We start from the raw sequence: 56,860 nt of genomic DNA on the forward strand, positions 1-56,860 counted from the left end.
GGGTTGCGCGGCATGCTAGGACCCCCACCGGGGCCTGTCAAGGCGCGATGGACGGCCACTTGCGTGACTCTCGATGCTTGCGTACAATCGCGCACCCTGAACTTCCTGGGCAGCACCTGCCTTACGCAATTGCACTTGGGCCGTTCCAGCCCCATGCAGCCATGCCAGCCAATACCTCTTCTTATAAAGAGCTGGGTGAGCAGGATTATCGGAGAAATACCATGTACGCAGTAATCGTTACCGGCGGTAAGCAATACAAGGTCGCTGAAGGTGAATACCTGAAGATCGAAAAACTGGAAGTCGCTACTGGCGAATCCGTGACTTTTGACCGCGTTCTGCTGGTCGCCAATGGCGACGACGTGAACATCGGCGCACCTGTTGTTGCTGGCGCAACCGTCAAGGCTGAAGTGATCTCCCAAGGTCGTCACGATAAAGTCCGCATCATCAAGTTCCGTCGCCGTAAGCACCACATGAAGCGTATGGGCCACCGCCAGTGGTTCACCGAGATCAAAATCACCGGTATTCAGGCTTAATTACAGCCTAATTCCTCACTAGGAGAATTGAACTCATGGCACACAAAAAAGCTGGTGGTAGTACCCGTAACGGTCGCGACTCAGAAGCCAAACGCCTTGGCGTGAAGATGTATGGCGGCCAGGTCATCAAGGCCGGCAACATCATCGTGCGTCAGCGCGGCACCCAATTCCACGCTGGCTACGGCGTTGGCATGGGTAAAGATCACACCCTCTTCGCGAAAATCGAAGGCGTGATCAAGTTTGAAGTAAAAGGCGCCTTCGGTCGTCGTTACGTGAGCGTTGTCGCGGCTTAATCGCGAGATCGCTGGAAGAGCCCTGTCTTGCGACGGGGCTTTTTCGTTTGTGGGGTGAGTCTCTTGCAAAACTGTTTGTATGGGCTGTCGGCGTGCGATGCAGGTCGTGTTTTGGGGTCGCTGCGCTCATTTTTGCAAGAGTCTTATGTCTTGATTGTTTTTCGGCTCGTCCGTATGGCGAGAGGCGTTGAGTTATGAAGTTTGTAGACGAAGTATCGATCCGCGTAAAAGCTGGCGACGGCGGCAATGGCTGCATGAGTTTCCGTCGGGAAAAATTCATTGAAAACGGCGGCCCGAACGGCGGTGATGGCGGTGACGGCGGTTCCATCTACATGATGGCCGACGAGAACCTCAACACCCTGGTCGACTACCGTTACACCCGGCACTTCGATGCCGAGCGTGGCTCCAACGGCGGCAGCACCGATTGCACCGGCAAGAAGGGTGAAGACCTGATCCTGCGCGTGCCAGTCGGTACCACCGTAATCGACTCGGCTACCCAGGAAGTGATTGGCGACCTGACCAAGGCCGGCCAGAAACTGATGGTGGTGCAGGGTGGTTGGCACGGTCTGGGCAACACTCGTTTCAAATCCAGTACCAACCGTGCGCCACGCCAGACCACGCCGGGCAAGCCGGGTGAGCAGCGTGACCTGAAACTGGAAATGAAAGTGCTGGCTGACGTCGGTCTGCTGGGCTTGCCGAACGCCGGTAAAAGTACCTTTATCCGTTCGGTATCGGCGGCCAAGCCGAAAGTTGCCGACTACCCGTTCACCACGCTGGTGCCGAACCTGGGTGTGGTCAGCGTTGACCGCTGGAAAAGCTTCGTCATCGCCGACATTCCCGGTCTGATCGAAGGCGCTTCCGACGGTGCCGGCCTGGGCATTCGCTTCCTCAAGCACTTGGCGCGTACGCGTCTGTTGCTGCACCTCGTCGACATGGCGCCGCTGGATGGCACCAGTGCACCGGACGCAGCTGAAGTGATCGTCAACGAGCTGGTCAAATTCAGCCCGTCGCTGGCCGAGCGTGATCGCTGGCTGGTACTGAACAAGTGCGACCAGATCCTTGAAGAAGAGCACGAAGAGCGCGTCAAGGAAATCGTCGATCGCCTGCAGTGGGAAGGCCCGGTCTACGTGATCTCGGCCATCGCCAAAGAAGGTACCGAGCGTCTGACGCGCGACATCATGCGTTATCTGGAAGATCGTGCCGATCGCCTGGCTAATGACCCGGCGTACAAGGAAGAACTGGCCGATCTCGATCAGCGCATCGAAGACGAAGCCCGTGCCCAGTTGCAGGCGCTGGATGACAAGCGAGCCCTGCGTCGCAGCGGCGTGAAGTCGGTCCACGACATCGGCGACGATGACTGGGACGAAGAAGATGTGGATGATGAAGACGGTCCGGAAATCATTTACGTGCGTGACTGATCTGTTGCGATAAACTTGAACGCCGCTCAATCGAGCGGCGTTTTGGTATCTGGAAATCGATAGTCACGATTAACGGGCAGCGCTGGGTCGCGCTGTCCTCAAGCTAAGGTTGAAGATGATGCGGAGCAAGGTGACAGGTGCGCAGCGTTGGGTCGTGAAGATCGGCAGCGCTTTGCTGACGGCTGATGGCAAAGGGCTGGATCGTGCGGCAATGAGTGTCTGGGTCGAGCAGATGGTCGCCCTGCATGAGGCGGGTGTCGAGTTGGTGCTGGTGTCCTCCGGGGCAGTGGCTGCCGGCATGAGCCGCCTGGGCTGGACCGCACGACCCAGTGCGATGCACGAGCTCCAGGCCGCAGCTGCAATCGGCCAGATGGGGCTGGTGCAGGCTTGGGAATCGAGCTTTGCCGAGCATGGTCGGCACACCGCGCAGATTCTCCTGACTCACGATGACCTGTCCGATCGCAAGCGCTACCTCAATGCCCGCAGCACTCTGCGCGCGTTGGTCGAGCTGAAAGTCATCCCGGTGATCAACGAAAACGACACCGTGGTCACCGACGAGATTCGTTTCGGCGACAACGACACGCTGGCGGCGCTGGTGGCCAACCTGGTCGAGGCCGATCTGCTGGTGATCCTCACCGATCGCGACGGTATGTTCGACGCCGATCCGCGAAACAACCCTGATGCACAGCTGATTTACGAAGCGCGCGCCGATGATCCGACGCTTGATGCGGTGGCGGGCGGTACTGGTGGCGCGCTGGGGCGTGGCGGCATGCAGACCAAGTTGCGAGCGGCGCGTCTGGCGGCGCGTTCCGGGGCGCATACGATCATCGTCGGTGGGCGTCTGGAGCGAGTGCTCGATCGCCTGAAGGCTGGCGAGCGCATCGGTACGCTGCTGTCGCCTGAGCGCGGCATGCTCGCGGCGCGCAAGCAGTGGCTGGCCGGGCATCTGCAAACTCGCGGCACGCTGGTGCTGGACGAAGGTGCGGTGTCGGCATTGTCGCAAGGTAACAAGAGTCTGTTGCCGGTCGGCGTGAAACTGGTCCAGGGCAGCTTTCGGCGTGGCGAGATGGTGGTTTGTGTGGCGCCGGACGGTCGCGAGATTGCCCGTGGTCTGGCCAACTACAGTGCGCTTGAAGCGCAAAAAATCATTGGTCAGTCGTCGGATGCAATTGTCGGCGTGCTGGGCTACATGGCTGAGCCGGAACTGGTTCACCGTGACAACCTGATTCTGGTCTAAGGAAAAACGCGATGCGCATGGCAAAAGGATTGTTGGGTCTGCTGATGGCGTTGCCGTTGCTGGCCTCGGCCGAGGAAATCGGTCAAGTGTCGACGGTGTTCAAGTTCGTCGGCCCGAATGACCGGATCGTGGTCGAAGCTTTCGATGATCCGAAGGTCGACGGCGTGACCTGCTACCTGTCTCGCGCCAAGACGGGTGGGGTGAAAGGTGGTCTGGGTCTGGCCGAGGATCGCGCCGAGGCGTCGATAGCTTGTCGTCAGGTCGGTCCGATCAAGTTCAAGGGCGAACTGAAGGATGGTGACGAGGTGTTCAAGGAGCGCACCTCGCTGGTGTTCAAGACCATGCAGGTGGTGCGCTTCCTCGACAAGAAGCGCAATACGCTGGTGTATCTGGTCTACAGCGATCGCGTGATCGAGGGTAGCCCGCAGAATGCGGTGACGGCGATCCCGATTGTGCCGTGGGTGCCGGTCCAGCAATAACACCGCAGAAACAACTGTAGGAGTGAGCCCGGAGCAGGCTCACTCCTACATTTTTTGTGCTGCATTCGCTAAATCGCAGGCAATAAAAAACCGACCCTAAGGTCGGTTTTTTAATGACTACGTCGATTAAGCAGCTTCTTTCAGTGCCTTGACGTGGCCATTCAGACGGCTCTTATGACGAGCAGCCTTGTTCTTGTGGATGATGCCTTTATCGGCCATACGGTCGATAACTGGCACAGCCAGAACGTATGCAGCTTGAGCTTTTTCAGCGTCTTTTGCGTCGATGGCCTTAACTACATTCTTGATGTAGGTACGAACCATGGAACGCAGGCTGGCGTTGTGGCTGCGACGCTTCTCAGCCTGTTTTGCACGTTTTTTGGCGGAAGGTGAGTTGGCCACCGTCGAGCTCCTCGAAAGACTTTTTAGGAAATAGCAAACAAAATAGGCCGCGAATCATGCCGATGAAGAGAAGTCTTGTCAAGGGCGCTTGAAACGTTCCGCTAAGTGGTAGGTATGAAGAGGCGGGATATTTATTTCCGGCGCTTGACCTGTAAACTCGCGAGCTTTGGCTCTGTGCTGTTGCGGCGCGGAGTATCGCACAAGTAGGCGCATTGTTCGCCTGCTGTTTATCGACAGGCACTAATTTCCTTAATGAATCTGCTCAAATCGTTGGCCGCCGTCAGCTCTATCACGATGCTTTCCCGGATTCTGGGGTTCGTCCGTGACACGCTCATCGCTCGCACATTCGGTGCCGGAATGGCGACGGATGCCTTCTTCATTGCCTTCAAATTGCCCAACCTGCTGCGGCGAATCTTCGCCGAGGGCGCGTTTTCGCAGGCTTTCGTGCCGATTCTGGCGGAATACAAGAGTCAGCAGGGTGAAGAAGCGACCCGCACGTTCATTGCTTATGTATCGGGCTTGCTGACGTTGGTGCTGGCTCTGGTCACAGCATTGGGGATGATCGCTGCACCGTGGGTGATCTGGGCCACGGCGCCGGGGTTTGCCGATACCCCGGAAAAATTCCAGCTCACTTCCGACCTGTTGCGGGTGACGTTCCCCTATATATTGCTGATCTCCCTGTCCTCGCTGGCCGGGGCGATCCTCAATACCTGGAACCGTTTTTCGGTGCCGGCCTTCGTGCCGACCCTGCTCAACGTCAGCATGATCGTGTTTTCGCTGTTCCTGACGCCGTATTTCGATCCACCGGTGATGGCTTTGGGCTGGGCGGTTCTGGTCGGTGGTCTGGCGCAGTTGCTCTATCAACTGCCGCACCTGAAAAAAATCGGCATGCTGGTGCTGCCGCGCCTGAATCTGCGCGATACCGGCGTCTGGCGAGTGATGAAGCAAATGCTGCCGGCGATCATCGGTGTCTCGGTCAGCCAGATTTCGCTGATCATCAACACCATTTTCGCCTCGTTCCTGGTGGCCGGTTCGGTGTCGTGGATGTACTACGCCGACCGTTTGATGGAATTGCCGTCCGGAGTGCTCGGCGTAGCGTTGGGCACCATTTTGCTGCCGACGCTGGCCAAGACCTATGCGAGCAAGGATCGTCACGAATACTCACGGATCCTCGATTGGGGCCTGCGCCTGTGCTTCGTGCTGGTGTTGCCGTGTGCGCTGGCGCTGGGGATTCTCGCCGAGCCGCTGACCGTGTCACTGTTCCAGTATGGCCAGTTCAGTGCGTTTGATGCGTCCATGACCCAGCGTGCGCTGATTGCCTATTCTGTCGGTCTGCTCGGAATTATCGTGATCAAAGTGCTGGCGCCGGGCTTTTACGCGCAACAGAACATTCGCACGCCGGTAAAAATCGCAATCTTCACCTTGGTGTGCACGCAGCTGTTCAACCTGATGCTGATCGGGCCGCTGGCTCACGCCGGTCTGGCGCTGGCAATCAGTGCCGGTGCCTGCCTCAATGCCGGGCTGCTGTTCTATCAACTGCGCAAGCAAAAGATGTATCAGCCGCAACCGGGCTGGTACATGTTCGGCTTCAAGCTGGTGGTGGCAGTGGCAGTGATGTCGGTGGTGCTGCTGCTGGGCATGCATTTCATGCCGGCCTGGGATCAGGGGCATATGCTGGAACGCTTCCTGCGTCTGGGGGCGCTGGTGGTTGCCGGTGTGGTGGCGTATTTCGGTATGTTGCTGCTGCTCGGTTTCCGCCTGCGCGATTTCAATCGCAAGGCTTTGAGCTGAGGTTTCAGCCTTTATAACCGGGCACGTGCCGGCAGTTTTGTCGGCTCGATCACTTTGCGTTACGGTGTTGCCTGTCGTCGACCGTCGGGTGTGGTTATAATCGACCACTTTATGAGCAAGAAGCGCGTTATGCAGCTGGTTCGAGGCCTCCACAACTTGCGCCCCCAGCATCGGGGCTGCGTCGCCACTATTGGCAACTTTGACGGTGTTCACCGTGGTCACCAGGCTATCCTGGCCCGACTGCGTGAGCGTGCGCTCGAGTTGGGCGTACCCAGCTGCGTGGTGATTTTCGAGCCGCAGCCACGGGAATTTTTCGCCCCCGAGACCGCGCCGGCGCGTCTGGCCCGTTTGCGTGACAAGCTGCAGTTGCTGGCCGCCGAGGGTGTCGACCGGGTGCTGTGCCTGGCGTTCAACCAGCGCCTGAGCAAGCTCAGCGCCAGTGAATTCGTCGATACCATCCTGGTGGACGGTCTCGGCGTGCAGCATTTGGAAGTCGGTGACGATTTCCGCTTTGGCTGCGACCGCCTCGGCGATTTCGATTTCCTCCTGCAGGCCGGACAGGTTCACGGTTTTACCGTCGAAGCCGCGCAAACCGTCGAGCTGGACGGCATTCGCGTCAGCAGCACCCAGGTGCGCAACGCGTTGGCCGCCGCCGATTTTGCCTTGGCCGAACGTCTGCTCGGCCGCCCGTACCGGATCGCCGGTCGCGTGCTGCACGGCCAGAAACTGGCCCGGCAACTGGGTACGCCCACTGCCAACATTCAACTCAAGCGTCGTCGCGTGCCATTCACCGGGGTTTATCTGGTGGATGTGGACATCGACGGCAAGACCTGGCCTGGCGTCGCCAACATCGGCGTGCGGCCTACGGTCCAAGGTGATGGCAAAGCCCACCTTGAAGTACACCTACTGGATTTTGCCGGCGATCTGTATGACCGGCGTCTGACGGTGGTTTTCCACCAAAAGCTGCGTGAAGAGCAGCGTTTCGCCTCCCTGGAGGCACTGAAAACGGCGATCAACGCGGATGTCGCCGCCGCCCGTGCACTAGCCGCACCTAGCGCCCATCGCTAATGAAGAGCCTTAAATGACCGACTATAAAGCCACGCTAAACCTTCCGGACACCGCCTTCCCAATGAAGGCCGGCCTGCCACAGCGCGAACCGCAGATCCTGCAGCGCTGGGACAGTATTGGCCTGTACGGAAAGTTGCGCGAGATTGGCAAGGATCGTCCGAAGTTCGTCCTGCACGACGGCCCTCCTTACGCCAACGGCACGATCCACATCGGTCACGCACTGAACAAGATTCTCAAGGACATGATCATCCGCTCGAAGACCCTGTCGGGTTTCGACGCGCCGTATGTTCCGGGTTGGGACTGCCACGGCCTGCCGATCGAGCACAAGGTTGAAGTGACCCACGGCAAGAACCTGGGCGCGGACAAGACCCGCGAGCTGTGCCGTGCCTATGCCACCGAGCAGATCGAAGGGCAGAAGAGCGAATTCATCCGTCTCGGCGTGCTGGGCGACTTCGCCAACCCGTACAAAACCATGGACTTCAAGAACGAGGCCGGTGAAATCCGCGCCCTCGCCGAAATCGTCAAGGGCGGTTTCGTGTTCAAAGGCCTGAAGCCGGTGAACTGGTGCTTCGACTGTGGTTCGGCGCTGGCCGAAGCCGAAGTCGAGTACGAGAACAAGAAGTCCTCGACCATCGACGTGGCTTTCCCGATCGCCGACGAGGCCAAACTGGCCGCCGCGTTCGGTCTGCCGTCGCTGGGCAAGCCTGCCTCGATCGTGATCTGGACCACCACCCCGTGGACCATCCCGGCCAACCAGGCGCTGAACGTGCACCCGGAATTCAACTACGCGCTGGTCGACATCGGCGACAAGCTGCTGGTCCTGGCTGAAGAGCTGGTTGAATCCTGCCTGGCGCGTTACGGCGTTGAAGGCACCGTACTGGCCACCGCGCCGGGTTCGGCGCTGGAACTGATCAACTTCCGTCACCCGTTCTACGACCGCCTGTCGCCGGTGTACCTGGCTGACTACGTCGAACTGGGCGCTGGCACCGGCGTGGTTCACTCCGCTCCGGCCTACGGTGTGGACGACTTCGTGACCTGCAAGAAGTACGGCATGGTCAACGATGACATCCTCAACCCGGTACAAAGCAACGGCGTGTACGTGCCGTCGCTGGAGTTCTTCGGCGGCCAGTTCATCTGGAAGGCCAATCCGGCCATCGTCGAAAAACTGACCGAAGTTGGTGCGCTGATGCACACCACCGTCATCGAACACAGCTACATGCACTGCTGGCGCCACAAGACCCCGCTGATCTACCGCGCCACCGCGCAGTGGTTCATCGGCATGGACAAGGAGCCGGTCAGCGGCGACACCCTGCGCGTGCGCTCGCTCAAAGCCATCGAAGACACCAGGTTCGTTCCGGCCTGGGGCCAGGCGCGCCTGCACTCGATGATCGCCAACCGTCCGGACTGGTGCATCTCCCGTCAGCGCAACTGGGGCGTGCCGATCCCGTTCTTCCTGAACAAGGAAAGCGGCGAGCTGCACCCACGCACCGTCGAACTGATGGAGGAAGTGGCCAAGCGCGTCGAGGTTGAAGGCATCGAAGCCTGGTTCAAGCTCGACGCCGCCGAACTGCTGGGCGACGAAGCGCCGCTGTACGACAAGATCAGCGACACCCTCGACGTCTGGTTCGACTCGGGCACCACCCACTGGCACGTCCTGCGCGGTTCGCACCCGATGGGCCACGAGACCGGTCCACGCGCCGACCTGTACCTGGAAGGTTCCGACCAGCACCGCGGCTGGTTCCACTCGTCGCTGTTGACCGGTTGCGCCATCGACAACCACGCGCCGTACCGCGAGCTGCTGACCCACGGCTTCACCGTCGATGAGTCCGGCCGCAAGATGTCCAAATCCCTGGGCAACGTGATCGCGCCGCAGAAAGTCAACGACACGCTGGGCGCCGACATCATGCGTCTGTGGGTCGCCTCGACCGACTACTCGGGCGAGATGGCCGTGTCCGAGCAGATCCTGCAACGCAGCGCGGACGCCTATCGTCGCATCCGTAACACGGCGCGCTTCCTGCTTTCCAACCTGACCGGTTTCAACCCGGCCACCGACCTGCTGCCGGCTGAAGACATGCTCGCACTGGATCGCTGGGCCGTTGACCGTACCCTGCTGCTGCAACGCGAGTTGCAAGAGCACTACGGCGAATACCGTTTCTGGAACGTTTACTCGAAGATCCACAACTTCTGCGTGCAGGAGCTGGGTGGTTTCTACCTCGACATCATCAAGGATCGCCAGTACACCACCGGCGCCGACAGCAAGGCCCGTCGCTCGTGCCAGACCGCGCTGTTCCACATCTCCGAAGCGCTGGTGCGCTGGATCGCGCCGATCCTCGCGTTCACCGCTGACGAGCTGTGGCAGTACCTGCCGGGCGAGCGCAACGAGTCGGTGATGCTCAACACCTGGTACGAAGGTCTGACCGAGCTGCCGGAAGGCTTCGAGCTGGGTCGCGCCTACTGGGATCGCATCATGGAAGTGAAGGTGGCGGTCAACAAAGAGATGGAAATCCAGCGTGCGGCGAAAGCCGTCGGTGGCAACCTGCAAGCCGAAGTGACGCTGTTCGCCGAAGACGCGCTGAGTGCCGACCTGGCCAAGCTGAGCAACGAACTGCGCTTTGTCCTGATCACCTCGACTGCCAGCGTGGCGCCTTTCGTTCAGGCACCTGCAGACGCGGTAGCCACCGAAGTCAGCGGCCTGAAACTGAAGATCGTCAAATCGGCCTTCCCGAAATGCGCGCGTTGCTGGCACTGCCGCGAAGACGTCGGCGTAAACCCGGAGCATCCGGAAATCTGCGGTCGTTGCGTCGACAACATCAGCGGCGCCGGCGAGGTTCGTCACTATGCCTAACGCCGTTGGCCGTTTCGGACGGTTGAGCTGGCTCTGGTTGAGTTTGCTGGTTCTGGTCATTGACCAGGCCAGCAAGTTCTACTTCGAAAACAAGCTCGAAATGTTCCAGCAGATCGTGATCATTCCCGATTACTTCAGCTGGACCCTGGCCTACAACACCGGCGCGGCGTTCAGCTTCCTGGCCGACAGCTCCGGCTGGCAGCGCTGGCTGTTCGCCCTGATCGCGATCGTGGTCAGTGCGGTGCTGGTGGTCTGGCTCAAGCGTCTGGGCCGCAACGATACCTGGCTGGCTGTCGCTTTGGCGCTGGTGCTGGGCGGCGCGCTGGGCAATCTGTATGACCGCATTGCCCTGGGCCATGTGATCGACTTCATTCTGGTGCACTGGCAGAACCGCTGGTACTTCCCGGCGTTCAACTTTGCCGACAGCGCCATCACCGTGGGTGCGGTGATGCTGGCACTGGACATGTTCAAATCGAAGAAAACCGGAGAAGCCGTTCATGACTGAACAGGTATTGGCTGAGCAACGCATCGGCCAGAACACGGAAGTCACTTTGCACTTTGCATTGCGCCTGGAGAACGGCGACACCGTCGACAGCACGTTCGACAAGGCCCCGGCGACCTTCAAGGTCGGCGACGGCAACCTGCTGCCGGGTTTCGAAGCGGCATTGTTCGGCTTCAAGGCCGGCGACAAGCGTACGCTGACCGTCGAACCGGAAAACGCCTTCGGCCAGCCGAACCCGCAAAACGTACAGATCATCCCGCGCTCGCAGTTCGTCGACATGGAGTTGTCGCCGGGTTTGCTGGTGATCTTCAATGATGCGGCCAATACTGAGCTGCCGGGTGTGGTGAAAGAGTTCGATGACGCGCAAGTGACCATCGACTTCAACCACCCGCTGGCCGGCAAGACGCTGACCTTTGATGTCGAGATCATCAACGTCAAAGCGATCTGAGTCACACTGCAAAACCACTGTGGGAGCGGGCTTTTGTGGTGAGGGGGTTTATCCCCGATGGGGTGTGAAGCGCCCCCAAATCTGATTACCGCGATTCAGAACCGGAAAGCGTTGACTGTTTTGACGATTGCTTCGCAATCGATCGGGGATAAATCCCCTCGCCACAACAGGCTCGCTCCCACAATGTTTTCCACCGTTTTCGCTATTTCTTGCGCGCAAGACACGAGGCACAGCATGCAAATCAAACTCGCCAACCCCCGTGGCTTCTGCGCCGGCGTGGACCGGGCGATCGAAATCGTCAACCGCGCCCTGGAAGTCTTCGGGCCGCCGATCTACGTGCGTCATGAAGTGGTGCACAACAAGTTCGTGGTCGAAGACCTGCGCAGCCGTGGCGCGATCTTCGTCGAGGAGCTGGATCAGGTGCCGGACGACGTCATCGTGATCTTCAGTGCTCACGGCGTTTCTCAGGCCGTACGCAGCGAAGCCGCCGGCCGTGGCCTGAAAGTTTTCGACGCCACCTGTCCGCTGGTCACCAAGGTGCACATCGAAGTCGCCAAATACAGCCGCGACGGCCGTGAGTGCATCCTGATCGGCCACGCCGGTCACCCGGAAGTCGAAGGCACCATGGGCCAGTACGATGCCAGCAATGGCGGCGCGATCTACCTCGTCGAAGACGAAAAAGACGTGGCCGAACTGCAAGTGCGGAACCCGGAAAAACTGGCGTTCGTGACCCAGACCACCCTGTCGATGGACGACACCAGTCGTGTGATCGATGCCCTGCGCACACGTTTCCCGGCCATCGGTGGCCCGCGCAAGGACGACATCTGCTACGCCACGCAGAACCGTCAGGACGCGGTCAAGCAACTGGCCGACGAATGCGACGTGGTATTGGTGGTGGGCAGCCCGAACAGCTCCAACTCCAACCGTCTGCGTGAACTGGCTGAACGCATGGCCACGCCGGCCTACCTGATCGACGGCGCCGAAGACCTGCAGAAGAGCTGGTTCGACGGTGTCGAGCGCATCGGTATCACCGCCGGTGCTTCCGCGCCGGAAGTGCTGGTGCGGGGCGTGATCCAGCAGTTGCAAGCCTGGGGCGCGACCGGTGCCGATGAGCTGGCTGGCCGCGAAGAGAACATCACGTTCTCGATGCCGAAAGAGCTGCGCGTGCGCTCGATCTGACGCTCTTCTTCAGGCACAGCGCCTGCTCAGCCTTCGCGCTGGTCAGGCGCACCCGGCCAGTTGCCGCCAGTACTACCTGGCGCTGGCTGACCGGCTCGCGTGCCGAACAGATATGTAATGTCCCTGCCTGAAACGCCCGCCCGGGCATCAGTGGTTGTCCCAGACTGCTGAAGCGCACGTAACGACTGACCGCCCAATTGCCGACGATCGGTGTCCGCCCATCACTCGCCTGTTCCACCAGCAGTGGATTGCTGCTGTCCTGCGGCCCCTTGCCGCTGATATCCAGAATGATTCGCCAGCCCTGACTCCAGTCGCCGTTGATGGCATGGATCACCACACTCTGATTGCGCGTGATGGCCAGGGTACGGGCGTTGCGAATGCCCTCAAGCAATGACCGCGCCGCCTGGTCGCGCTGAGTCGACTCGGTGAAGGCGGCGAATTCCGGGCTGATCAGCGACAGAACAATTGCGCCAATCGCCAGTCCCATAAGCAATTCGATCAGGCTGAAACCCTGTTGCGGCATGACGATTCCCTCCGTGGAGCATGAAGCCCGGCGCGATCCTTTTCGCCGGGCAGGGCAAATCAACCGACGCAGGCCGGTTGAATGTTCTAGTTTGTAGAAGCAGGTATAGCCGACGGCAACGGAGGGCATCGATGGATCATCGTACAAAAGGTTTCACGCTGCCCGAATTGTTGGCTGCGGTCGCGGTGATGGTGATCCTCATCACCCTGGCGGTGCCGGGGTTCACCCGCTCGATCCAGAGCAGCAAGGCCGACACCGAAATGGGCGACCTGCAGCGCGCCATCAACTATGCGCGGCTGGAGGCGATTGATCGTGGCGTGACCACACGCTTGCGCCCGAGCGCCGGCGGCAGCGTGTGGACCGGCGAACTGTCGGTTTACGACAGTACTGGCACTCCGGCCAATGTATTGCGGGTTGTTCCAGCGATGAGCAGCGGCGCGACTCTGACGCTACCCTCAGGAGTGACCGCACTGGATTTCAACAATCTGGGTGGTCTGGCGGCGCCGTCGACGGCGGTGGTCATCAGTTACGTGCTGGGAACGCAAAGCAGGACGCTGAACGTGTGTCTGAACGGACGAATTCAATCGGGTGGAAGTTGCGGATGAGGGCAGGGAGCAAACAGGCACAGAAGGGCATGTCGCTGATCGAAGTGCTGGTCGCGTTGTTGATTCTGACCGTTGGCATATTGGGCGCGGCAGCCGTTCAAGTGAATGCGCTGAAATATACCGACAGCTCGCGAATGACCAGTCAGGCCAGCTTCATCGCCTACGACATGATGGACCGCATCCGCGCCAATGCCGCTGCCGATTACACCGTCACGCCGCCGACTTCGGGCAATCTCAGTGTCGCCCGCGATCAGGATCTCTACGATTTCACCACCAACATCGTCAATTTTGGCGGACCGACCGCCACCGGCACGATCACCCTCAATCAGCGGGTGTACACCATCACCATCAACTGGAATGACTCACGGGCGGCGAATGCCACCGGCACCACGCGCAGTTTTGTTCTGAGCAGTCGTGCCACGGTCGATCCGGTGGCCACACCATGAAGCACGCCAACCGTGGTTTCGGCCTGATCGAAATGCTCATCGCTCTGGCACTGGGCCTGATCATCGTGCTGGGCGTAGTGCAGACGTTCCTCGCCGCTAAAAACACTTACGTCAGCCAGAACACCGCCGCAGCGATGCAGGAAGATGCGCGCTTCGTCCTGAGCAAGATGATTCAGGAGCTGCGCATGGTCGGCATGTTCGGCTGTCTGGGCACGATTACCGACGCGAGCTCGGCAGGGGATTTCAACGCGGCGCAGATCACCCCGATCAGTTGGGACAACAGCAACCTCAAGCTGACTCTGGTTACCGCCGATGTCGGCGGCAGTGGTGGCACGCCGACCTGGACCGTAGTCTCCGATTGTCGCAACAGCGCCACGGCTTACACCGGGTTGCGTGCTGCGGCGAGTGGGCAGATCGCCTTTCCGATCCGTCGCTTGATCTACAGCTTCAGCAACAACCAGATCCTCATGGGCACCGGCAGCGGCACGCCGACCCAACAGGTGCTGGTGAACAACGTCAGCGCGTTCACCGTGATGTTTGGCCTGGCGACGTCCGCTACCGATGTCGCGGCGTCCTCCTACAGCGCCAACCCCAGCGACCCGGCGCGCATCCGCAGTGTGCGCCTGAGCCTGACCCTCACCGACCCGAACAACCGGGTGGCCAATCAAACCTTCAACGTGGTTGCCGCTTTGCGCAACCGCTTGCAATGAGGGCCGGGCCGATGAGGATGACTTTCGACCAGCGGAAAAACCAGCGTGGCATGGTGTTGCTGGTCAGTCTGGTGTTTCTGTTGTTGCTGACCTTGATCGGGCTGTCCTCGATGCAGAGCGCCAACCTGCAGGAAAAAATGGCCGGCAGTGTAAGCCTGCGCAATCAGTCGTTCCAGACCGCCGAGGCGGCGTTGCGTATCGGCGAAAGTGCGGTGCAGCTCGACAGTTATTCACTGGCGGTGTGTGCCAGCACGACACAATGTGCGCCGCCGGCAGAGTCTTCAGTGGTCAGTGCGGCGGGGCTCAATTCGACTTCCGGAGTCACGTGGATCGCCGCCGGCAACGGCTTTTATGGGGTGCAGAACATCGGCACCACCCTGACCGCAGTCAACGTGCCGAGCAACACCTCGGCGACCCTGTATCGAGTGACCGCTGTCGGCATTGCTGGTACTTCGCGCAGTGTGGTGGAGAGTGTCTATGCGAAGTATTGAGCGCTACTGGACGCTGTTGACGGGGATGCTGCTGGGTTTGTATCTGGCAGCGCCGGCGTATGCGTTCACGCCGTCCGATTCGCCACTGCTGAGCGCGGCGGCGGTGCCGCCCAACGTGATGCTGCTGATCGACGATTCCGGCAGCATGAACAGCATCATTTACGCGGCGGGCTTCGATCCGACGGTCACGCGCACCCCGGCCCGGCAATGTAATGCGCTGCTCGGACTGTGCCTGAGTTCGACGGCGATCACCGGCGATCCGGTGTTTCTGTCAAACCTGCCGACTGCCGGTTGCTCTGGCGGAGCCTTTGCCTTCTACAACAACAGTCTGGTGCCGCAGTGCCTGAAGTTGCCGGACCCGGTCGGCGGAGGCAACACGCGCTACACCGGGGACTACATCGCCTATCTGGTGGGGCTGGCGAACGGCAGCAACCGCGACTTCACCACCGGATCCATCCCCAACGACTACCGGATCAACGTGGCGCGCAACGTATCCACCGCGCTGGTTACCAGCAACCGTACCTTGCGCATGGGCCTGTCGACCTTCAATCCGGTCACCAGCAACAACCCCGGCAACGGCGGTTACATCGCCCGCGCCATCAGCGACCTGTCACCGGTCTCCGGCAGCGTGACCCAGGCGCAAGCCGACACTAACTACAACGCGCTGATTTCTTCGATCAACGCCCTGGGCGCCGTGGCCAACACGCCGTTGGCGGAAACCTATTACGAAATCACCCGCTACATGCGCGGCATGACGCCGTACTACAACAGCACGCCGGCGACCTACACCAGCCCGATCCAGTACCGTTGCCAGAAGAACTACGGCGTGGTGATCACTGACGGTTTGCCGACCTACGATCGCACCTTCCCGACCAACGATCCGTTGGGTGGCAGTCGTCTGCCGAACTGGGACGGCATCAATAATGATGGCAACAACCTCAATGGCGACAACGAGGGTGACACGCTGTATCTGGATGACATCGCCAAGTTCGCCTTCGACATCGACATGCGTTCGACAGGCACCGATCTCGCGGGCAAGAGTTGGGGCTTGGCGGATTTTCCCAAACAGAACATGAACACCTACACCGTCGGTTTTACTGCCGACAACGACATGCTCTCGGACGCCGCCGCTTACGGGCAAGGCAAGTATTACCAGGCGACCGATAGCACGGGCCTAAATGCCGCGCTGTCCTCGGCGTTGAGCGACATCACCTCCAAGGCCGGCTCCGGCGGCAGCGGGGTCACCAGCGGCACCACGCTGGCCAGTGGCACCAGTTATTTCCAGACCAGCTACGACCCCAAGGACTGGCGCGGCACGATCAAGTCCTTTGGTTTCACTTCGGCCGGCGCGGTAAATACCTCCGCAGCGTTGTGGACCACCGATACCACGATCGTGCCGGGCGCGACCGCACCGACTTATCAATCGTGGAACACCAGCAGTAACGCCGCCGTCACCCTGGCTTACGGCAACTTTTCCGCGGCCCAGCAGACGACCCTCAGCCAGAGCCTGCCCACCGGCATCAGCGGCAACGATCTGGTGGAGTGGAGCAAGGGCACCAACAAGACCGGGCTGAAAGTGCGCAGCGTGTTGCTCGGCGACATCATCAACTCGCCGCTGGTGCTGGCCTCGCCCAGCGACAAAACCGCCTCAGACCTCTCGGGCGACACCACCTACACCACGTACCTGACCACCAAAGCGGCGAACATGAATGCCAATCTGGTGGTGAATGCCAACGACGGTTTCGTCAACGTGATCAACTCGGCGAACGGCACTCGACGCTACGCTTACATGCCTTCCAGCGTGTTGCCGTCGCTGCGGCTGATTGCTGATCCGGCGTACATCAATGGCGTCAGCCACAAGTTTCTGGTGGACGGTCAGGTCGGGGTTTACGACCTTCAGTTCAACAGTGCCTGGAAAACCGTGGCCATCGGCGGCACCGGTGCTGGCGGCAAGACGTTCTACGCGCTGCAACTGTTCGATGCGTCCGCGGGCAATGTGCTCAATGCCCTGTGGGAAGTCAGTGCACCCGCCACGGCGAACACTGCGAACACCTTTAATGATCTGGGTTATGCCTATGCGCGGCCGGAAGTGGCACGCTTGGCCGATGGTCGCTGGGCGGCATTCATTGCCAATGGTTATGGCAGCAACTCCGGGGTGGCGGCGTTGTATGTGCTGGATGTGCGTGACGGTTCGTTGATCAAGAAGATCGTGATCGACAGCACCGAAACCACCAATGGCCTGTCGTCGGTGAAGCTCAAGGTCAATTCGTCGAACGTGGTGCAGGCCGCTTACGGCGGTGACTTGAAAGGGCGTTTGTGGAAATTCGATCTGAGCGCGACGTCAACCGACAGCTGGGGTGTGGCGTTTTCCGGCAAACCACTGTTTACCACGGCGGGCGGGGCGACCCAGCCGATCACCGCGCAGCCGTTGCTGGCGGACAATTCGCTGGGAGGCAAACAGATCTTTGTCGGCACCGGCAAATTCAACGAAACCGCCGACAAGACCAACAAGGATTTGCAGGCGTTCTACTCGGTGTGGGACGCCGACGGCGGTTCCGGCCAGTTGACCGTCAGCAACCTGCAGGCGCAAGCGGTGACCGGAGTGTTCTCCGGCAGCACCGGGCAGTTCATCACCACCAGCCAGAACGACACGACCTATCCGGGGGAGAAGGGCTGGTATCTGCCGTTGGTGTACAACAACGTGCTGACCGGCGAGCGGGTGATCAATCAGGCCAGTCTGGTGCTCGGGCGCATCGTGTTTACCACTGCCAGTGTCGACACCACCGACCCGTGTGCCAGTTTTGGCACCGGCAAACTGGTCGAACTCGATGCGTTCAGCGGTAAGATGCTCAACTACGCAGTGCTCGACACCAACGCCGATGGCGTGGTCGACAGTAACGATACGATTTCCAGCGGCGTGGTGTTCACCGGCGGGATTCCGACCCTTAACGCCATCGTCAATGGCGCGACGCGCAAGATCGTCAACGATTCCAGTGGCACCGTGACCACACTGGTGGAAAAATCCGGCGGCGGCAGCCGTCGTATCATGTGGCGACAAATACAGTAATTGAGAGTTTGAGGCATGCGCAGAGTCAACCAAGGCTTCACCCTGATCGAAATCATGATCGTGATTGCGATCATCGGGATCATCATCACCATCGCCGCACCGAGCTACACCGAGTACCTGAAAAAGGGCCGGCGTGCCGAAGTGGTGTCGCTGCTCTCGGAGCAGGCGCAGAGCCTCGAGCGTTTCTATACCAAAAACAACGTCTACACCGGCATCACCGGGCTGAGCACGGGCAATGATTTCTACACCATCACCCCGACGATCGCTGACCAGACCTTCCTGCTGACCGCCACCCGCAAGGCTGGCACTGCCATGGCCACCGACAAGTGCGGGGACTTCACCCTGACCAACACCGGTGTCAGAAGCATGAACAACGCAACCACCGGGCTGACCACCAAGGATTGCTGGGGCCGCTGAGGTACCTTCTCAAGGGCGCCTTTTGCGCCCACTGTCTTTTTTACGGTTGGATCAAACATGACCAGGCAACAGCAAGTGGTGATTGTCGGTGGCGGGGTGATTGGCCTGCTGACCGCCTACAACCTCGCCTCCGAAGTGCGCAGCGTGGTGCTGCTGGATCGTTCGAACGTCGGCCAGGAATCGTCCTGGGCCGGCGGCGGTATCGTTTCGCCGCTTTACCCGTGGCGCTACAGCCCGGCAGTCACCGCGTTGGCGCATTGGTCGCAGGATTTTTATCCACAGCTGGGCGAGCGGCTGTTTGCCGATACCGGGGTTGATCCCGAGGTGCACACCACCGGCCTGTACTGGCTGGATCTGGAGGATGAAGCCGAAGCGCTGGCCTGGGCCGAGCGGGAAAACCGTCCGCTGCGGGCTGTGGATATCTCGGCGGCGCACGATGCGGTGCCGGTGCTGGGCGGCGGGTTCTCCCGGGCGATCTACATGGCTGACGTGGCCAACGTGCGTAACCCGCGTCTGGTCAAATCGCTGAAAGCCGCTTTGCTGGCGCTGCCGAACGTGACCCTTCACGAGCAATGCGAAGTTCGCGGGTTTGTGCGCGAAGGCGAGCGGGTGGTTGGCGTCGAAACGTCGAAAGGCCTGATCAGCGGCGATCAAGTGGTGCTGACGGCCGGGGCATGGAGCGGTGATCTGCTCAAGACGCTGGACCTGACGCTGCCGGTCGAGCCGGTCAAGGGCCAGATGATTCTCTACAAGTGTGCGGCGGATTTTCTGCCGAGCATGGTGCTGGCCAAAGGGCGCTATGCAATTCCGCGTCGCGACGGGCACATCCTGATCGGCAGTACGCTGGAGCATGAAGGCTTCGACAAGACCCCGACCGATGTTGCGCTGGAGAGTCTCAAGGCTTCGGCGGTCGAGCTGCTGCCGGCGCTGGCGGAGGCTGAAGTGGTGGGGCATTGGGCCGGTTTGCGTCCAGGCTCGCCGGAGGGGATTCCGTATATCGGCCGGGTGCCGGGGTTTGAGGGGTTGTGGCTGAACTGCGGGCATTACCGCAACGGCCTGGTGCTGGCGCCGGCGTCGTGTCAGTTGTTTGCCGATGTGATGCTGGGGCGGGCGCCGATTATTGATCCTGCACCTTATGCGCCAGAGGGGCGCATTTAAGCAAAAGCAAAAGATCGCAGCCTGCGGCAGCTCCTACATTGGATGCGTTTCCTATAGGAGCTGCCGCAGGCTGCGATCTTTAGGACTTAATCCAGCCCGAGTTTTTTCAGCCGATAGCGCATCGACCTGAACGACAGACTCAAACGCTGCGCCGCCGCCGTACGATTCCAGCGCGTTTCCTCCAGCGCCTGCAGAATCAGTTTGCGTTCGACGTTTTCCAGGTAATCCTCAAGGTTATCGATCTGCGTCAGGTCGGCAATGCCGCCCTCGACCGCGCAATTGCCTTCGCTGAGACGTAAGTCCGCGGCCTCGATCAACTGGTTTTCACACAGCGTGTGCGCCCGTTCGAGGACGTTTTCCAGCTCCCGTACATTCCCCGGAAAGCGGTAGCTCTTCAGCGCCTCAAGCGCCTGTGGGTGCAAACGAGCCGCCGCGCGGCCGCTGCCTGCCGCCAGACGCTGGAGCATCCGCGCAGCCAGCACTTCGATGTCATCGCGCCGTTCGCGCAGGGATGGCACGCGCAGTTCGATCACGTTCAAGCGGTAATAAAGATCCTGGCGAAAGCGCCCGGCGGCGACCTCGGCGTCGAGATCCTTGTGGGTAGCGCAAAGAATGCGCACATCGACCACCGCTTCCTGCTGGCCGCCGACGCTGCGCACGGCCTTTTCCTGAATCGCCCGCAGCAATTTCACCTGCATCGACAGCGGCAGGTCCGCCACCTCGTCGAGAAACAGGGTGCCGCCGTGCGCGGCCTGGAACAGTCCGGGTTTATCCTCGACCGCGCCGGTGAAGCTGCCCTTGCGATGGCCGAAAAACTCGCTTTCCATCAGTTCGGACGGAATGGCCCCGCAGTTGACCGGCACAAACGGCTTGCTGGTGCGCGGTCCCTGTTCGTGGATCAGCCGCGCGACCAGTTCTTTGCCGCTGCCCGATTCACCGCTGATGTAGACCGGGGCCTGACTGCGCGCCAGTTTGTCGATCTGTTTGCGCAGCTCGCGCATGGGCTGCGAGTCGCCGAGCAGGCGTCGATCGATCGGCGAACTGTCGCCACCCGCCGCCGGCATGCGCAACGCGGTGCTGACCAATTCACGCAGGCGCGTGAGATCAACCGGTTTGGTGAGAAAGTCGAAGGCTCCGGCCTTCAAGGCGTTGATCGCGGTTTCCAGACTGCCATAAGCGGTAATCATCGCCACCGGCAGTTGTGGATAACGTTGCTGGATGTGCTGCACCAGGTCCAGCCCCGTGCCGTCAGGCAGGCGCATGTCGGTCAGGCACAGATCAAACGCATTGCGCTGCAACAACGACTGGGCTTCGCCGAGATTGCGCGCGCTGAAGGTGTCGAGTTTCATCCGTCCCAGGGTGATTTCCAGGAGTTCGCGGATATCCGGCTCGTCGTCGACGATGAGGATTTTTTGCCGTGGGCTCGTGTTCAACTTTGTTTCCGTCCGTGAGCAAAGGTGATGCGAAAGCAGCCGCCGCCTTGGCGTGGTTTGAAGTCTAGGCGCGCCTGGTTGCTTTCGCACAGCTCACGGGACAGATAAAGCCCAAGGCCGGTGCCCTGGCTGCTGGTGGTGAAGAACGGTTCGAACAGATGCGACTGCTGATCGGGCGGCACACCGGGGCCGTTGTCCTGCACTTCGAGCACCGCCAGCTGGCTGTCAGGATCGATGAACAACGCCAGCCAGACCTCGGCCTGCTCATGCAGCAGGGCGCTGTGTCGCCAGCCATTGCGTAACAGATTGTCGAGAATCTGCGTGAGCTGGTCGGGGTCCATCAGCGTGATGAAGTCCCCGGAATTGATCCGCAAATGAATCGACTGGCGCTCGTTCGCCTGTTCGCGGCTCTCGGCAACAAAGTGTTCCAGCCAAGGCTTGAGATCCAGGCGTTGCGGAGCGCTCTGCTGGCGGCGCGACAGTTGCAGGACGTTTTCGATGACTCGGTTCATGCGCTGGGAGTGGTCTTGAATAATCTGCGTCAGACGCCGATCGGCGCCATCGAGTTCCTCGGACTCGCCCAATAGCTGCGCGGCGTGACTGATGGCCCCCAGCGGATTACGGATTTCATGGGCGATGCCGGCGGTCAGGCGCCCGAGCGCGGCGAGCTTGAGTTGCTGGGCTTGCTGGGCGACTTGCGCAAGGTCTTCGAGAAACACCAGGGTCTGCTGGTTCGGGCTCTGTGCGAGGGCGATGAAGTTCGGTTGCAGTTCCAGACCGTTGCCGGGAATCTTCAGGCTCTGTGGGCGCAGGGTCGGATTGCTCAGCCACAGTTGCAGGCGCTCGACCAGTGCCGGCGAGTAGTCATCGATCAAATGCCCCTCAAGGTGCGACTGCGCCAGCAGGTTTTTCGCGCTGTGATTGGCCAGTTGCACCCGGCGCTGTTCGTCGAGCACGAGGATGCCGGTGCGCATGCGCTGCAGAATCAGGGCGTTGAGGGCCTCGAGGCCGACCACCTCGCTGGCGCGCTGTTCGGCGAGGGTCTCGCTGACTTCCAGGCGCCGCACCAGGCCCTGTACCAGTAGTGAAGCGGCAAAACACAGGGCGCCGAGGGTCCCGGCTTGCAGATAATTATTGGCACTCAAGGGCTGGCTGAGCCCCAGCAAGAAACTGGAAGCGACAATGCCGAGGGCGCCGACGGCGGCAATCAGCAGGCCGATGCGGCGGCGCAGCAGGGTGTTGGCGATCGCCACCGAGACAATCAGCAGGTTGCCGATGGCACTGGCGACGCCGCCCGCCGCGTAGAACAGGCCGCACAGCAGCAGCACATCGACCAGCGCCAGGCTGAACAGCTGCGCCGGGCGGCGAGTGTTCTCGAGGAACACCACCAGCAGAATATTCAGCACCAGATACAACCAACTGCCGCTGCGCAGCAGGTCGTCGTCGGCCGAGGTCAGCAGGCGGTTGTCCATATTGCTGGAGATCAACAGCACCAGGGTGATGCCGACGCTCAAACGGTAGAGATGATAGAGACGCAGCAGGCGCTGCGCCTGTTTACTGTCGGCGTGGGCGGCCTCAGCGATCACTGGTGCCCGGGCCTTGCTCAAGGTGAGCCTGGCTGCAATACCACTGTTGCTGAAGGTTCAGCGCGCGATCGCGCGGCAGGTGCACGCCGCAATGGGCGCAGCGCACCATCGGCGCGGCGTCTTGCTCGCGGGGCGACTGGGCGGAAGCGGCGGGCGCCTTGAATTTTCGCCACAGCCATACCGCAGCAAAAATCAGGACAATCCAGAACAGTAAACGGAGCATGATGGGCGGCTTTTCGGCTAATGATTCGGCAGTTTAGCCAAGGAGCCGGCAAGCGCACAGACTATTAATGCGCGGCGATGAAAAAGGGAGATCCGCAGATCTCCCTTTTTTGTGACGCACGGTGTGATCAGTCGAACACGCCGAAGGTCATGTAGCTGAACCACGAACGGTCATCGTTGTTGCCTGCGGCTTCGTGATGTTCTTCTTCAATCACGTCACCGTTTTCGTCTTTAGGCTTGAGCTCGTTCGGGATCGCGTCTTTCGCGTCCTGGAATTGCTTCTGCACGTCCTGGTTGGCGCGGGTTTCTCCCGGCGGCAGCGGTGGACGCGATTCGATCAGACCCAGCGTCGCCTTGCTCAGGAACGAACGGTTGTCAGCTTCGGCGACCGATGGCACGAACTGACCGTCCTTCAGGCTTGGGTGGTTCGGATAGTTGAGCTTCAGGGTTTCCAGGCTGGTGGCGGCCAGATCGTCCAGGTGCAGACGCTGGTAAGCCTCGGTCATCACCGCCAGGCCGTCGCCGACCGATGGGGTTTCCTGGAAGTTTTCCACTACATAACGGCCACGGTTGGCGGCGGCGACGTAGGCCTGACGGGTCAGGTAGTAGTCGGCTACGTGGATTTCGTAGGCGGCCAGCAGGTTGCGCAGGTAGATCATGCGCTGCTTGGCGTCCGGCGCGTAGCGGCTGTTCGGGTAGCGGCTGGTCAGCTGCGCGAACTCGTTATACGAGTCGCGGGCAGCGCCCGGGTCGCGCTTGGTCATGTCCAGCGGCAGGAAGCGCGCCAGCAGGCCGACGTCCTGGTCGAAAGAGGTCAGACCTTTCAAGTAGTACGCGTAATCCACGTTCGGATGCTGCGGATGCAAACGAATGAAACGCTCGGCGGCGGATTTTGCAGCTTCCGGCTCGGCGTTCTTGTAGTTGGCGTAGATCAGCTCCAGCTGCGCCTGATCGGCGTAGCGACCGAACGGATAACGCGACTCCAGGGCCTTCAGCTTGGCTGTGGCGCTGGTGTAGCTGTTGTTGTCCAGATCAGTCTGAGCCTGCTGATACAGCTCGGCTTCGCTGAGGTTTTCGTCTACGACTTCCTTCGATGAGCAAGCAGCGGTCAATGCGAGGATGGCGATCAGCAGCAGGTGTTTCACTTGCATGGCGGCTTGCGTCCCTATGACGGCCGCTGTCTTGGGCGGGGCCGTCCTGTTATGATGAGCGCCCCGTTGAAAAGCCTCGGGGCAAAAGACGCCGTATTTAACCACAAGCGCGCAGCCGAAACCAAAGGCTGTGCCGACGCCCAGTCAGAGCATGTCCGATAAAATTGAACTTCGCGCAGAGGTGCCGTCCGATTTGGGCGGCCAACGCCTCGATCAAGTCGCCGCCCAACTCTTCGCTGAGCACTCACGCTCGCGCCTTTCCGCCTGGATCAAAGAAGGTCGCCTGACTGTGGACGGGGCGGTCATCCGCCCGCGCGACATCGTGCACGGCGGTGCCATCCTTGAGCTGACTGCCGAGCAGGAAGCCCAGGGCGAGTGGATCGCCCAGGACATCGAGCTCGACATCGTCTATGAAGACGACGACATTCTGGTGATCAACAAGCCTGCGGGCCTGGTGGTGCACCCGGCTGCCGGCCACGCCGATGGCACCTTGCTCAATGCCTTGCTGCACCACGTGCCGGACATCATCAATGTCCCGCGTGCCGGTATCGTGCATCGCCTGGACAAGGACACCACCGGTCTGATGGTGGTGGCCAAGACCATTCAGGCGCAGACCAAGCTCGTTGCCCAGCTGCAAAGCCGCAGCGTCAGCCGGATCTACGAGTGCATCGTGATCGGTGTCGTGACTGCCGGGGGCAAGATCAACGCCCCGATCGGCCGTCATGGTCAGCAGCGCCAGCGCATGGCAGTGATGGAAGGCGGCAAGCCGGCCGTCAGTCACTACCGCGTGCTGGAGCGTTTCCGGTCCCACACGCATGTGCGGGTGAAGCTGGAAACCGGTCGGACCCACCAGATTCGTGTGCACATGTCGCACATCAACTTCCCGTTGGTCGGCGACCCGGCGTACGGCGGTCGTTTCCGCATTCCGCCGGCCGCGAACCCGACCATGGTCGAATCCCTCAAGCACTTCCCGCGTCAGGCCCTGCACGCGCGTTTCCTCGAGCTGGATCATCCGACCACCGGTGAGCGCATGAGCTGGGAATCGCCGCTGCCGGAAGATTTCGTCTGGCTGCTGACCCTGCTCAAGCAGGATCGCGAGGCATTCGTCGGATGAACTGGCTGACGCCGGACTGGCCTGCGCCGGCCAGCGTCAGGGCCTGTGTCACCACCCGCGAGGGGGGTGTCAGCGAGGCGCCGTTCGACAGCCTCAATCTGGGTGATCATGTCGATGATCGCCTGGAAGCAGTCGCCGAGAATCGTCGGCGTCTGACCGAACACTTCTCTATACAGCCTGCCTGGTTGCAGCAAGTGCACGGGATTGCCGTGGCCCATGCTGATTCGGGCGTGGTTGCCACCGCCGATGCCAGTTGGACGGCGACTCCCGGGATTGCCTGCACGGCGATGACCGCAGATTGCCTGCCGGCATTGTTCTGCAACCGTGCCGGTACTCGCGTCGCGGCGGCTCACGCTGGTTGGCGCGGTTTGGCGGCGGGAGTACTGGAAGCTACCCTCGATCATCTCGACACCGCTGCGGCGGACGTACTGGTCTGGCTCGGTCCGGCCATTGGCCCGAAGGCTTTTGAAGTCGGCCCGGAAGTCCGCGAAGTCTTCGTCAATCAATTGCCAGAAGCAGCATCCGCCTTCGTCCCCAGCCACAATGCTGGCAAGTTCATGGCTGACATCTATCTGCTGGCGCGCTTGCGTCTGGCTGAACGCGGTGTCACTGCGGTTTATGGCGGCGGTTTCTGCACTGTGACCGATCCGCGCTTCTTTTCTTACCGCCGTGCGTCGCGCACTGGCCGTTTCGCCTCCCTTGTCTGGCTCACCCGCTAGACTTGCCTGACCTGAATCAACTCGCTGACGCTTGAATCTCCCAGAATCGACCGCATCTACAGTGGTATCTGGCAGGTTTCTTTATTCAGGATGGTTTTTAGGTCCGGCCTGCTCAAAAGGAAGGTGACCCCATGCGTATAGACCGTTTAACCAGCAAATTACAGTTGGCGTTATCCGACGCCCAATCCCTGGCCGTTGGCCACGATCATCCGGCCATCGAGCCGGCGCATTTGATGCAAGCCATGCTTGAACAGCAGGGTGGTTCGATCAAACCCCTGTTGATGCAAGTCGGCTTCGACGTTAACAGCTTGCGTAAAGAGCTGACCAAAGAGCTCGATCAATTACCGAAAATCCAGAACCCGACCGGCGACGTCAACATGTCGCAGGATCTGGCGCGTCTGCTTAATCAGGCCGATCGCCTGGCCCAGCAGAAGGGCGACCAGTTCATTTCCAGCGAGCTGGTGCTGCTCGCCGCGATGGACGAGAACAGCAAGCTCGGCAAGTTGCTGCTCGGCCAGGGCGTGAGCAAGAAAGCCCTGGAAAACGCGATCAACAACCTGCGCGGCGGTGAAGCGGTAAATGACGCCAACCACGAAGAGTCGCGTCAGGCGCTGGACAAGTACACCGTCGATCTGACCAAGCGTGCCGAAGACGGCAAGCTCGATCCGGTGATCGGCCGTGACGACGAAATCCGTCGCACCATTCAGGTTCTGCAGCGCCGCACCAAGAACAACCCGGTGCTGATCGGCGAACCTGGTGTGGGTAAAACCGCGATTGCCGAAGGTCTGGCCCAGCGCATCATCAACGGCGAAGTGCCGGACGGCCTCAAGGGCAAGCGTCTGCTGTCGCTGGACATGGGCGCACTGATTGCCGGTGCCAAGTATCGCGGTGAGTTCGAAGAACGCCTCAAAGCGCTGCTCAACGAGCTGTCGAAGCAGGAAGGGCAGATCATTCTGTTCATCGACGAGCTGCATACCATGGTCGGCGCCGGTAAAGGCGAAGGCTCGATGGATGCCGGCAACATGCTCAAACCGGCGCTGGCCCGCGGCGAGCTGCACTGCGTCGGCGCAACCACGCTCAACGAGTATCGCCAATATATAGAGAAGGATGCGGCGCTTGAGCGGCGTTTCCAGAAAGTGCTGGTGGACGAGCCGAGCGAAGAAGACACCATCGCCATCCTGCGTGGCCTCAAGGAGCGTTATGAGGTTCACCATAAAGTGGCGATCACCGACGGCGCGATTATCGCGGCGGCCAAGCTCAGCCATCGCTACATCACTGACCGGCAGTTGCCGGACAAGGCCATCGACCTGATCGATGAGGCCGCCAGCCGTATCCGCATGGAAATCGACTCCAAGCCGGAAGTGCTGGATCGCCTGGAGCGTCGCCTGATTCAGTTGAAGGTGGAATCCCAGGCGCTGAAGAAAGAAAGCGATGAAGCGGCGATGAAACGGCTGGAAAAACTCCAGGAAGAAATCGTCCGCCTCGAGCGTGAGTACTCGGATCTGGAAGAAATCTGGAACTCGGAAAAAGCCGAGGTACAGGGTTCGGCGCAGATTCAGCAAAAGATCGAGCAGTCGCGTCAGGAACTGGAAGCGGCGCGCCGTAAAGGCGATCTCAACCGCATGGCCGAATTGCAGTACGGGGTGATCCCGGATCTGGAGCGCAGTCTGCAAATGGTCGACCAGCACGGCAAGAGCGAAAACCAGTTGCTGCGCAGCAAGGTGACCGAAGAGGAAATCGCCGAAGTCGTTTCGAAGTGGACCGGTATTCCGGTGTCGAAAATGCTCGAAGGCGAGCGCGACAAGCTGATGAAGATGGAAAGCCTGTTGCACCAGCGTGTGATTGGTCAGGACGAGGCGGTGGTTGCGGTCGCCAACGCGGTACGGCGCTCGCGTGCCGGGCTGGCGGATCCGAATCGTCCAAGCGGCTCGTTCATGTTCCTCGGCCCGACCGGTGTCGGTAAAACCGAGCTGTGCAAGGCGCTGGCCGAATTCCTCTTCGATACGGAAGAGGCGATGGTGCGGATCGACATGTCCGAGTTCATGGAGAAACACTCCGTGGCGCGGCTGATCGGTGCGCCACCAGGCTACGTGGGCTACGAGGAGGGCGGTTACCTGACCGAAGCGGTGCGCCGCAAGCCTTACTCGGTGATCCTGCTGGACGAGGTCGAGAAGGCGCATCCGGACGTGTTCAACATCTTGCTGCAGGTGCTGGAGGATGGCCGTCTGACCGACAGCCACGGGCGTACGGTGGATTTCCGCAATACCGTGATCGTCATGACCTCGAACCTCGGTTCGTCGCAGATCCAGGAACTGGTCGGTGACCGTGAGGCCCAGCGTGCAGCGGTGATGGACGCGCTGACGTCGCACTTCCGTCCGGAGTTCATCAACCGGGTCGACGAAGTGGTGATCTTCGAGCCATTGGCGCGGGATCAGATCGCGGGCATTACCGAGATCCAGTTGGGCCGTCTGCGCAGCCGTCTGGCCGAGCGCGAGCTGAAGCTGGAGCTGAGCCCGGAAGCGATGGACAAGCTGATTGCCGTCGGTTACGACCCGGTCTATGGCGCACGTCCACTCAAACGTGCGATCCAGCGCTGGATCGAAAACCCGTTGGCGCAGTTGATCCTGTCGGGGCATTTCCTGCCAGGCGACACGGCGACCGGCAAAGTGGTGAACGACGAAATCGTTTTCGACTGAGCCGCAACGCCAATGAAATAAGGAAGGCCTCGCTTTGCGAGGCCTTTTTTTCGTTAGGCTGTTGAACTCTAAGGAAAAGGCTTGTAAAGTGCGCCCCGCAGTCAGTCACCGGCAGCGTTTCAACCCACTGGGTTGAAAACTGAAATAAGTTGCAAATCATTAACTTGAAAGCAATTTAGGGGGTTGACAGAGGTGTTCTAGGTTGTAGAATAGCGCGCCTCAGACACACGAACGCAGCGATGCGAAAACGATGTCGAGAAGCTTCAAGTTTCACCGTTGTAAATTGAAATATGTAGTTCCGTGATAGCTCAGTCGGTAGAGCAAATGACTGTTAATCATTGGGTCCCAGGTTCGAGTCCTGGTCACGGAGCCAATTTCAAGCCGGGGTATAGCGCAGTCCGGTAGCGCGCCTGCTTTGGGAGCAGGATGTCAGGAGTTCGAATCCCCTTACCCCGACCATTTTTGGGTCGTTAGCTCAGTTGGTAGAGCAGTTGGCTTTTAACCAATTGGTCGTAGGTTCGAATCCCACACGACCCACCATTTTTGAAACCAGTTAGCGCTGGGATCGAATCTTAAGATCAGAGGCCAAAAGCGCTGATCGAAGAAGGCGATCTTTGAAAGGTCGCCTTTTTTTTACCGGGGTATAGCGCAGTCCGGTAGCGCGCCTGCTTTGGGAGCAGGATGTCAGGAGTTCGAATCCCCTTACCCCGACCATATTAAAAATCCTCGTATCGAAAGATACGGGGATTTTTTTTGCCCATGAAAAACTCAGGCCCTACGCAAAATCATTGTAGGAGTGAGCCTGCTCGCGATAACAGTGTGTCAGTCATGAATGAATTGACTGACCCACCGTTATCGCGAGCAGGCTCACTCCTACAGGGTTTACGCCATCAATGCAGCTTCAGGCGTGGCTCGGTGCCGCGACCGATCTTGCTGCCCAGCATCAGCATTGCCGTGCGGAACGGTCCGTACAGCGCCATCTGGTGCATGCGATACAGCGACACGTAGAACATCCGCGCCAGCCAGCCCTCCAGCATCACGCTGCCGGTCAGGTTACCCATCAAGTTACCCACCGCCGAGAAGCGCGACAGCGAAATCAGCGAGCCGTAATCGGTGTATTTGTACTCCGGCAGGGTTTTGCCCTCGATGCGCAGCTTCAGTGACTTGGCCAGCAGCGATGCCTGTTGGTGCGCGGCTTGTGCACGGGGCGGCACGTTGCGATCCGAACCCGGTTGCGGGCAGGCGGCGCAGTCGCCAAACGCGAAGATGTTTTCGTCGCGGGTGGTCTGCAGGGTCGGCAGCACTTGCAGTTGATTGATGCGGTTGGTTTCCAGACCGTCGATGTCCTTGAGGAAACCCGGTGCGCGAATCCCCGCTGCCCAGACTTTCAGGCTGGCCTTGATCTCGTTGCCGTCGGCAGTGATCAGGCTGTCGGCGGTCACTTCGCTGACCGAAGCGTTGGTCATCACGTTGACCCCGAGTTTCTCCAGAGTCTTGTGCACCGGGCCGCTGATACGCTCCGGCAGGGCTGGCAGCACCCGTGGCCCGGCTTCGATCAGGGTGATGTGCATGTTTTCCGGTTTGATCCGGTCCAGACCATAGGCCGCCAGCTCATGCGCCGCGTTGTGCAGTTCGGCCGCCAGCTCGACGCCCGTGGCGCCGGCCCCGACGATGGCCACGCTGATCTGTTCTACCACATCGGTCTGCCCGGCGTGAGCGCGCAGATAGTGATTGAGCAGTTGCTGGTGGAAGCGTTCGGCTTGTTTGCGGGTGTCGAGGAACAGGCAGTGCTGCGCTGCGCCCTGGGTGCCGAAATCGTTGGTGGTGCTGCCGACGCTGATTACCAGCGTGTCGTACTGCACTTCACGGGCGGGAACCAGTTCCACGCCGTTTTCGTCGTAGGTGGCCGCCAGCTGGATTTTCTTCTGCGCCCGATCAAGCCCGCTCATGCGCCCCAACTGGAACTCGAAGTGGTTCCATTTCGCCTGGGCAACATAGTTGAGTTCGTCTTCGGAAGAGTTCAGCGATCCGGCAGCCACTTCGTGCAGCAGGGGTTTCCAGATGTGCGTGAGGTTCGCGTCGACCAGCATCACACTGGCCGTGCCGCGCTTGCCCAGAGTCTTACCCAGACGGGTAGCCAGCTCCAGACCGCCGGCGCCGCCGCCGACAATAACAATACGATGGGACATAGGGATAACTCGCAAGGTTTTTAAAGGAAATCGGTGCGGTTACCCGAGCGAGCGCGAGGCAGCTCATAGCGTCAGGTAACTGATTAATCGGCTCAGCAAGCCCAGACCAATGGTCACTGCCAGCACCAGCACCAGGAGCATCCACGGCCGGAAAGGCCGGCGCTCGACACGGTGTTGGGACAACTGCAGGTACTCTTCGACATGCTTCTGGTCTTCGGGGTTCAGGCGGCTGGTCATAAAGGCCTCGTCAGGTAGACGTTGCTGAAGGTGGGGAAGCTACAGCGGTTTTTAACCCGGGTTGAATGCAGCATAGCCACTGGCCGGAACCGGTTCGACCGAAACACCGTCGTCGAGGCGAACGATCCCGCTTTGTAACACCCGCGCGGTTATTCCGCCATGCCCGCGCACCGCTTGAAAGGTGCCGGGGCCAAGGTTGTTTTGCAGGCGCGCGCAGGGCTGACACCAGCCGGTGGTCTCGAATATTGCCTGACCGATGCGAAAGCGCCGACCTTTGAGACTAAACAGATTGATACCGCTGATTACCAGATTGCGCCGCAGGTCTTCAGGCCTCACGGGTTGATCGGCAGGTCGGCCCATCAGTGCGTTGATCACGGCCAGGTGTTCGAACTGAATCAACGTCACTTGCCGCGCGTTGCGTACACCCGGGCGGGCGTGATCGCCGGTCAATCCCGCTTCGAGCCGTGCCTCGACGGCGTCAAGCTCGATCATCGGCCCGCGAGACTCCGGACGCACGCCGATCCAGCGTACGCGGCCGGTCTGCGGCACGTCGGCAATCAACTGCTGCAGCGGCGTCACAGGCTGATCCCGACATCGAAGACGATGCTGCGACCGAGGTTGCTGCGCAGAAAGTCCGGCGCATCGGGATGGGCGAACAGCACCCGGGCGAACGTCGGCCCGACCAGTGACAGCGAGCGCCAACCCTGGCGCAAGTACTCGGTGGGCGGTGGAAAGTGGCTGTTGAGGTCCAGCACCTCGCGCTTGAGACTGGCGAAAGCGATGATGTCCAGTTCACCCAGATCCATGCCGCGTTCCTTGTAATTGTGCGCTTTTTTACGCAAGGTCGGCGCCAGTCGCAACAGGAACTCATTGGCCGGGATCCGCCGTGGCTTGGCTTCACGGCGCACCAGTTGGCTGAGGGAAAACGCACTGCGCCGGCGCTGCAGTTCGTCGCGCCATTCGTCGTTGAGCCGGCGACCTTCATCGAGAACGAAGAACACTTCGAAATTGGCATCACGAAACAGCACGTCTGGCGGCTCGCCAGCGGGGGCGAACTCATCGGCACGATAAGGGATGTTCAAGCCTTGCAGCAGGCGCTGGCAGACCCAACGCTCACGCTCCCATTTGCGGGCATTGGACAGGAACGCGTTGGCTTGCTCGGCCGCAATGGTCAGCAGGCGTAAATAATCTGAGTCATCCATAGGCCCAAGCTTAGCGTTCAAATGCGACAAGCAGAAAGCTTTGCATCGGCGGATGCTGACAGCTCGCACGTTGAGCTCTTGTAGGAGCTGCCGAAGGCTGCGATCTTTTGACTGTCAAAGTGCAAGATCAAAAGATCGCAGCCTGCGGCAGTTCCTACAGGGGATGTGGGAGTTTTCCTGATAAAAGTGAGGGAGAGATGATCGGTGCAGAACTGCTGTCCTCGACAAGCCTGACACTCGGCTGGCTGATTTACCTGCCGGTGCTGCTGTGGGCGGTTGTCCGCGCGCCGTGGGTCGAATTGTTTAGTGACAGTCGTCGCCAGCATTTGCTGTTCGGCACGGTGTTCGCCTTGTTTCTGCTGTGGCTGGTGCGCAGGGATTTCGACACCGGGGTCTCTTATCACTTCATCGGCATGACCGCCGTGACGTTGCTGCTGGACTGGCCACTGGCGATTGTCGGCGGGCTGATTGCGCAGCTCGGTCTGGTGTTGCTCGGGCGTCAGGATCTGGCGGCGGTCGGGGTCAACGGGACGTTGCTGATCCTGTTGCCAGTGCTGATCACCGAGGGTGTGGCGATCCTCGTCGAGCGCGCGCAGCCGCGTAATCCGTTCGTGTATATCTTCTGTTCCGGTTTTTTCGCCGCAGCGTTGTCGGCGTTGTTGTGTCTGACCCTGAGCCTTGGCCTGCTCTGGTACGACGGCCTGTTCGCCATGCCGGAATGGCTGGAAGATTTCATCGGTTATCTGTGGCTGCTGATCTTTCCCGAAGCGTTCATCAACGGCATGGTGATCAGCGCGCTGGTGGTGTTCAGTCCCGAGTGGCTGGAAACCTTCAACCGCACCCGCTACCTTTCGGCGCCGTGGAAGGACGACGATCCCAAGTCTTGATCCACATCAAATCCGCTACCCGCGCGGCATTTCATGCTCGGCAAAATTCCTTCAGGAGCAGCGGCATGAGTGTGTACGAGTGGGCAAGACAGGAAACGCGACAGAGTCTTGAGATGGCACAGGAGGTCGGCTTCGATCCGGGCCTGAGTTTGCGCGCCTTGCTCAGCGCGGTGGTGCAGCAGAGCAAGACGGTGCGCAACGCCGAAGACCTGGCCGACGAGTTGCGCTTTCTCGCGGAAAACCTCGACGACGATCAGGACTACGGCTTCATGCGGCCCTGATCGCGATCAGTGACGCGGGTCGAAATCGCCGGAGAACATTTCGTCTTCGGCATCCGGGGCGACCGGAATCTTGTGCTCTTCGGACGCCCAGGCGCCAAGGTCGATCAGCTTGCAGCGATCGGAGCAGAATGGGCGGAATTTGTTCTCTGGGGTGAATTCCACGGGGGCGCCGCAGGTTGGGCAGTCAACGGTTGGGATTGGGCTCATGCTTGGCCTCCGGATAAAGTCAGGTAAAAGTGATGCAGGCGCTCGACTTCGCTGTGCAGCCAGGCGAGGTCGCGATCGTTGACCACCACATCGTCTGCACGACTCACGCGATCCTCGCGGCTCGACTGGGCCTTGAGGATCGCCTGGACCTGCTGTTCGCTGGTCTGGTCGCGCTGCAAGGTGCGTTCGATCTGCAGTTGTTGCGGGGCGTCGATCACCAGGATGCGCTGGGTCATCGCGTATTGCCCGGATTCGATCAGCAGCGGCGACACCAGAATCGCATAAGGCGATTTTGCCAGCGCCAGATGGTGAGCGATTTCCTCGGCGATCAATGGATGCAGCAGGGCTTCGAGCCAGCGGCGTTCCTCCGGCACTTCAAAGATCAATTTGCGCAGGACCGCACGGTCCAGCGTGCCATCGGCTTGCAGGACGCCGGGCCCGAAGTGTTCGGCAATCTTCGCCAGTGCCGGACGCCCCGGCTCGACCACCCAGCGCGCTGCGTGATCGGCGTCGACCACATGGATCCCGAGATCGATGAAGTGCTGGGCAGCGGCGCTTTTACCACTGCCGATGCCGCCGGTCAGGCCGAGAATCCAGGGTTTTTCCACAGGGGTATTCATTTCAAACCGACAAACTGCCAATAGAAGTCGGTTATTTGACCACCCCAGAGCAAGGCAATCCAGCCGGCAATTGCCAGATACGGCCCGAAGGGCATCGGCGTCGAGGTTTTCTGCTCACGCAGACGCAGCAGAATCACCCCGACAATCGCCCCCACCAGCGACGACAGCAGGATCGTCAGCGGCAAAATCTGCCAGCCGCCCCAAGCCCCGAGCAGTGCCAGCAGCTTGAAATCACCATGGCCGATGCCGTCCTTGCCGGTCAGCAGCTTGAACAGCCAGAACACCGACCACAGCGCCATGTAGCCGGCCACCGCACCCCACAACGCCGCGTGCAGCGAGACGAACAGCCCGAAACTGTTGACGATCAGCCCCAGCCACAACAACGGCAACACCAGCACATCGGGCAGCAGTTGATGTTCGGTGTCGATCAGGCTCATCGCCAGCAGCCCCCAGGTAAGGACGATCAACAGGCCGGCCGGCCAGCCGAAACCCAGATGCCAGGCGACGAATGCCGAAAGCAGGCCGCAGGCCAGTTCGGTCAGGGGATAACGTTTGCTGATCGGTGCGGCACACGCGGAGCAGCGCCCTCGCAGAAGCAGATAGCTGAGCAGCGGAATGTTTTCCCACGCCCGAATCCGGTGGCCGCAGTGTGGGCACTGGGAGTGCGGCAGCATCAGGTTGTAGGTCGGCAGTGGGGTTTCGCTCGGCAGGCCGAGGACGTCTTGGGCCTGCTGGCGCCAATCGCGCTCGAGCATTTTTGGCAGGCGCCAGACCAGTACGTTGAGGAAACTGCCGACCACCAGACCCAACAGCAGGGCGGTGCACACAAAGGCCAGCGGATACAGACTGAAGAGTTCGTCGATAGGCATGTCAGATCGCTGAGCCGAGTTGGAAGATCGGCAGGTACATGGCCACGACCAGCCCGCCGACGATGACCCCGAGCACCACCATGACGAACGGCTCCATCAGGCTGGTGAGGTTGTCGACCATGTTATCCACTTCCTCTTCATAAAAACCGGCGACCTTGTCGAGCATGTCGTCCAGCGCACCCGACTCCTCACCGATGGCGGTCATCTGCACCGCCATGTTGGGGAAGACGCCGGTGCTGCGCATCGAGAAATTCAGCTGCATGCCGGTGGCGACGTCCTGGCGGATACGCAGCACCGCGCGTTTGAACACCACGTTGCCCGTGGCGCCTGCCACCGAATCCAGTGCCTCCACCAATGGCACGCCTGCGGCGAAGGTGGTCGACAGGGTGCGGGCGAATCGTGCCACCGCCGATTTGTACATCAGCGTCCCCACCAGCGGCAGTTTCAGCAGCCAGGTGTCTTTGCGGTCGCGCAGGGCCTGGGATTTCTTCAGCGCATGACGGATGCCGAACACCGCTGCAATCAGTGCTCCAAGCACCGCCCACCACCATTGCTGCATGAACTCCGAGATACTGATTACCATCAGGGTAAAGGCCGGCAGTTCAGCACCGAAACCGGAAAATACCGACTGAAACTGCGGCACCACTTTTACCAGCAGAATCCCGGTAACGACCATTGCCACCAGCACCACCGCGCTGGGATAGGTCAGGGCTTTCTTGATCTTGGCCTTGAGTGCTTCGCTTTTTTCCTTATAGGTCGCGACCCGTTCGAGCAACGTATCGAGGGCGCCGGATTGCTCGCCGGCATCCACCAGGTTGCAATACAGCTCATCGAAAAACTGCGGCTTCTTGCGCAGGGCCGCAGCGAAGCTGTTGCCGGCGGCCACTTCCTGCTTCACCTCGTCTACCAGTTTGCGCATCGCCGGGTTGTCGAAGCCTTCGCCAATGATGTCGAACGACTGCAGCAGCGGTACGCCGGCCTTCATCATGGTTGCCATCTGCCGCGTGAACAGGGCGATGTCCTGGGCCTTGATACGTTTGCCGAGGCTGAGCAGGGAGGTAGATTTCTTGCGCACCTTGCCCGGGTTGATCCCCTGTTTGCGTAGCTGGGCCTTGATCAGCGCGGGGTTCTGCCCGCTCAGCTCGCCCGTGACCTTGCTGCCTTTGCGATCCGTGCCTTCCCAGGCGTAGATACTGATTTTCGCTGCCTTGACCGCCATGTTCAGTCCTTGGTGACCCGGTTGATTTCTTCCAGGCTGGTGATGCCTTGCATGGCCTTGTGCAGGCCGGAGGTGCGCAGGTCGTCGAAGCCGTCGCGACGCATCTGGCTGTCGATTTCCAGCGAGTTGCCTTCGGCCATGATCAGCCGTTGCAGCTCGGGGGTGTTCTTCACCACTTCATAAATCCCCACGCGGCCCTTGTAGCCACCGTTACAGTGATCGCAACCGACCGGCTCATAGATCGTGAAACTGCCGATCTGTTCCGGCGGGAAACCTTCCCTGATCAATGTCTCGCGAGGGATTTCGATCGGTTTCTTGCAGTGGCTGCACAGCTTGCGCGCCAGGCGCTGGGCAATGATCAGGCTGACCGAGGTGGCGATGTTGAACCCGGGAATGCCCATGTTGTGCAGACGGGTCAGGGTTTCGGCGGCGCTGTTGGTGTGCAGCGTGGACAGCACCAGGTGGCCGGTCTGTGCGGCCTTGATCGCGATCTCGGCGGTTTCCAGGTCGCGGATCTCGCCGACCATGATCACGTCCGGGTCCTGCCGCAGAAACGAACGTAGGGCCTGAGCAAAATCCAGCCCCTGTTTCGGATTGACGTTGACCTGGTTGATGCCTTCCATGTTGATTTCCACCGGGTCTTCGGCGGTGGAAATGTTGATGTCGACGGTGTTGAGGATATTCAGGCCGGTGTACAGCGAAACAGTTTTCCCCGACCCCGTAGGCCCGGTTACCAGAATCATGCCCTGCGGCTGCTTGAGCGCGGCCATGTACAGTTCTTTCTGCGCCGGCTCGTAACCCAATGCATCGATGCCGATCTGTGCGCTGGACGGGTCGAGAATCCGGATCACCACTTTTTCGCCCCACAGGGTCGGCAAGGTGTTGACCCGGAAGTCGATGGACTTGGTCTTCGACAGGCGCATCTTGATTCGCCCGTCCTGCGGTTTGCGCCGTTCCGAGATATCCAGACTGGCCATGACTTTCAGGCGTGCGGCGATCCGTCCGGCCAACTGGATCGGCGGTTTGGCCACCTCGCGCAGGATGCCGTCGGTGCGCACCCGCACCCTGAAGTTTTTTTCGTAAGGTTCGAAGTGCAGGTCGGAAGAGCCACTCTTGATCGCGTCGAGCAGCATCTTGTGCACGAAGCGCACGACCGGCGCGTCGTCGGCGTCGAGGCCGCCAATGGCGTCCTGGCGGCTGTCGTCGACGGACTCGACATCCACGCCGTCGAGATCGACGTCGGCCATGTCTTCGAGACCACTGGCGTGAGTGTCGAAGAATTTCTCGATGGCCTCGGTGAGCTTGTCGTCCTCCACCAGAATGGCTTCGGTGCTCAGCCCGGTGCTGAACTGAATGTCATTGATCGCCTGATGATTGCTCGGATCGGAAATACCCACGAACAGTTTGTTGCCACGCCGCCACAAGGGCAGGGCGTGGTGCTGGCGCACCAGTTTTTCACTGACCAGGCCTTTGGGCTGGGTTTCCTTGTCGAGGCAATTGAGGTCCATGAAGGCCATGCCGAAATGCTCGGAAGCGATCTCGGCCACCTGTGAGCTCTTCACCAGTTTGTTCTGCACCAGGTAGCTGACCAGCGACAGCCGATTGCGCTGCGCCTGTTGCCAGGCCTGCTGGGCGCTTTTTTCCGTAAGCAGTTCGGCTTGTACCAATTGCTTGGCCAGACCGCTCAGAGCGATGTCATTCATGGGGATTCCGGATGCTGACAGTTCATGACTTATAGCCTAGTCAAGTGACAGCGCCAAACACGCCCGGTACAGGTGACAAAAAGTGTCAGATAGTGCGGTTGCAGGTTGTAGGAACTGACATCGCACACGCTTTGCGCCCAATGGACGGGGCCTGGAAGGCATTGGCATGGCCTATGCTGCGTCCCTTTCAGATCATGAGATTTCGACTCATGCATGGAGCGTGTCTATGAAAAAACAACAAGGTTTCACTCTGATCGAGCTGCTGATCGTCGTCGCGATCATCGGCATCCTGGCAACCATCGCCTTGCCGCAGTATTCGAAGTATCAGGCGCGGTCAAAAGTGACCGCGGGGCTGGCGGAGATCAGTGCGATGAAGGTGCCGTTCGAGGACACCATCAATCAAGGTACCGCTCCGGATATAAACGCTGTGAATGGCGGTACAGCCACCACCTCCAACTGTACGGTCTCGGTTACAGGCACAGCGGCGACGGGGGCGGGCAGCATCAGCTGTACGCTGCTCAACGCTCCGGGTCCGGTACTGGGCAAAACCATCACGCTCACTCGTTCGGGCGCTGCTACGGGTAATACCTCTGGCGTGTGGACCTGTGCCACTACTGTTAACGCGGATTATTCGCCAAAAGGCTGTACCGCCAGCGGTACTTGATCGCTAGCGCGTGATGTACGAATGCCCTGCCACGCAGGGCATTTTTCTTTATTCGGTGAAAATAAAAGTCTCAATAATTTCAGCGCCTTAGGAACTTTCCAAAAAACCGCAACTTGCAAGTGAATATTCCCCGAATCATGCATTTTGCATGAATCCGGAATTTTCCATTATCTGTAAGATGTTGATTTATATAGCTTTTGTATCTTTTAAAAAGTTGGCACAACGTTCGCAACTACCTCGGTAACCCTGCTGACAAGTAATCCAGCAGACTTTCCAGAAAAACAGGAGTTACTCGTATGAAGAAGTTCGCTATCACTGCCGCTGCTGCTACCGCGCTGACCCTGACCATGGCTTCCGGTGCCTTTGCACAAACCACCCAGGCTACTCAGGCTCCAATGACTCTGGCTGCTGGTGAAATGACCAAGGCTAAAGAAGCTACTTCCGATACCTGGATCACTACCAAAGTCAAAAGCGACCTGGTAACCGAAAAAGGCATTCCTGGTACCGACATCAAAGTCGAAACCAACAAAGGTGTGGTTTCCCTGTCTTCTGACGTCGCTGTCACCGAAGCTCAGAAAACCACCGCGGTGAACATCACCAAGAAAATCAAAGGCGTCAAAGCGGTTTCCGCTGACGGCCTGAAAGCCGAGTAAGGCATGACTTCTCGCCTGGACCGGGAGAAGACGCGACAGACGGGCCGAGCAATACGTCTGCCGCAACTTTAGAGTTCATGCGAACGGTCACACGGATGTGACCATTACAGGCCCCGACACAAGTGCCGGGGCTTGTTCTATTTCAGGGGCACCACAAAACAATTGTAGGAGTGAGCCTGCTCGCGATAGCGGTGTGTCAGATGGAGAAATCTGCTGACTGACACACCGCTATCGCGAGCAGGCTCACTCCTACAGGGGGGAATTAATTACCGCGCTTGCTGTTGATCTGCCGCAGGCGATTGCCTTCAAAGCGCAGGTACTGATACATGCCGTTACTCGGGCCGTAGGTCCATTCCTCGACCTGAAACTCTTCGCGGCGGTTGGCGCTGCGCTTGTAGCCGAGGGCATCGCGGTTGACCGGTTCGCCACACTTCTGCAGCACTTCACTGGCGCGGTCGCCGAGACTGACCAACTGGCTGCCACAACGCAGCGTGTCAGAGGCCTGAGCCGGGCTGGCGGCGAGCAGCAGTGTCAGCGCAACCAGCCACTTGTGGTTCATCATTCGGCGTCCAGGTGCATTTGCGTCACGACCCGGCCATCGCTTTCGGCCTCGCCAAGGTTGGCGTCGATGAAGTACACCCGGTCATCCGCCAACTGGCCTTTGTCGACCAGATAGTCCTTGATGCTGCTGGCGCGTTCCTGACCCAACTGCCGCAGCAGCACATCGCTGGAACTCCAGAACTTGATCACACCATCACGCATTTTTGCCGTGCGTTCTTCCTTGCCCAGATCTTTCCATTCGGCCGGTGGCTGAGTTTTCAGACGGGTACGGTAGATGCCTTCAAGCAGCGGGCCTTTCTCGCTCTCCGGCACTTGCAGCAGGGACGCTTGCGCCGGCACCTTGTCGCCCCGACGCTGGAGCATCTTGTAGTAGTTGTACTGGTATTCGCGCTCCAGACGCTGTTCGGCGATCAACGGACCGTCGCTGCTCTGTGCGGCAGTTCCTTCGATTTCCAGACGCAGGGCTGGACGTTCCTTGAGGGCCTTGGACAGTTTGTCCAGCGCCGACTCGGCGTCCTTGCTCAGGTCACTGGAGCCCGCAGCAAAGGACACGGTACCGAGGTCCTCGGAGCCGCCACCGTTGATCAGCCCGCCAATCATCTTGAACGGTGCGGCGGCGGCCTTGACGATCAGGTTGCGCAGGGTCTGCCAGACAATCGGCATCACGCTGAACTGCGGGTTGTTGAGGTCGCCGGTCACCGGCAGCTCGATGGAGATCTTGCCATCGACGTCCTTGAGCAGGGCAATCGCCAGTTTCAACGGCAAGCTCACGGCATCCGGGCTGTCGACTTTCTCACCGAGTTGCAGTTGCTCGACCACCACTTTGTTTTCAGCCTTCAACTGGCCCTTGGTGATCAGGTAATGCAGGTCGAGGTTGAGCCGGCCCTTGCGGATGCGGTAACCGGCGAACTTGCCGGAATACGGCGTCAGTGTGGTTAGTTCGACGCGTTTGAAACTGGTGGCGATGTCGAGGCTGGCCATCGGGTCGAACGGGTTGACCGCGCCTTTGATGGTCACCGGTGCATAACGGTCGACCTTGCCCTTGATGTCGACGCTGGCCGGTTTCGCCTGACGGCTGTCGATGGTGCCGATCTGACCGTTGAGCTGTTGAATCGCGGTGGCGAAGTTCGGCGTCAGGCTGAAGTCGGCGAAGTTGGCCGAACCGTCGTTGATCGCAATCGCGCCGATGTGAATGCCCAGCGGCTTGTCCTTGCTGGCCGGTTTCGCCGCGGCGGTTTTTGCACCGCTGTCGGCGGGCTGCGGGATCAGCAGGTCGTCGATGTTGGTGGTGCGGTCATCGTTGATCATGAATCGGGCGTACGGCTGGAACAGATTGACCTTGTCGATCGACAGGCTGTCACCGTGCTGGTAGTTCAGGCCTTCGACCACCACTTGCTGCCACTTGAGGAAGTCGCGGGTTTTCAGGGTATCGAGGGTGTGCAGTTGATCGATCTGCGCGCGCCCTGTCACGCCGAGTGCCAGGGGGGCGGTGCTCTTGAGGTTGACCTTGAGGTCACTGCCGAGCATGCCGCTGCGCAGCTCCAGGCGAATGAACGGATTGATGTAGGACTGTGCGACACGCAGGTCGATGTCCTGGGTTTTCACATTGAGTTGGGCGGTGACCGGCGCGAGGTTGACCACCCCGTCGGCGTTGATCTTGCCTTGTTTGCCCAGACCGCTGTCGAGCCTGACCTTGAAAGGCGAGCCGTTGAGGCTGTCGAAATCCTGCAGGTCGATATTCAGCGGGGTGACATCCAGTGCCACGGGCGGGTTGGCCGAACGGTCGGCGAGATGCACGGTGTAGTTGCGCAGTTGTACGTCTTTGAGCAGCACTTGCCAGGGCTTGCTCGGCGCCGCCGGTTCTTTCGGCGAGTCGGCGGCGGCCGGAGTGGTCTTGGGTTCGGCGGCGGCCTTGGCGGCAGGTTTTGATGGCTGGCTGGCGAACAGTTTCTGCCAGTCGAGCTGGCCGTCGGCTTCGAGCGCGGCCCAGGTTTCCAGTTTGTTGCTGCGAATCTTGCCGACTACTACTTGCTGTTTGGCCAGGTCCAGCGAGGTTTCGCTGACGTCCAGTCGTTCAAGTTTCGCCAATTGGCGTCCGTCCGGCGCCTTGATCGCGAACGGCGCGACACTCACTGCGATGTTGTTCAGCAGCAGCTCGGTTTCTTTCGACAGATTGAGTTTGTATTCGGTGCTGAGATTGATCACACCGTCTTCGAGCACCAGCGGCACGGCGTCACGCACGTAGGGCCAGAACGACTTCATCTTGCCGTCGGTGACTTTCAGTGTGCCTTCGGAGGTGAACGGGATCAGGCTGAAGTTGCCCTTCCAGTCGATCTGCCCACCGGCCGGGCCGGCAGCCACCAGGGTCATGTCGGCATTGTCTTCGGGCAGCGTGCTGAGGTTTTTCAGCTCGAAATCGAGCTTGTCGTAGAGAAACTCGATGGGCTCGCTCGGCCGGGCGTCCTGGAAATGCACGTTGCCGCCGGCCAGTTGAATGCGGTCGATGCGCAGCGGGAACGGCTTGGCATTCGGATCGGCCGGGGTCGGTTCGCTGGCGGGAATCTTGAACAGGCCCAGCAGATTGAGCTGGCCGTCCTTGGCGAAGAGGATTTCGGTCTTGGGCTTGTCCAGCTCGATATCAGCCAGGTGCAGCGCCTTGGTCCACAGGCTGTCGAGTTGCAGATTGGCGTACAGCCGCTCGAAGCCGACTTGCTCCTTGCCCGGCTCACCGACGACCAGCCCCCACAGGGTAACTTCCAGGCTGAACGGATTGAGTTCGATGCGCTGGATATGCGCAGGCACCGTGGCATAGTTCGCCAGTTGCTGGTTGGCGATACGCAGGGCGATGCCCGGCAAAATCAGAAACCCCAGCAGGCTGTAGAGGGCCAGAGCAGTCAACAAGGCGCCAATCGCGCGAATCAATCCTTTGGGCATGTGCGGCTTCATCTGTCTGAATCGGAGTGCCTTGGAGTATGGCACGCGATTCTGGTTCCGAAGTACATCGTGGGGGGCAGGATTGTTCAGATTGTTCTGTAGGACCAAGACACTGTGGGAGCGAGCTTGCTCGCGAAAGCGGTGGATCAGTCGAGAAATATGCTGACTGACACGCCGCCTTCGCGAGCAAGCTCGCTCCCACATTGGATGGTTGCCAGTCCCGCAGGGGGGGTTACAGCTGCAGGATCAGGGTTTTCAGCGGTGGCTGCTGATCCAGCGACGGGAAGTCCGCGCCCGGGGTCATTACGCTCCATTCGCGCACCGGTCGCCCGGCCTTCTCGGCACAACGCAGTACCTGTTCACGCCAGTCGTCCATGCTGACTTTTGCCAGGTTGTTGCAGCAGATCAGCACGCCGTTGTCGGCGGTGGTCAGCAGCGCCGGTTTGAGCAGGCTCTGATAGTCGCGCAACAGGTCGACGGTGCCGAATGCACTCTTGGCCCAGGCCGGCGGGTCAAGCAGCACCAGATCGTATTGGCGCTGTTCGAGGCGCTGGTAGCTCGGCAGTTTCTGCCCGCGCCGCTGGCTGATCGGCAGCCCGGCGAGCTGACGGATCGCCGGGAAATAATCGGACTGGATAAATTGCATCTCGGGCAATTGCGGGTTGAGCTGACCGTTTTCTCGACCGACCGCCAGATTGCCTTCAGCGAAATCCAGATTGCACACCTCACGCGCACCACCGGCGGCGGCACTCAGGCCGACGCCACAGGTGTAGGCAAAGAGGTTGAGCACACTTTTACCCTTGGCGTGATCCTTGACCCAGCCGCGCGTGTTGCGCAGGTCGAGGAACAGCAGCGGATCCTGCCCGGCATGCCGCCCGCGCACGCGATAGTTCAGGCCCCATTCGTGGCCGACCAGATCCGCCAGCGCGGCGTCATCGGCTTTGTACACACTGTCTTCGCGATCGATGCGCGAGTTGCCCCGGGAGCGGTCGTTGTAGACCAGCAGGGTTTCAAAGCCCAGGGTCTGATTGACCATGGTGTGCAGTTGCAGCAGGTCGTCACGCTCCAGCGTCTGATGAAAACTTTGCACCAGCAATTGCGGGCCATAGCGGTCGACGGTCAGACCACCGGCGCCTTCCTGGCTGCCGTGGAACAGCCGATAACAATCGGTGCCCTGGCTGTGCAGCTCAGCGAGCAGATCCTGGCGTTTATCGAGGGCGGCGCGCAGCGCCTGATTCAAGGAAGACATGCGTGCGCCTTGCTGGTGAGAATTGAGGCGCGGGAGTTTAGCAGTTACCGATGCCCTGAGACATCGCGCAGTCTGTGGCGAGGGAGCTTGCTCACGCTGGGTTGCGCAGCGACCCTCGAAAGGTTGCGAGCGCTTCGCACTCGAGCGGGAGCACGCTCCCTCGCCACGGGTTTTGTGTATGGATCAGGTGAGCACTCCCATCCGCCGCTTGGCCCGTTGCACCGAACCGTTACGCATCGCCCAGCGCAGCATCGGCGCGCTGCGCTTGACGCTGGCGCGAATCAACTGGCGCTGCAGCGGATTCTGACGGACACCGAACATGTCGCTGGCCCAATCCGGCAGCAGATCGATGCCGGCCTTCATCATCAAATCGCCAAAGGGGCGCGCCAGAACACTCGGTGCCGGGGCGTCGAGCAGCAGGCGCAGGACTTCACGGCTGCGCTCATCACAGAGCAGCTGCGGGCGCATGCGTTGCAGATAGTCGGCCACGGCCTGCCGCGATTTCGGCACCTCCCGCGCACCCAGGCGCTCGGCGACCACGGCGATTTCCGCGTAGTAGCGATCCTGATCCGCCGCCGACAATTGCGGATTGCGGTAACGCAGATGCGCCGCAAGAAAGTGACTGACCTCGGCTACATGCACCCAGGTCAGCAGGTCCGGATCGCTGGCCGCGTAAGGCCGGCCATCCGGCGCAGTGCCGACCACCTGCAGGTGAATGGTGCGCACTTTTTCGATCAGCCATTCGGCGTCGCGGCGCGAGCCAAACGTGGTGCCGGAGACAAACTGGCTGGTGCGGCGCAAGCGGCCGAGCATGTCCTGACGAAAATTCGAATGATCCCAGACCCCGGCCAGCGCCAGTGGATGCAGGGCTTGCAGCAACAGCGCGCTGATACCGCCGATCAGCATGCTGCTGAAATCGCCATGTACCTGCCAACTGACCGAGTCCGGCCCGAACAGCCCGGGATCGCCCTTGGGGTTTTCCAGGTCGAGTTGACCGAGGGACAGCCCGGTCAGGCTCATGAGTTGATTTTCGATACGGCTGCGGATGAATTCCATGACAACTCATTGGTGGTGGACGGGCGCGGCCGGTTGACCGCGCCACGGACGTTACTGATTGAGGCGCTTGTCGATCAAACCCTGCACCACGCTCGGGTCGGCCAGGGTCGAGGTGTCGCCGAGGCTGTCGAGTTCGTTGCAGGCGATCTTGCGCAGGATCCGCCGCATGATCTTGCCTGAACGGGTTTTCGGCAAGGCCGGCGCCCATTGGATCAGGTCCGGTTTGGCGAAGCTGCCGATTTCCTTGCTGACGTGGGCCAGCAGTTCTTTCTTCAGATCGTCGCTCGGCTCGACGCCGTTCATGGGGGTGACGAAGGCATAGATGCCCTGGCCTTTGACGTCGTGCGGGTAACCGACCACGGCGGCTTCGGCGATGCTGTCGTGCAGCACCAGCGCGCTTTCCACTTCGGCGGTGCCAATGCGGTGGCCGGAGACGTTGATCACGTCGTCGATGCGCCCGGTGATCCAGTAATCGCCGTCCTCGTCGCGGCGTGCGCCGTCACCGGTGAAGTAATAGCCGGGGTAGGGTTTGAAATAGGTGTCGACCATCCGTTGCGGGTCGCCGTAGACGCTGCGGATCTGCGCCGGCCAACTCGACTTGATCGCCAGCACGCCGCTGCCGGCGCCTTTGATTTCCTTGCCGTGTTCATCGAGCAGCACCGGTTGCACGCCGAACATCGGTTGCGTGGCGCAGCCCGGTTTGATCCGTTGCGCGCTGACCAACGGGCTGAGCATGATGCCGCCGGTTTCGGTCTGCCACCAAGTATCGACAATCGGGCAGCGCTGCTCGCCGACCACGTTGAAATACCATTCCCACGCCTCCGGGTTGATCGGCTCACCGACACTGCCGAGTAATCTGAGGCTGGCGCGCGACGTTTCCTTCAACGGTTCGGCACCTTCGCGCATCAGCGCGCGCAGGGCCGTCGGCGCGGTGTAGAAGATGTTGACGTGGTGTTTGTCGATCACCTGCCAGAAGCGCGAAGTGCTCGGATAGCTCGGCACGCCTTCGAAGATCAGCGTGGTCGCGCCGTTGGCCAGCGGGCCATAGACGATGTAACTATGGCCGGTGACCCAGCCGACGTCGGCGGTGCACCAGAACACTTCGCCGTCGCGGTAATCGAGCACGTACTTGAAGGTCATCGCCGCCTGCAGCAGGTAGCCGCCGGTGGTGTGCAGCACGCCTTTGGGTTTGCCGGTGCTGCCGGAGGTGTAAAGGATAAACAGCGGATCCTCGGCGTCCATCGGCTCTGGCGGGCAGTCATCGCTGACGTCGCGCACGGCCTGGTGATACCAGAGGTCGCGGCCCTCGACCCAGTCGACCTTGCCCTGAGTGCGTTCGACGACGATGACGGTGCTGACATCCGGGCAACTTTGCAGCGCCTTGTCGACGTTGTGCTTGAGCGGGACGAACTTGCCACCGCGCACGCCTTCATCGGCGGTGATCACCGTGCGGCAGTCGGCGTCGAGGATGCGGTCGCGCAAGGAGTCCGGGGAGAAGCCGCCGAACACCACCGAGTGAATCGCACCGATTCGCGCGCAGGCGAGCATGGCGTAGGCCGCCTCGGGAATCATCGGCATGTAGATGCACACCCGGTCGCCTTTTTTCACCCCACGGCTTTTCAACACATTGGCCAGGCGGCAGACGTGATGGTGAAGTTTTTTGTAAGTGATCTGTGCCGATTCGGCAGGGTCGTCGCCTTCCCAGAGAATCGCGGTCTGCTCGCCGCGCTGGGCAAGGTGACGGTCGATGCAGTTGTAACTGACGTTCAGTTGGCCGCCGGCAAACCAGGACGCTTCACCGGTTTTCAGGTCGTAGCGCTGGACGGTCTGCCACGGGGTGCTCCAGTCGAGGAAGCGCGTGGCCTGTTCGGCCCAGAAGGTGCTGGGGTGTTCAATCGATTCGCGGTACAGGCGCTTATAGTCGTCCTGACTCAACTGCGCAGCCCGGCGGACGGCATCGGCTTTGGGGAACGTGCTGATATCGAACATGACGGTTCCTTATTCTTGTTGTGCGAAGAATAAAGATGCGCCGAGAGGGCCAAGGGTTCAAGCCGCATCAGGAATCTGATGGCTGGTATTGAATTCAGGTGTACGCAAAACAACTGTAGGAGTGAGCCTGCTCGCGATAGCGGTGTGTCAGTCAACATCAATGCTTAAAGACATACCGCTATCGCGAGCAGGCTCACTCCTACAAGGGAATTTGCTTGCCCACAGGATTCTGGTTGATCCAAATCCTGTGGGTTTTGCTTTCAAATCATCCGCGGTGACGACCGCGGAAGTAGTTGATCAGGCCCTGGGTGGAGGCATCGTCAGCGACGGTTTCATCGCTGCCGACCAGACGGTTGTAAACGCCCTTGCCCAATTCCTTGCCCAGTTCCACGCCCCACTGGTCGAAGGCGTTGATGCCCCAGACCACGCTCTGCACGAACACTTTGTGCTCGTACATGGCGACCAGCGCGCCGAGACGCCGCGGGCTGATGCGCTCGACCACGATGGTGTTGCTCGGACGGTTGCCCGGGATCACCTTGTGCGGTGCGAGTTTGTGCACCTGCTCTTCGCTCATGCCTTTTTCGCGCAGTTCGGCTTCGGCTTCCGGCAGGGTCTTGCCGAGCATCAGCGCCTGGCTCTGCGACAGGCAGTTGGCGTACAGCCACTGATGGTGGTCGGAGACCGGGTTGAAGCTGACGATCGGCACGATGAAATCGGCCGGGATCAGTTGGGTGCCCTGGTGCAGCAACTGGTGATAGGCGTGCTGACCGTTGCAGCCGACGCCGCCCCAGATCACCGGGCCAGTATCGGTCGACACCGAAGTGCCGTCCTGGCGCACGCTCTTGCCGTTGGATTCCATATCTAGCTGTTGCAAATGTTTGGTGATGTTACGCAGGTAGTGGTCGTACGGCAGGATCGCGTGGCTTTGCGCGCCCCAGAAGTTGCCGTACCAGACGCCGAGCAGGGCCAGCAGTACCGGCATGTTCTGTTCGAACGGCGCGCTCTGGAAATGCTGGTCCATGGTGTAGGCACCGGACAGCAGTTCCTTGAAGTTGGACATGCCGATAGCCAGGGCAATCGGCAGACCGATGGCCGACCACAGCGAGTAACGACCGCCGACCCAGTCCCACATCGGGAAGATGTTTTCTTCACGGATACCGAACGCGACTGCCGCAGCGTTGTTGCTCGATACCGCGATGAAGTGGCGATACAGCTCGGCTTCGGAACCGCCCTGAGCCAGGTACCAGGCGCGTGCGGCCTGAGCGTTCTTCAGGGTTTCGAGGGTGTTGAAGGATTTCGACGAAACGATGAACAGCGTGGTTTCGGCGCGCAGCTTTTGCGTCAGTTCGTGGAACTCACTGCCGTCTATGTTCGCCAGGTAGTGGCAACGCACGCCTTTCTGCGCGTAGGACAACAGCGCTTCGGAGACCAGCTCCGGGCCGAGGAACGAACCACCGATGCCGATGTTGACCACGTCAGTGATCGGCTTCTCGGTGTAACCACGCCACAGACCGTCGTGGATGCGGCCGACCAGATCGGTGATCTGGTTCAGTACCTTGTGCACTTCCGGCATCACGTTGACGCCGTTGACCGACAGCTTGTCGCCCACCGGGCGGCGCAGGGCGGTGTGCAGTGCCGGGCGGCCTTCGGAGGCGTTGACGATTTCGCCGTCGAACAGCGCTTTGATCGCGCCTTTCAGATCGACTTCATTGGCCAGGCCCACCAGCAGGTTGCGGGTCTCGGCGTTGATCAGGTTCTTCGAATAATCGAGAAACAGGCCGCAGCTGCTGAGCGTGAATTGATTGAAGCGCTGCGGATCGGCGTTGAAGGCTTCGCGCATGCTGAAATCCTGCATGGCTTGGCGGTGATCTTTCAACGCTTGCCAGGCAGGCAGAGCGGTAACGTCATGAGGAGTGCGGTAGTACGCCATCGCTGCGGTTTTCCTTTTTACTTGAACGGCCTTTTGAACACAGAACAGACCGATACGCCATGTTTGGGCGAGGGTCAAATGCGTCGACACGATTTTTCAACGCAGGGCGAATACAGTAAACCTCGCGCTGCGATCTGTCTTGACTTCTTCTGACCTGTTCCCTGTACTTTTTTAACATCAATACCGGGAACGGGCCGACCAACGGAAGGGGAGTGACGCGTCGAGGCGGCTCAGGCCACCTGAACCGGAATGGCGTTGCTGGTGTGGCTGAGCTCATTGCCCGGCGCCATGTACAGCATGCGCGGCTTGAAATTGAGCAGTTCCGCTTCGCTGTAATGGGCGTAGGCGCAAATGATCACGCGGTCACCGACCTTGGCTTTATGCGCGGCTGCGCCGTTGACCGAAATCATCCGCGAACCTTCTTCGCCACGAATCGCGTAGGTGGTGAAGCGCTCGCCATTGTCGACGTTATAGATCTGGATCTGCTCGTACTCACGGATGCCGGACAAGTCCAGCCATTCGCCATCGATGGCGCAGGAACCTTCGTAATCGAGGACCGCGTGAGTGACTTCGGCGCGGTGCAGCTTGGCCTTGAGCATGATGGCGTGCATGAGGGATTTCCCGGGTTGGAAACAAACGGCGGGCAGTGTGCCCGAAGGCTTTGGGGGCGGCAATACAACGCAAAAGATCGCAGCCTGCGGCAGCTCCTACATGGACTCATGTGTAGGAGCTGCCGCAGGCTGCGATCTTTTGATCTTGCTTTAAACGGGGGTATCGAGGTTCAGATGCAGGTTGTCGATCAACCGCGTGGTGCCGAGGAACGCCGCCACGAGAATCACCAGATCGCGGTCTTCTGCCGTCGCCGGACGCAAGGTCAGGGCGTGGCGAATTTCCAGGTAATCCGGACGCAGGCCGGCGGCTTCCAGCTGTCGCACTTGGGCGGCGATCAGCGCCGGGTAGTCGCGCTCACCTTGCTTGATCGACTCGGCAATCGTGCTCAGGGTGCGATAGACCACCGGGGCGACCGCACGTTGATCTTCGCTGAGGAAGCCATTACGCGACGACAGCGCCAGGCCGTCGGCCGCACGCACAGTCGGTTCGCCGATGATCTGGATCGGCATGTTCAGGTCATGCACCAGCGCGCGGATCACCGCCAGTTGCTGGAAATCCTTCTGGCCGAAGATCGCCAGATCCGGCTGGACCATGTTGAACAGCTTGCTGACCACCGTTGCCACACCTTCGAAGTGCCCCGGACGGCTGGCGCCACAGAGGCCTTCAGACAGTTGCGGCACGCTGACCCGGGTCTGCCCGGCCATGCCGTCGGGGTACATCTCTTCGACGGTCGGAGCGAACAGCAAATGACAGCCGGCTTGCAGCAGTTTTTCCTGATCTGCCGCCAGGGTGCGCGGGTACTTGTCGAGGTCTTCGCCGGCGCCGAACTGCAGCGGGTTGACGAAAATGCTCGCGACCACGAAATCCACGCGCTGAGTGGCTTTGGTGATCAGCGCGATATGGCCGCTGTGCAGGTTGCCCATGGTCGGCACGAAGCCGATGCGCTTGCCTTCACTGCGGGCGCGGGCCACGGCGGCGCGCAATTCGCGTACGGTTTTGACAGTGTTCATGCAGAGAATCCGTGTTCGATCCCAGGGAAAGTAACGCCTTTGACTTCGTTGACGTAGGCCTTCAGTGCGGACTGGATGCTGTCCTGACCCTGCATGAAGTTCTTGACGAATTTCGGTACGCGGCCGGTGATCGACAGGCCGAGCATGTCGTGCAACACCAGTACCTGACCGTCGGTCTCGCTACCGGCGCCGATGCCGATGACCGGAATCTTCACGGCCTGGCTGATTTCGGCGGCCAGTTCGCTCGGCACGCATTCGAGCAGCAGCATGGCTGCGCCAGCCTGCTCCAGCGAGATCGCGTCGGCACGCATCTGCCGCGCCTGGTTCTCGTTGCGGCCCTGCACTTTATAGCCGCCAAGAATGTTCACGGCCTGTGGAGTCAGGCCCATGTGCGCGCAGACCGGCACACCGCGTTCGGCCAGCAGGCGGATCGACTCCGCCAGCCACAGCGCGCCTTCGACCTTGATCATGTGCGCGCCGGCCTGCATCAGCGTGGCGCTGTTGGTCAGGGTTTGTTCGATAGTGGCGTTGGCCATGAACGGCAGGTCAGCCAGGATCAGGGCGTCGGTGTTGCCGCGTTTGACGCAGGCGGTGTGATAGGCCATTTCTGCGGTGGTCACCGGCAAGGTGCTGTCGTGCCCTTGCAGAACCATGCCGAGGGAGTCGCCCACCAGCAGCACTTCGACACCGGCCTCGTTGCAGGCGTGGGCGAAGGTCGCGTCATAGCAGGTCAGCATGGTGATCTTTTCACCTTTCTGCTTGAGGCTCTGGAGCGTGGTCAGGGTGATGGCTGGCATGTAAAAAATCCTCGTTCAGGCGCTCTGGAAACTACTGCGAGTAACGCGCGTGATTCTTCGTCTACTCAGGCGCACGCTCTTTTGTCGTGCTTATAAGGCCTGGATTGCGCCCGTATGTGCCGGGTTGGCGGCAGCGGGACGCCTATAGTCGTGAGGAGAACCTAGGAAGTCAATTGCGTGTGTTACCGCATTGTTACGAGGGGAGTGTTACCGGCGTTACTGATGCGATTCAGCGCTGCGGCAGGGCTGATTGGCGGGTTTTTTGTCCGACAAAAATGGCAATGCTGCACGCTCTCTGGTGTAGGAGCTGCCGAAGGCTGCGATCTTTTGATCTTACTCTTGATTCTAAAAAACCAAGGTCAAAAGATCGCAGCCTTCGGCAGCTCCTACAGGGGATTTTTGTCAGGCTTGGGGAAGGCGTTCGAGGCCGACGAACGGGCAGGCGGCGAGCAGGTCGGGCAGGGTGCGGCCATCGGCGAGACGCAAATCCTGCGGGGCCAGTTCGGCCAGAGGATAGAGCACGAACGCACGTTCCTGAATCTGGTAGTGCGGGACTTTCAGACGCGGTACGTCGATCAGGCGGTCACCGAACAACAGGATGTCCAGATCGAGCGTGCGCGGGCCCCAGCGTTCGAGGCGTTCGCGGCCCTGATCGTTCTCGATGGCTTGCAGCGCATCGAGCAAGTCCAGCGGCGCGAGGTCGCTGTCGAGGGCAGCAACTGCGTTGGTGTAACGCGGTTGCCCCGGCAGCAGCGAGTCGCTCTGATAGAACGCCGAAACACCGGCGAGGGCGGTTTGCGGCAATTGCTCCAGCGCGTCGAGCGCGCTGCGCAATTGTTCGGCCGGGTCAGCGAGGTTGCTGCCCAGGCCGATATAGATGCGCTCCATGTCTTATTCGCCCGATGCGCTCGGTGCCCCGGCGCGCTTGCGCTTGGAGCCGCTGCTGCGGCGACGTTTGCGCGGTGCGCCACTGGCGTCATCGCCCTTGCCGCTGAGGTCACGGATCATGTCGCGACGTTCGCTGTCGTTGGCGTCCTGATAGTCCGTCCACCACTCGCCCAGACCGTCGGTCTGCTCACCAGCGCTTTCACGCAGCAGCAGGAAGTCGTAGCCGGCGCGGAAGCGTGGATTGTCCAGCAGCAGGTCGGCGCGTTTGCCGCTGCGGCGTGGCAGGCGTTCCTGCATGTCCCAGATCTCGCGGATCGGCATGGTGAAACGCTTCGGAATGGCGATGCGCTGGCACTGTTCGGCGATCAGCTCGTGCGCACCTTCCTGCATGGCCGGAATTGGCGGCATGCCACGTTCCTGCAGACGCAGCACGCGGGCCGGCAGGGCAGGCCACAGCAGCGCGGCAAACAGGAACGCCGGGGTTACCGGTTTGTTCTGCTTGATGCGCAGGTCGGTGTTGGTCAGCGCTTCGCTGATCAGCGTGTGGGTGTATTCCGGGTTGTGCTCGAGTGCGTCGGCACTGGCCGGGAACAGCGGGGCGAACAGTTGCAGATCGACCAGCATCTCGAAAGTGATTGCGCCGTGGCCGGAGAGGAACAGCTTGAGCACTTCCTCGAACAGACGGGCCGACGGGATCTCGCGCAGCATCGGCGCCAGTTCGCGGATCGGCTGCACGGTGTGCTTCTCGATGCCGAAATTCAACTTGGCGGCGAAACGCACGGCCCGCAGCATGCGCACCGGGTCTTCCTGGTAGCGCTGCTTCGGATCGCCGATCAGGCGGATCAGGTGATTGCGGATGTCGTGCACGCCGTTGGCGTAATCGAGAATGCGCTCGCTGACCGGATCGTAATACAAGGCGTTGATGGTGAAGTCGCGGCGTTGCGCGTCTTCTTCCAGGGTGCCGTAGACGTTGTCGCGCAGAATCCGCCCGCTCTCGTTACGCGAAGACTGGTTGCTGTCTTCGTCGTCTTCATTGACCGGGTGATTGGCGCGGAAGGTCGCGACTTCAATGATTTCGCGACCGAAATGGATATGCACCAGTTTGAAGCGGCGCCCGATGATCCGCGCATTGCGGAATTCGGCACGGACTTGCTCGGGGGTGGCACTGGTGGCGACGTCGAAATCCTTGGGCGTGATGCCCAGGAGCATGTCACGCACGCAACCACCGACCAGATAGGCCTGGTAGCCGGCGCCTTGCAAGCGTTCGACGATATTCACCGCATAGCGGCTGAATTGCCCCTTCTGCAGCGAATGTTGGCCGCTGTTGAGCACTTCAGGGGTGCTGCGGATGTGTTGCGTACGACGCACGGGAGTTCGGAATGACTGGAACAGCTTCTTCAGCATGGGATGCACTGTTTGAAGGAATGTTCGGCCATACCAAAGAATGACCGCATGATGGGCGCAGATTCTAGCATTTAGTCGGGGGATGGTGTAGGACGCAGCAGATTTGCGCTGTAAGCCGCAAGCTGCAAGGGTCGAGGAGGGTAAAGACAGCAGGATTTTCAGAACGGGAGAAACTACAAGGGGAGCCGAAGCTCCCCAAGAAGTAGTTGCGTGCTCTTTTTATTATTGATTCGGGCTTCTTGTTTTTGTTGAGTGCCCTCGCCATGAAGCTTTTCCTTCATGACCCTCCCAATCGGGAGCCAAGAGCAAACGGATTGCTTTGGTCGCTGTGTTGCAGTGATCTTGCGATCCAACCAGTACAGGCTCTGTCTTAGGACAGTTTTTGTTGTTCTCGGCCTGGTCGTGGGGCTAGCCCCAAATACAACGCCTCTCCAAAAGAATCAGTTAGCTGCGCCTCTCGCCGTCTTGTTTTTATTGTGCGTGAGTCGATTCGTCTTATTTTTATTGTCTTGTGCATTGCTTGTTATTGTTCTTGTACCAAACATATAGCAGGTGCCGTGCCAACTTTTGCGAAGCCCAATAAAACAAGGGGTTAGGTCGTTATAACCGTTTTCTCGGGGCGAAAAAAAGCCGGGGTTTCGTTACCGATAACCCCGGCTTCTGTTACGTGAAAGGACTGAGGTAACAGTTTTTTCACGTCTTCAAGCGTTACCCGCGCACTCGACAGGTAACGTTCAGCTCTCGCTGGTAACCCCGGTCTTGCGCCGTGGAATGCCCAGACGCTGACGGCGTTCCCACAGGCACTTGCGGCTGACGCCCAGTTTGCGCGCCAGTTCGGTTTCGGTCATGTGGTCCTGATGCTCAAGAACGAAGTGCTGGAAGTAGTCTTCCAGCGACAGGTCTTCAGTCGGTTCATGACTGCTGTTGCTGGCGTTACCCGGCGTTTGTGGCGGCAGACCGATGAACTCGTCGTCTTCCAGGTCGCTCAGCTCGATGTCGATGCCCAGCAAATCGGCAGAGATTTCCGGGCTTTCGCTCAGGATCACTGCGCGCTCCACCGCGTTTTCCAGCTCGCGCACGTTACCCGGCCAGGAATAATGCCGGATGGCCTGTTCGGCATCGGCGGCAAATTTCAGGTCGGTACGGTTGATGCGCGCACTTTGACGGGCGAGGAACGCGGTGGCGATTTCGTTGACGTCGGTGCCACGTTCGCGCAACGCCGGCAGTTTCAGGGCAATCACGTGCAGTCGGTAATACAAGTCTTCACGGAACTGGCCGATTTTCGCCAGGCTCTTGAGGTCGCGGTGGGTCGCGGCGATCAGGCGCACATCGACCTTTTGCGACTGCACCGAACCCACGCGGCGAATCTCGCCTTCCTGCAGCACCCGCAGCAAACGGGCCTGGGCTTCCAGCGGCAACTCGCCGATTTCGTCGAGGAACAGCGTGCCGCCGTCCGCCGCTTCCACCAGACCGGCGCGACCGGCGCTGGCGCCAGTGAACGCGCCTTTTTCGTGGCCGAACAGTTCGGACTCGATCAGGCTTTCCGGAATGGCCGCGCAGTTCACCGAAATCATCGGTGCCTTGGCGCGCTTGGACAGGTTGTGCAGGGCGCGGGCCACCAGCTCTTTACCGGTGCCGGACTCGCCCTGGATCAGGACATTGGAATCGGTCGGTGCGACTTTGCGGATCTTGCTGTACAGATCCTGCATCGGCGGGCACGAGCCAATGATGCCGATTTCGCCGTTGCTGTTGTCGACAGACGGTTTGCCGCTGCCATTGGCTGCTTTGCCGGCAGGCGCTTCGCCGGCGGCAGGCGTCGACTGGTGATCACGCAGGATCCGCGCGACAGCCTGAAGCATTTCATCGTGATCGAAAGGCTTGGCGATGTAGTCCACCGCGCCCATCTTCATCGAGTCGACCGCCGAGCGCAGGCTGGCGTAGCTGGTCATGATCAGCACCGGTTTGCCCTGGCCAAGCTTGATCAGCTCGGTGCCGGGGGCGCCAGGCAGGCGCAGGTCGCTGACGATCAGATCGAATGTGGGAATACTGAAGCGTTCTTGTGCTTCCTGCACAGAACCGGCTTCGCTGACCTGATACTGGTTACGTTCCAGCAGGCGGCGCAAGGCGGAGCGGATAATGGTTTCGTCTTCGACGATCAAAATGTGCGGCATTGATTCGATACTCTCGACGGTCTCAGTTCACAGCGGACGTCGCTTCGACATGACGCGGTAAGGTCACCCGGATACGGGTGCCGCGCTGGCTTTGAACATCAGCCGGGCTGTCGATGGTGATTTGTCCATAATGCTCTTCAACGATGGAATAGACCAGTGCAAGGCCCAGACCGGTACCTTCGCCAGGGTCCTTGGTGGTGAAGAAAGGTTCGAACAATCGGTCCATGATGTTCTGCGGAATACCACTGCCTTCGTCTTCGACGATCAGATCGACCGTGTGTTCGCCGGCTTCACTCTTGACCCGCACCGCACTGCCCGCAGGCGAGGCATCACGGGCGTTGGAGAGCAGATTGATCAGCACCTGGGCGAGTCGCTGCGGATCGCCTTCGACCCAGTGATCCGGATCGCACAGGTTGTAGAACTGCACTTCGAAATTGCGCCGGTTCAGCGCCAGCAGGCCGATGGCGTCCTGCGCCACTTCCGCCAGACAAACCGGTTCGTCGCTGTGCTGATGGCTGCCGGCATGGGCGAAGCTCATCAGCGACTGCACGATGCGTGACACACGCTTGGTCTGTTCGAGAATCTGCCCGCTGATTTCCGTCAGTTCACCGTCTTCTTCGCGCTCTTCGCGCAGGTTCTGCGCCAGACACGCAATACCGGTGATCGGGTTGCCGATTTCATGGGCTACGCCTGCCGCGAGACGGCCGATGCTCGCCAGGCGTTCGGAATGCACCAGTTTGTCTTCGAGCATCTGCGTTTCGGTCAGGTCTTCCACCAGCAGCACCAGGCCGCTGTTGCCCGGTGCCAACGGTTCATCGATCGCCGCTTTGTGCAGATTGAGCCAGCGGGTCTGGCCGTCGAGGGCCAGGTGCTGCTTGTGCAAATGTTCATCGGGCAGGTTGATGAAGCCTTGCAGCAATTGCTTCCACGGATTGGCGATGGTGCTCAGGCGCGAGCCGACCACCCGTTGCGCGGCAATCCCGGTGAGTTCTTCCATG

The 56,860-nt window shown here is 60.2% G+C and carries 53 protein-coding genes and 4 tRNA genes (1 of these 57 only partly in view); 29 read left to right on the forward strand and 28 right to left on the reverse strand.

Features of this window, described 5'->3' with window-relative positions; all coding sequences use genetic code 11:
• Positions 1–221: 221 nt before the first annotated feature.
• From rplU to ACU680_RS21570, 5 genes are all read left to right on the forward strand, one after another.
• On the forward strand, positions 222–533 hold the full coding sequence (gene rplU, locus ACU680_RS21550; protein ID WP_003228361.1) for a 50S ribosomal protein L21: 312 nt from the start codon (positions 222–224) through the stop codon (positions 531–533).
• 35 nt (positions 534–568) lie between these two features.
• On the forward strand, positions 569–826 hold the full coding sequence (gene rpmA, locus ACU680_RS21555; RefSeq protein ID WP_003228360.1) for a 50S ribosomal protein L27: 258 nt from the start codon (positions 569–571) through the stop codon (positions 824–826).
• A gap of 194 nt (positions 827–1,020) precedes the next feature.
• On the forward strand, positions 1,021–2,244 hold the full coding sequence (cgtA, locus tag ACU680_RS21560) for an Obg family GTPase CgtA (protein ID WP_367085773.1): 1,224 nt from the start codon (positions 1,021–1,023) through the stop codon (positions 2,242–2,244).
• Positions 2,245–2,362: 118 nt separating this feature from the next.
• Positions 2,363–3,481: a glutamate 5-kinase gene (proB, locus tag ACU680_RS21565; RefSeq protein WP_027612826.1), complete on the forward strand. Its 1,119-nt coding sequence runs from the start codon at positions 2,363–2,365 to the stop codon at positions 3,479–3,481.
• A gap of 11 nt (positions 3,482–3,492) precedes the next feature.
• Positions 3,493–3,960: a CreA family protein gene (locus ACU680_RS21570; RefSeq protein WP_003228353.1), complete on the forward strand. Its 468-nt coding sequence runs from the start codon at positions 3,493–3,495 to the stop codon at positions 3,958–3,960.
• A gap of 126 nt (positions 3,961–4,086) precedes the next feature.
• Here ACU680_RS21570 and rpsT read toward each other — a convergent pair whose 3' ends face one another.
• Complete coding sequence (gene rpsT / locus ACU680_RS21575; protein ID WP_003228351.1) at positions 4,087–4,359, reverse strand: 30S ribosomal protein S20; 273 nt, start codon at positions 4,357–4,359, stop codon at positions 4,087–4,089.
• Between the two features lie 252 nt (positions 4,360–4,611).
• On the opposite strand from rpsT, the gene murJ reads away from it, so the two are divergent.
• The 6 genes from murJ to ispH all read left to right on the forward strand — a co-directional run bounded on the left by murJ (position 4,612) and on the right by ispH (position 12,192).
• On the forward strand, positions 4,612–6,150 hold the full coding sequence (murJ, locus tag ACU680_RS21580) for a murein biosynthesis integral membrane protein MurJ (RefSeq protein ID WP_367085772.1): 1,539 nt from the start codon (positions 4,612–4,614) through the stop codon (positions 6,148–6,150).
• Positions 6,151–6,279: 129 nt separating this feature from the next.
• Positions 6,280–7,218: a bifunctional riboflavin kinase/FAD synthetase gene (gene ribF, locus ACU680_RS21585; RefSeq protein ID WP_003228347.1), complete on the forward strand. Its 939-nt coding sequence runs from the start codon at positions 6,280–6,282 to the stop codon at positions 7,216–7,218.
• 13 nt (positions 7,219–7,231) lie between these two features.
• A complete protein-coding gene (ileS, locus tag ACU680_RS21590; RefSeq protein WP_448180469.1) occupies positions 7,232–10,063 on the forward strand; it encodes an isoleucine--tRNA ligase in 2,832 nt (943 codons plus the stop codon).
• Positions 10,056–10,568, forward strand: coding sequence for a signal peptidase II (gene lspA / locus ACU680_RS21595; RefSeq protein ID WP_102356490.1), 513 nt, complete (start codon positions 10,056–10,058; stop codon positions 10,566–10,568). The genes ileS and lspA overlap by 8 nt, the downstream gene beginning before the upstream one ends.
• Before the next feature lie 7 nt (positions 10,569–10,575).
• On the forward strand, positions 10,576–11,013 hold the full coding sequence (gene fkpB / locus ACU680_RS21600; RefSeq protein ID WP_177325639.1) for an FKBP-type peptidyl-prolyl cis-trans isomerase: 438 nt from the start codon (positions 10,576–10,578) through the stop codon (positions 11,011–11,013).
• Between the two features lie 234 nt (positions 11,014–11,247).
• Positions 11,248–12,192 (forward strand): 4-hydroxy-3-methylbut-2-enyl diphosphate reductase, encoded by a 945-nt coding sequence (ispH, locus tag ACU680_RS21605; protein WP_007963828.1) that lies wholly within the window; start codon positions 11,248–11,250, stop codon positions 12,190–12,192.
• Here ispH and ACU680_RS21610 read toward each other — a convergent pair.
• Complete coding sequence (locus ACU680_RS21610; RefSeq protein WP_448180470.1) at positions 12,149–12,715, reverse strand: GspH/FimT family pseudopilin; 567 nt, start codon at positions 12,713–12,715, stop codon at positions 12,149–12,151. The genes ispH and ACU680_RS21610 overlap by 44 nt on opposite strands.
• Positions 12,716–12,846: 131 nt before the next feature.
• Here ACU680_RS21610 and ACU680_RS21615 point away from each other — a divergent pair, with 131 nt between their 5' ends.
• From ACU680_RS21615 to thiO, 7 genes are read left to right on the forward strand one after another with little or no spacing between them, the layout of a single operon-like run.
• Positions 12,847–13,320: a GspH/FimT family pseudopilin gene (locus tag ACU680_RS21615; RefSeq protein WP_007963832.1), complete on the forward strand. Its 474-nt coding sequence runs from the start codon at positions 12,847–12,849 to the stop codon at positions 13,318–13,320.
• The gene (pilV, locus tag ACU680_RS21620) at positions 13,317–13,766 is read left to right on the forward strand and encodes a type IV pilus modification protein PilV (RefSeq protein ID WP_007963833.1); all 450 of its coding nucleotides are present in this window, start codon (positions 13,317–13,319) and stop codon (positions 13,764–13,766) included. Before ACU680_RS21615 ends, pilV begins: the two co-directional genes overlap by 4 nt.
• The gene (locus ACU680_RS21625; protein WP_123588164.1) at positions 13,763–14,476 is read left to right on the forward strand and encodes a PilW family protein; all 714 of its coding nucleotides are present in this window, start codon (positions 13,763–13,765) and stop codon (positions 14,474–14,476) included. Before pilV ends, ACU680_RS21625 begins: the two co-directional genes overlap by 4 nt.
• Before the next feature lie 11 nt (positions 14,477–14,487).
• A complete protein-coding gene (locus tag ACU680_RS21630; protein ID WP_367085765.1) occupies positions 14,488–14,967 on the forward strand; it encodes a pilus assembly PilX family protein in 480 nt (159 codons plus the stop codon).
• A complete protein-coding gene (locus ACU680_RS21635; RefSeq protein WP_448180471.1) occupies positions 14,954–18,034 on the forward strand; it encodes a pilus assembly protein in 3,081 nt (1,026 codons plus the stop codon). Before ACU680_RS21630 ends, ACU680_RS21635 begins: the two co-directional genes overlap by 14 nt.
• 15 nt (positions 18,035–18,049) lie before the next feature.
• Positions 18,050–18,451, forward strand: coding sequence for a type IV pilin protein (locus ACU680_RS21640; RefSeq protein ID WP_007963842.1), 402 nt, complete (start codon positions 18,050–18,052; stop codon positions 18,449–18,451).
• A gap of 57 nt (positions 18,452–18,508) precedes the next feature.
• Entirely contained in the window at positions 18,509–19,609 is a 1,101-nt protein-coding gene (thiO, locus tag ACU680_RS21645; protein WP_367085763.1) for a glycine oxidase ThiO, read from the forward strand.
• A gap of 86 nt (positions 19,610–19,695) precedes the next feature.
• Here thiO and ACU680_RS21650 read toward each other — a convergent pair whose 3' ends face one another.
• From ACU680_RS21650 to ACU680_RS21665, 4 genes are all read right to left on the reverse strand, one after another.
• A complete protein-coding gene (locus ACU680_RS21650) occupies positions 19,696–21,042 on the reverse strand; it encodes a sigma-54-dependent transcriptional regulator (RefSeq protein WP_448180472.1) in 1,347 nt (448 codons plus the stop codon).
• Complete coding sequence (locus tag ACU680_RS21655) at positions 21,039–22,628, reverse strand: sensor histidine kinase (protein WP_448180509.1); 1,590 nt, start codon at positions 22,626–22,628, stop codon at positions 21,039–21,041. Before ACU680_RS21655 ends, ACU680_RS21650 begins: the two co-directional genes overlap by 4 nt.
• Complete coding sequence (locus ACU680_RS21660; RefSeq protein ID WP_007963850.1) at positions 22,618–22,851, reverse strand: PP0621 family protein; 234 nt, start codon at positions 22,849–22,851, stop codon at positions 22,618–22,620. Before ACU680_RS21660 ends, ACU680_RS21655 begins: the two co-directional genes overlap by 11 nt.
• 127 nt (positions 22,852–22,978) lie before the next feature.
• Complete coding sequence (locus ACU680_RS21665; RefSeq protein ID WP_007963851.1) at positions 22,979–24,001, reverse strand: outer membrane protein assembly factor BamD; 1,023 nt, start codon at positions 23,999–24,001, stop codon at positions 22,979–22,981.
• Between the two features lie 151 nt (positions 24,002–24,152).
• Between ACU680_RS21665 and rluD the strand changes: the two genes are divergently transcribed.
• From rluD to ACU680_RS21700, 7 genes are all read left to right on the forward strand, one after another.
• Positions 24,153–25,115, forward strand: coding sequence for a 23S rRNA pseudouridine(1911/1915/1917) synthase RluD (rluD, locus tag ACU680_RS21670; protein WP_007963852.1), 963 nt, complete (start codon positions 24,153–24,155; stop codon positions 25,113–25,115).
• Positions 25,112–25,834, forward strand: coding sequence for a peptidoglycan editing factor PgeF (pgeF, locus tag ACU680_RS21675; protein WP_448180473.1), 723 nt, complete (start codon positions 25,112–25,114; stop codon positions 25,832–25,834). Before rluD ends, pgeF begins: the two co-directional genes overlap by 4 nt.
• Positions 25,835–25,965: 131 nt before the next feature.
• Entirely contained in the window at positions 25,966–28,530 is a 2,565-nt protein-coding gene (gene clpB / locus ACU680_RS21680) for an ATP-dependent chaperone ClpB (protein WP_007963856.1), read from the forward strand.
• Positions 28,531–28,827: 297 nt separating this feature from the next.
• Positions 28,828–28,903 (forward strand) — tRNA-Asn (locus ACU680_RS21685).
• Positions 28,904–28,912: 9 nt separating this feature from the next.
• Positions 28,913–28,989, forward strand: a tRNA-Pro gene (locus tag ACU680_RS21690).
• A 5-nt stretch (positions 28,990–28,994) separates the two neighbouring features.
• Positions 28,995–29,070 (forward strand) — tRNA-Lys (locus ACU680_RS21695).
• A 97-nt stretch (positions 29,071–29,167) separates the two neighbouring features.
• Positions 29,168–29,244: transfer RNA gene (locus ACU680_RS21700), tRNA-Pro, on the forward strand.
• Positions 29,245–29,420: 176 nt separating this feature from the next.
• Here the strand turns inward: ACU680_RS21700 and ACU680_RS21705 are convergent.
• The 4 genes from ACU680_RS21705 to ACU680_RS21720 form a co-directional block, all read right to left on the reverse strand.
• Positions 29,421–30,719, reverse strand: coding sequence for an NAD(P)/FAD-dependent oxidoreductase (locus tag ACU680_RS21705; protein WP_007963857.1), 1,299 nt, complete (start codon positions 30,717–30,719; stop codon positions 29,421–29,423).
• A gap of 63 nt (positions 30,720–30,782) precedes the next feature.
• Entirely contained in the window at positions 30,783–30,956 is a 174-nt protein-coding gene (locus ACU680_RS21710) for a DUF3094 family protein (RefSeq protein ID WP_003228304.1), read from the reverse strand.
• A gap of 51 nt (positions 30,957–31,007) precedes the next feature.
• Positions 31,008–31,535: an MOSC domain-containing protein gene (locus ACU680_RS21715; protein WP_448180474.1), complete on the reverse strand. Its 528-nt coding sequence runs from the start codon at positions 31,533–31,535 to the stop codon at positions 31,008–31,010.
• Positions 31,532–32,158, reverse strand: a complete 627-nt coding sequence (locus ACU680_RS21720) for a DUF1780 domain-containing protein (protein WP_003228301.1) — start codon at positions 32,156–32,158, stop codon at positions 31,532–31,534. Before ACU680_RS21720 ends, ACU680_RS21715 begins: the two co-directional genes overlap by 4 nt.
• Before the next feature lie 197 nt (positions 32,159–32,355).
• Here ACU680_RS21720 and ACU680_RS21725 point away from each other — a divergent pair, with 197 nt between their 5' ends.
• Both ACU680_RS21725 and ACU680_RS21730 read left to right on the forward strand, forming a co-directional pair.
• Positions 32,356–33,045, forward strand: a complete 690-nt coding sequence (locus tag ACU680_RS21725; protein WP_367085756.1) for an energy-coupling factor ABC transporter permease — start codon at positions 32,356–32,358, stop codon at positions 33,043–33,045.
• Positions 33,046–33,110: 65 nt separating this feature from the next.
• Positions 33,111–33,326, forward strand: a complete 216-nt coding sequence (locus ACU680_RS21730) for a hypothetical protein (protein WP_064382081.1) — start codon at positions 33,111–33,113, stop codon at positions 33,324–33,326.
• A gap of 6 nt (positions 33,327–33,332) precedes the next feature.
• On the opposite strand, the gene yacG is transcribed toward ACU680_RS21730, so the two are convergent.
• The 5 genes from yacG to pilB are packed head-to-tail and all read right to left on the reverse strand — an operon-like array spanning position 33,333 to position 37,944.
• Positions 33,333–33,533, reverse strand: a complete 201-nt coding sequence (gene yacG / locus ACU680_RS21735) for a DNA gyrase inhibitor YacG (protein ID WP_007963861.1) — start codon at positions 33,531–33,533, stop codon at positions 33,333–33,335.
• Positions 33,530–34,153, reverse strand: a complete 624-nt coding sequence (coaE, locus tag ACU680_RS21740) for a dephospho-CoA kinase (RefSeq protein ID WP_448180475.1) — start codon at positions 34,151–34,153, stop codon at positions 33,530–33,532. Before coaE ends, yacG begins: the two co-directional genes overlap by 4 nt.
• On the reverse strand, positions 34,150–35,022 hold the full coding sequence (locus ACU680_RS21745) for a prepilin peptidase (protein WP_448180476.1): 873 nt from the start codon (positions 35,020–35,022) through the stop codon (positions 34,150–34,152). Before ACU680_RS21745 ends, coaE begins: the two co-directional genes overlap by 4 nt.
• Position 35,023: 1 nt before the next feature.
• Positions 35,024–36,241, reverse strand: coding sequence for a type II secretion system F family protein (locus ACU680_RS21750; protein ID WP_448180477.1), 1,218 nt, complete (start codon positions 36,239–36,241; stop codon positions 35,024–35,026).
• Between the two features lie 2 nt (positions 36,242–36,243).
• Positions 36,244–37,944, reverse strand: coding sequence for a type IV-A pilus assembly ATPase PilB (pilB, locus tag ACU680_RS21755; RefSeq protein WP_448180478.1), 1,701 nt, complete (start codon positions 37,942–37,944; stop codon positions 36,244–36,246).
• Between the two features lie 226 nt (positions 37,945–38,170).
• Between pilB and ACU680_RS21760 the strand changes: the two genes are divergently transcribed.
• A complete protein-coding gene (locus ACU680_RS21760; protein WP_367085753.1) occupies positions 38,171–38,608 on the forward strand; it encodes a pilin in 438 nt (145 codons plus the stop codon).
• Between the two features lie 296 nt (positions 38,609–38,904).
• The gene (locus ACU680_RS21765) at positions 38,905–39,261 is read left to right on the forward strand and encodes a BON domain-containing protein (protein ID WP_367085752.1); all 357 of its coding nucleotides are present in this window, start codon (positions 38,905–38,907) and stop codon (positions 39,259–39,261) included.
• 262 nt (positions 39,262–39,523) lie between these two features.
• Here the strand turns inward: ACU680_RS21765 and ACU680_RS21770 are convergent, their stop codons facing one another.
• The 13 genes from ACU680_RS21770 to ACU680_RS21830 all read right to left on the reverse strand — a co-directional run.
• Positions 39,524–39,820: a DUF2845 domain-containing protein gene (locus tag ACU680_RS21770; protein ID WP_448180510.1), complete on the reverse strand. Its 297-nt coding sequence runs from the start codon at positions 39,818–39,820 to the stop codon at positions 39,524–39,526.
• Complete coding sequence (locus tag ACU680_RS21775) at positions 39,820–42,768, reverse strand: DUF748 domain-containing protein (RefSeq protein WP_448180479.1); 2,949 nt, start codon at positions 42,766–42,768, stop codon at positions 39,820–39,822. Before ACU680_RS21775 ends, ACU680_RS21770 begins: the two co-directional genes overlap by 1 nt.
• 220 nt (positions 42,769–42,988) lie before the next feature.
• Entirely contained in the window at positions 42,989–44,005 is a 1,017-nt protein-coding gene (locus ACU680_RS21780) for a class I SAM-dependent rRNA methyltransferase (protein ID WP_448180480.1), read from the reverse strand.
• Positions 44,006–44,188: 183 nt separating this feature from the next.
• Positions 44,189–45,061: an oxygenase MpaB family protein gene (locus ACU680_RS21785; RefSeq protein ID WP_448180481.1), complete on the reverse strand. Its 873-nt coding sequence runs from the start codon at positions 45,059–45,061 to the stop codon at positions 44,189–44,191.
• A gap of 51 nt (positions 45,062–45,112) precedes the next feature.
• The gene (gene acs, locus ACU680_RS21790) at positions 45,113–47,050 is read right to left on the reverse strand and encodes an acetate--CoA ligase (protein WP_448180482.1); all 1,938 of its coding nucleotides are present in this window, start codon (positions 47,048–47,050) and stop codon (positions 45,113–45,115) included.
• 265 nt (positions 47,051–47,315) lie between these two features.
• Positions 47,316–48,980: a glucose-6-phosphate isomerase gene (gene pgi / locus ACU680_RS21795; protein WP_027614102.1), complete on the reverse strand. Its 1,665-nt coding sequence runs from the start codon at positions 48,978–48,980 to the stop codon at positions 47,316–47,318.
• Positions 48,981–49,210: 230 nt separating this feature from the next.
• Positions 49,211–49,591, reverse strand: a complete 381-nt coding sequence (gene panD / locus ACU680_RS21800) for an aspartate 1-decarboxylase (RefSeq protein WP_003228271.1) — start codon at positions 49,589–49,591, stop codon at positions 49,211–49,213.
• Between the two features lie 150 nt (positions 49,592–49,741).
• Entirely contained in the window at positions 49,742–50,602 is an 861-nt protein-coding gene (gene panC, locus ACU680_RS21805; RefSeq protein ID WP_448180483.1) for a pantoate--beta-alanine ligase, read from the reverse strand.
• Positions 50,599–51,399: a 3-methyl-2-oxobutanoate hydroxymethyltransferase gene (gene panB / locus ACU680_RS21810; RefSeq protein ID WP_400763930.1), complete on the reverse strand. Its 801-nt coding sequence runs from the start codon at positions 51,397–51,399 to the stop codon at positions 50,599–50,601. The genes panC and panB overlap by 4 nt, the downstream gene beginning before the upstream one ends.
• Before the next feature lie 402 nt (positions 51,400–51,801).
• Positions 51,802–52,287: a 2-amino-4-hydroxy-6-hydroxymethyldihydropteridine diphosphokinase gene (folK, locus tag ACU680_RS21815; RefSeq protein ID WP_448180484.1), complete on the reverse strand. Its 486-nt coding sequence runs from the start codon at positions 52,285–52,287 to the stop codon at positions 51,802–51,804.
• 3 nt (positions 52,288–52,290) lie between these two features.
• A complete protein-coding gene (locus ACU680_RS21820) occupies positions 52,291–53,691 on the reverse strand; it encodes a polynucleotide adenylyltransferase PcnB (RefSeq protein ID WP_047600294.1) in 1,401 nt (466 codons plus the stop codon).
• 734 nt (positions 53,692–54,425) lie between these two features.
• Complete coding sequence (locus tag ACU680_RS21825) at positions 54,426–55,862, reverse strand: sigma-54-dependent transcriptional regulator (protein WP_448180485.1); 1,437 nt, start codon at positions 55,860–55,862, stop codon at positions 54,426–54,428.
• Positions 55,863–55,884: 22 nt separating this feature from the next.
• Positions 55,885–56,860, reverse strand: partial view of a sensor histidine kinase gene (locus tag ACU680_RS21830; protein WP_007963899.1) — the final stretch only. Its footprint extends 1,979 nt past the window's final position; the window shows 976 of its 2,955 coding nt (coding positions 1,980–2,955); its start codon lies off the right edge, out of view; it ends in the stop codon at positions 55,885–55,887.

Source organism: Pseudomonas sp. LF020 (genome assembly GCF_053456425.1).

Coding starts and splice junctions, on each gene's coding strand:
- ACU680_RS21610 (WP_448180470.1), bottom strand. CDS start 12,715: ATGCCGCAACAGGGTTTCAGCCTGATCGAATTGCTTATGGGACTGGCG.
- ACU680_RS21665 (WP_007963851.1), bottom strand. CDS start 24,001: ATGCAAGTGAAACACCTGCTGCTGATCGCCATCCTCGCATTGACCGCT.
- ACU680_RS21780 (WP_448180480.1), bottom strand. CDS start 44,005: ATGTCTTCCTTGAATCAGGCGCTGCGCGCCGCCCTCGATAAACGCCAG.
- clpB (WP_007963856.1), top strand. CDS start 25,966: ATGCGTATAGACCGTTTAACCAGCAAATTACAGTTGGCGTTATCCGAC.
- proB (WP_027612826.1), top strand. CDS start 2,363: ATGCGGAGCAAGGTGACAGGTGCGCAGCGTTGGGTCGTGAAGATCGGC.
- pilV (WP_007963833.1), top strand. CDS start 13,317: ATGAGGGCAGGGAGCAAACAGGCACAGAAGGGCATGTCGCTGATCGAA.
- ACU680_RS21615 (WP_007963832.1), top strand. CDS start 12,847: ATGGATCATCGTACAAAAGGTTTCACGCTGCCCGAATTGTTGGCTGCG.
- folK (WP_448180484.1), bottom strand. CDS start 52,287: ATGGAGCGCATCTATATCGGCCTGGGCAGCAACCTCGCTGACCCGGCC.
- ACU680_RS21635 (WP_448180471.1), top strand. CDS start 14,954: ATGCGAAGTATTGAGCGCTACTGGACGCTGTTGACGGGGATGCTGCTG.
- pgi (WP_027614102.1), bottom strand. CDS start 48,980: ATGGCGTACTACCGCACTCCTCATGACGTTACCGCTCTGCCTGCCTGG.
- yacG (WP_007963861.1), bottom strand. CDS start 33,533: ATGAGCCCAATCCCAACCGTTGACTGCCCAACCTGCGGCGCCCCCGTG.
- ileS (WP_448180469.1), top strand. CDS start 7,232: ATGACCGACTATAAAGCCACGCTAAACCTTCCGGACACCGCCTTCCCA.
- ispH (WP_007963828.1), top strand. CDS start 11,248: ATGCAAATCAAACTCGCCAACCCCCGTGGCTTCTGCGCCGGCGTGGAC.
- thiO (WP_367085763.1), top strand. CDS start 18,509: ATGACCAGGCAACAGCAAGTGGTGATTGTCGGTGGCGGGGTGATTGGC.
- coaE (WP_448180475.1), bottom strand. CDS start 34,153: ATGAATACCCCTGTGGAAAAACCCTGGATTCTCGGCCTGACCGGCGGC.
- acs (WP_448180482.1), bottom strand. CDS start 47,050: ATGTTCGATATCAGCACGTTCCCCAAAGCCGATGCCGTCCGCCGGGCT.
- ribF (WP_003228347.1), top strand. CDS start 6,280: ATGCAGCTGGTTCGAGGCCTCCACAACTTGCGCCCCCAGCATCGGGGC.
- ACU680_RS21725 (WP_367085756.1), top strand. CDS start 32,356: ATGATCGGTGCAGAACTGCTGTCCTCGACAAGCCTGACACTCGGCTGG.
- ACU680_RS21775 (WP_448180479.1), bottom strand. CDS start 42,768: ATGAAGCCGCACATGCCCAAAGGATTGATTCGCGCGATTGGCGCCTTG.
- ACU680_RS21765 (WP_367085752.1), top strand. CDS start 38,905: ATGAAGAAGTTCGCTATCACTGCCGCTGCTGCTACCGCGCTGACCCTG.
- ACU680_RS21570 (WP_003228353.1), top strand. CDS start 3,493: ATGCGCATGGCAAAAGGATTGTTGGGTCTGCTGATGGCGTTGCCGTTG.
- ACU680_RS21630 (WP_367085765.1), top strand. CDS start 14,488: ATGAGGATGACTTTCGACCAGCGGAAAAACCAGCGTGGCATGGTGTTG.
- ACU680_RS21720 (WP_003228301.1), bottom strand. CDS start 32,158: ATGGATGACTCAGATTATTTACGCCTGCTGACCATTGCGGCCGAGCAA.
- lspA (WP_102356490.1), top strand. CDS start 10,056: ATGCCTAACGCCGTTGGCCGTTTCGGACGGTTGAGCTGGCTCTGGTTG.
- ACU680_RS21785 (WP_448180481.1), bottom strand. CDS start 45,061: ATGGAATTCATCCGCAGCCGTATCGAAAATCAACTCATGAGCCTGACC.
- ACU680_RS21760 (WP_367085753.1), top strand. CDS start 38,171: ATGAAAAAACAACAAGGTTTCACTCTGATCGAGCTGCTGATCGTCGTC.
- rplU (WP_003228361.1), top strand. CDS start 222: ATGTACGCAGTAATCGTTACCGGCGGTAAGCAATACAAGGTCGCTGAA.
- rluD (WP_007963852.1), top strand. CDS start 24,153: ATGTCCGATAAAATTGAACTTCGCGCAGAGGTGCCGTCCGATTTGGGC.
- ACU680_RS21625 (WP_123588164.1), top strand. CDS start 13,763: ATGAAGCACGCCAACCGTGGTTTCGGCCTGATCGAAATGCTCATCGCT.
- ACU680_RS21730 (WP_064382081.1), top strand. CDS start 33,111: ATGAGTGTGTACGAGTGGGCAAGACAGGAAACGCGACAGAGTCTTGAG.
- ACU680_RS21750 (WP_448180477.1), bottom strand. CDS start 36,241: ATGGCGGTCAAGGCAGCGAAAATCAGTATCTACGCCTGGGAAGGCACG.
- ACU680_RS21705 (WP_007963857.1), bottom strand. CDS start 30,719: ATGTCCCATCGTATTGTTATTGTCGGCGGCGGCGCCGGCGGTCTGGAG.
- ACU680_RS21660 (WP_007963850.1), bottom strand. CDS start 22,851: ATGCTCCGTTTACTGTTCTGGATTGTCCTGATTTTTGCTGCGGTATGG.
- cgtA (WP_367085773.1), top strand. CDS start 1,021: ATGAAGTTTGTAGACGAAGTATCGATCCGCGTAAAAGCTGGCGACGGC.
- ACU680_RS21710 (WP_003228304.1), bottom strand. CDS start 30,956: ATGACCAGCCGCCTGAACCCCGAAGACCAGAAGCATGTCGAAGAGTAC.
- panD (WP_003228271.1), bottom strand. CDS start 49,591: ATGCACGCCATCATGCTCAAGGCCAAGCTGCACCGCGCCGAAGTCACT.
- murJ (WP_367085772.1), top strand. CDS start 4,612: ATGAATCTGCTCAAATCGTTGGCCGCCGTCAGCTCTATCACGATGCTT.
- ACU680_RS21820 (WP_047600294.1), bottom strand. CDS start 53,691: ATGCTGAAGAAGCTGTTCCAGTCATTCCGAACTCCCGTGCGTCGTACG.
- pgeF (WP_448180473.1), top strand. CDS start 25,112: ATGAACTGGCTGACGCCGGACTGGCCTGCGCCGGCCAGCGTCAGGGCC.
- panB (WP_400763930.1), bottom strand. CDS start 51,399: ATGCCAGCCATCACCCTGACCACGCTCCAGAGCCTCAAGCAGAAAGGT.
- pilB (WP_448180478.1), bottom strand. CDS start 37,944: ATGAATGACATCGCTCTGAGCGGTCTGGCCAAGCAATTGGTACAAGCC.
- ACU680_RS21825 (WP_448180485.1), bottom strand. CDS start 55,862: ATGCCGCACATTTTGATCGTCGAAGACGAAACCATTATCCGCTCCGCC.
- ACU680_RS21640 (WP_007963842.1), top strand. CDS start 18,050: ATGCGCAGAGTCAACCAAGGCTTCACCCTGATCGAAATCATGATCGTG.
- rpmA (WP_003228360.1), top strand. CDS start 569: ATGGCACACAAAAAAGCTGGTGGTAGTACCCGTAACGGTCGCGACTCA.
- ACU680_RS21745 (WP_448180476.1), bottom strand. CDS start 35,022: ATGCCTATCGACGAACTCTTCAGTCTGTATCCGCTGGCCTTTGTGTGC.
- panC (WP_448180483.1), bottom strand. CDS start 50,602: ATGAACACTGTCAAAACCGTACGCGAATTGCGCGCCGCCGTGGCCCGC.
- ACU680_RS21770 (WP_448180510.1), bottom strand. CDS start 39,820: ATGAACCACAAGTGGCTGGTTGCGCTGACACTGCTGCTCGCCGCCAGC.